The following is a 52,738-nucleotide window of genomic DNA, read 5'->3' on the forward strand; positions in this document are numbered from 1 at the left end:
CAGGGCGCTCGGCTCATGGGTTCCTTGTCTCAGCCACTGCCGGATCGCCTCGATACGGGCGATCGCCTCGTCGGCCACCTTGTCCTGCCCCTTCTGGTATTCGCCGATCTGCAACAGCAGCTCCACTTCTTCGTACTTGGCCAGCCAGCTGCGCAGGCGACCGGCCTGTGCCTGATGGTCTGGCGTTATGATCTGGTTCATCACCCGGCTGGCGGAGCGCAGCACGTCGATGGCCGGGTAGTGGTTGGCCGCCGCCAGCTTGCGCGAGAGGATGATGTGACCATCGAGGATGGAGCGGGTCTCATCGGCCACCGGCTCTGTCATGTCATCCCCCTCCACCAGCACGGTGTAGAGGGCGGTGATGGAGCCCTTGTCCGACTGACCGGCCCGCTCCATCAGGCGGGGCAGGGCGGCAAAGACGGACGGTGGGTAGCCGCGCCGGGTCGGCGGCTCGCCGGCGGCCAGACCAATCTCGCGCTGGGCGCGGGCGAAGCGGGTGACGGAGTCCATCAACAGCAGCACCCGCTTGCCCTGATCCCGAAAGTACTCGGCGATGGAGGTGGCGACAAAGCCGGCCTTGGCCCGCTCCATGGCGGGGCGATCCGAGGTGGCCACTACCAGCACCGCTTTCTTGAGACCCTCTTCCCCCAGATCCGCCTCGATAAATTCCCGCACCTCCCGGCCCCGCTCACCGATCAGCGCCAGCACGGTGACATCCACCTCGGCGCTGCGGATAAGCGATGCCAGCAGGGTGCTCTTGCCACCACCGGCGGCGGCGAAGATCCCCATCCGCTGCCCCTCGCCGCAGGTGAGCAGGCCGTCGATGGCGCGAATGCCCAGCGAAATCGGTTGTTCTATCCGCTTGCGACTCATGGGGGCAGGGGCATCCCGATAGACCGGATACCAGGCGGCGGGCTCCGGTAGCTGGCCGCCCGAGAAGGGGTTGCCAAGGCCATCCAGTACCTGGCCCAGCAGGTGTTCGCCGACCCCGACCTGATGCATGGCACCGGTCGGGCTCACCTCGGTATTGGAAGAGATGCCGAACATCTCGCCCAGCGGGGTGAGCAGCGCCTGATGCTGGGCAAAACCGATCACCTCGGCCTGCAGGGAGAGGGTGTTGTCGGGGTTGCGCAGATGGCAGAGCTCGCCGATGCGCACTCCGGGCACCACGGCTTTAAGCAGGGTCCCGGTCACCTGGGTGACCCGGCCACGGATCTGGATCAGACGGCACTCGTCAATGGCATGACGCAATTGGCCGGAGATGTGGTCGAGGGAAAGGTTCATGGGGAGCCGCACCAGCAAAAACGGCGGCCACTATAGAGGATCACGGCCAGATCTGGATTTCAGCGCGAGCCGGGACTTTTTAGAAAACGGTTGGGGCAGGCCTAAAAATTCGCGGCTGATTTTGGCATAGGCGGTGAGAGGCGATTTTTATAATGCCATCCTCGTCAATCCATTCACCACGGGAGTTTCCATGGCCACTATCCAGAGCAACCCCTACCTCACGGCTACCCAGTCCGAAGGACGCCGGGAGGAAGTCTCCCGGCCACTTCCCCAGTCGGGAGGGCTGTTTCAGGGCGAGCGGGTCGTGCTGGCTTCTGCGTCTCAATCCTTGGCCGATGCCGCGGAAGAGCTGACCTTTGTCTTCTCCGAACGTTCCGAGCACTCGCTCGCCAAGCGCAAGTTGAGTGATAGCCATGCCCGTATCAGCGAGATCGAGGCACTGGTTGGCGACTATCTGGACAAGGTGCCCGAGCTCGAGCGCCAGCAGAAGATCAAGGAGATGGTCAGCCATCTCGGCAGCGGCAGGCTGGCTAATCTCTCTCAGCTGCTGGCCTATCTGGAAAGCTATTCCGGCGAGGTCAGTGAACAGTTTGAGGCGCTCTGTCAGGCCCGCAAGGCGCTGGCCGGGCGGCCCGAGATGCAGGGAACCCTCAATCTTGTCGAGCAGGCGCTGGCCAAGCTGGCCGACGAGCAAGGTGCCGCTATCGTGCTGGGGGCCCGCATCACAGGGCCGGCGGCCGAGGCGGCCCGACAAGGGGTCGGCAGTGAGCAGGACTTGCGGGATCTCTACCGCGATGCGGTACAGGACTATCGCTCCCTCTCTACCGCCTGGCGCGATATTCACGGTCGCTTTGGCAATGGCGCGCTGGAGAAGGTAACCGGCTTCATGATGAAGGCCCTCAGCGCCGATCTGGACTCCCAGCAGCGCTGGCTCGATCCGGTCAAGCTGGAGCGGGTGATGAGCGACATGCACAAGCTGCGGCAGCTCAATACCCTGTCGGCCCAGGTAGATGAGCTGTGGCAACGGGTGAAGGGGGGAGAGGCCCATGGCATACGGGCCTTCTGATCTGATGGGCGACCTGATTGCGCTGGTAGAGAAACGCTGGGCAAGCGTCCGCGATGTGGAGCTGATCGGGGTGGCACTCGAGCTGGATGAGGTCCACAAACAGGTGCAGCTCTATCAGGAGTTAAAGCGACTGATCCGTCTGTTGCCGGTGGCGCTCTTCAGTGAGGAAGAGCAGCGCCAGAACCTGTTGCAGTGCTGTCAGGGGGCGCTCGATAACGCCATCGAGCGGGAAGAGGATGAGCTGTCTGGAGACCCGTCATGAACTGGATTGAACCCCAGCTGGTGCAATTTTGCCAGGATCTGGGCATTACCATAGGGGACAAGCCCCACACCCTGATCCAGCTGGAGCTGGAGCAGAGTGGCACCTTGCAGCTGGAACGTCATCAGGGGCAACTGACCCTCTGGTTGGCCCGCCGGGTGCCATGGCACCAGAGTGGCGACGCCATTCGCCGCGCCATGAGCCTCACCGCCGCGGCTCAGGCTCCCGTCCTGCCGGTCCGTTGCGGCTGGTTGGAAGAGGATCAGCTGATCCTGTTTGTCACACTGGATGAGCGAAACGTCACCCTTCCTCTTCTGCACCAGGCGCTGCGCACCCTGACCCAGCTACAGCGTGAGGCCCTGGCGTCATGAGTCGTATTACTGCGGCCCACATCGGTATCGAGCAACTGAGTGCCATCCGGCTCGATGAGCAGGATCAGAGCCTGCCGGGGCGTTATGCCCTGTTGCCGGATGGCCAATCCATCGAACCCCATATCACCAGGCTTTATCCCGAGCGTCTGGCCGAGCGGGCGCTGCTGGAGTTCGCGGCGCCAGAGCGTGGCTTTCACGATCTGCGGCGGCCGCGGGATTTCAGTATGGCGATGCAGGGGTTGCGAGCCGTGCTAATGGAGGGGCAAACGGCCGAGCTAAAGGCGGCCGGATTACTGCTCGAGCGGATGCACGAGGATGAACAACTGATGCAGATGACCCTCCATCTGCTGCACAAGGTATGACCATGATTCTTTCGTCACAGCAGCAGGATCTGTTGCTGCTTACGGGCTGGCTGCACTTGCAGTACGGCCACGCCGATCGTGCGACCACGCTGCTGGCCGCCCTGTTGCAGCTCTACCCGGCACATCAGGCCGGACGACGCATGCTGCTGGTGTCACTGCTCAAGCTGGGCCGTGGCGAGGAGGCGCTGGCGCACGTGGAACAGCTGGTGGCTGAAGGCGAGGCGGATGGGGCTTTGTGGCTCTGTCGCAGCCGTGCCTGCCAGTTGGCAGGAAGACTGGATGAAGCCCGCTTCGCCTATCAACACTATCTCGAACTGGAAGAGCAGAATGAACCCACGCTCTCTTGAGCTGCTGCGCCGGATAGGCGAGCGCAAGGACATCATGCTGGCGGTACTGCTGCTGGCCATCGTCTTCATGATGGTATTGCCACTGCCGCCGGTGGCGCTGGATATCCTGATCGCCATCAACATGACCATCTCGGTAGTACTGCTGATGATGGCGGTCTACATCAATTCGCCGCTGCAATTCTCCGCCTTTCCCGCCGTGCTGCTGATCACCACCCTGTTCCGGTTGGCCCTGTCGGTGAGCACCACCCGGATGATCCTGCTGCAGGCCGATGCCGGGCAGATCGTCTACACCTTCGGCAACTTCGTGGTGGGGGGCAATCTGGTGGTGGGGATCGTCATCTTCCTCATCATCACCATCGTGCAGTTCCTGGTGATCACCAAGGGGTCTGAGCGGGTGGCGGAAGTCAGCGCCCGCTTCTCTCTCGATGCCATGCCCGGCAAGCAGATGAGTATCGATGGCGACATGCGTGCTGGCGTGATCGATGTTCATGAGGCGCGGGAGCGGCGTAGCACCATCGAGAAAGAAAGCCAGATGTTCGGCTCCATGGATGGCGCCATGAAGTTCGTGAAGGGGGATGCCATCGCGGGCCTCATCATCATCTTCGTCAACATCCTCGGCGGGGTCACCATAGGGGTCACCCAGAAGGGGCTGGCGGCCGCCGAGGCATTGCAGCTCTACTCCATCCTGACGGTGGGGGATGGCATGGTCTCCCAGGTGCCGGCGCTGCTGATCGCCATTACGGCGGGCATTATCGTCACCAGGGTCTCTTCCGAAGAGTCTGCCGATCTCGGTTCCGATATCGGTGCCCAGGTGGTGGCCCAGCCCAAGGCGATGCTGATTGGCGGCGTGCTGCTGGTGCTGTTTGGCCTGATCCCGGGTTTCCCCATGGTCACCTTCTTCACCCTGGCCGCAGTGGTGACGGCCGGGGGCTATTTCATCGGGCTGCGTCAGCGCAACGCGCAAAGCAGCAACCAGGACTTGCCCACGGTATTGGCGCAGGGAGCGGGCGCGCCGGCGGCCCGCAGCAAGCCCAAGGCTGGTAGCAAACCCCGCGGCAAGCTCGGCGAGAAGGAGGAGTTCGCCATGACGGTACCCCTCTTGATCGATGTGGATGCCGCCTTGCAGGCCGAGCTGGAAGCCATCGCGCTCAACGACGAGCTGGTACGGGTTCGGCGGGCGCTATATCTCGATCTCGGGGTGCCCTTCCCGGGTATTCACCTGCGTTTCAATGAAGGCATGGGAGAGGGGGAGTACCTGATCCAGTTGCAGGAGGTGCCGGTGGCTCGCGGTCTGCTGCGGCCCGGCCATCTGCTGGTGCAGGAGAATGCCTCTCAGCTCGACCTGTTGGGGGTTCCCTATGAAGAGGGCGCCCCTCTGCTGCCCGGGCAGCCGACCCTGTGGGTGGCCAAGGAGCATCAGGCGCGGCTTGAGAAGACCAGGCTGGCTTCACTCACCCCCGACCAAGTGGTGACCTGGCACCTCTCTCATGTGCTGCGCGAGTATGCCGAGGACTTCATCGGCATTCAGGAGACCCGCTATCTGCTGGAGCAGATGGAAGGCAGCTACGGCGAGCTGGTGAAGGAGGCGCAGCGCATTATTCCGTTGCAGCGCATGACCGAAATCCTGCAGCGGCTGGTGGGGGAGGATATCTCCATCCGCAACATGCGCGCCATCCTGGAGGCCATGGTGGAGTGGGGCCAGAAAGAGAAGGATGTGGTGCAGCTCACCGAGTACATCCGCAGTAGTCTCAAGCGCTACATCTGCTACAAGTACGCCAACGGCAACAACATACTGCCTGCATATCTGCTCGATCAGCAGGTGGAAGAGCAGATCCGCGGTGGCATTCGCCAGACCAGTGCCGGCAGTTATCTGGCGCTCGATCCCGCCATTACCCAGGGCTTTCTGGAACAGGTGCGCCACACCGTGGGGGATCTGGCCCAGATGCAGAACAAGCCGGTGCTCATCGTCTCCATGGATATCCGCCGCTATGTGCGCAAGCTCATTGAGGGGGATTATCACGCCCTGCCGGTGCTCTCCTATCAGGAGTTGACCCAGCAGATCAATATTCAGCCGCTGGGAAGGGTCTGCCTGTGAGTGTCGAGGATCCCCTGATCCCCTGGCTGCAGGCCAGGGGGCTGGAGGTGACGCCCTACCATCTCGGCAATACCCCAATCCAGCTTGGTCACGGTTTTTGGTACCGCAGTATCTATCTCGCCTGGCGGGTCGATCCCGCAACCCGGCGGGTGTGGATATTGTTGGTACGCCGCCACGGTGAGCGGCCCGGGCTGGCCAACCCCTTCGCCGCCCTCTATCTGCTGGCAGAGGCCACCCTGGCGGTGCTCGGGCCGGGTCATCTGCTCTACGGCAATGTCGATGTCTTTCGCGGCAGCTCACTGAGTGGCGAGCGGCTTGGCCGCTTCTATCTGCGCTGGACCGGCGCCAGCGAACCCGAGCCGGGTTGGTTCATGCTGGCGGCCGAGCGCGTCTGTTCACTGCGAGAGATGCGAAAACGACAAAAGGGCGGCCTTGCGTGACAGGCATGTCCAAAAGGGACCCATAGAATAGGAGCCAAGATGAAACAACCGCGTTATGCCGACCATAGCGAGACCATTGCCCAGGCAGAGCAGGCCATCGCCGACAACGATCACCGCCATGCCCTGTTGCAGGAGATGCTGGCCGGGTTGGATCTGTCGGAGCAGACCTGCCAGCTGCTGTTCGATGCGCCGAACGAACAGGTGGCGCTGGCCGAACAAGAGCTGCTGGCGGAGATCCAGCGCCGGCAGGCGGCCTTGCCAACCCAACCGGGAGAGGTCCGCAAGAGCCGTCGTCCGACCATGATGCGCGGACTGATGATTTAAGGAGTCGTGATGAGCACTATCCCTGACTACAACACCAACCCTGGCGGGTTTGTCGGCTGGCTCGACGGGCAAGCGCTCGACAAGTTGCCGGGCAATAAGAACCCCAAGCTGGAAGCGTTGCTGACCTTGCTCGAGGGCAAGATCACCCTGAGCGCCGACCAGACGAAGCTACTGACCAAGGAGCAGTTGCAGAAGCTGCTGGCCGCCTATCTGACCAACCCTGACGCCATCCATGGGGACTGGGCCACGGGCCAGTTCCTGGCTGGCCAAGAGACGGCGATTGTTGCCATCAAGGGCATGATCGAGCGGGGGAACAATCAGACGCCGCCGAAGACCCAGTGGAGCGTGTCCGAATTCATGCTGCTCGCTCACAGTGCGTTGACCATGGATCGCATCGATGACGACATCATCGCCACCTTTACCGGTGTCATGGCATTTCAGGACAACAAGCGCAAGGGGCTCAGCGACGAGATCAAGGATATGACCGCCGAGCTGAAGATCTACGGGGTGATCCAGTCGGAGATCAACAAGGCGCTCTCTGCAAAATCTGACCAGACCTTCAAGACCGACTTCAACCTGATGGATTACAAGCTCTATGGCTACGGGTCTGAGGCTGATTTCCAGAAGGGGCCCGAGTTCAAGCTGCTGTCAAAAATGCTCACCAATGATCTGGTCAAAAAAGCTCAACAAGATTTAACCAATGCTGAAAACGAATTGGCACGTTTAAAGGCGGTGGCTAATTCGGGATCTACTTTAAAGGCACTTTCAGCTAGAGCACTGTTACCTGCAGCTCAGGCTGACTATGACAATAAAAAAGTAATTTTGGAGCAGGTTGTGGCCGGGCAGCGTGTCACCGCCAAGGATTTTCTTGAGAGTGGTCAGAAACAAAGTGGTGCGATGAGCAACGTTGAGGCCAGCTATAGCTATGACAAAGACAACAACAAGCTGGGCAACTTCTCCACCAGCGTGAGTGACCGCTCGCGACCGCTCAACGATCAGGTCAGTGAAAAAACCACCCGCCTTAACGACGTCAGCTCGCGCTATAACGCCGCCATCGAGGCACTCAACCGCTTTATCCAGAAATACGACAGCATCATGCGCGACATTCTTGGCGCCATTTGAGGAGAGATCATGCAGACCGATACCACCCTGACCCCGGAATATGAAGCCAAGCTGGAAGCCTTTATGGCCGATGGTGGCACCTTGGCCATGTTGCAGGATATCTCAGGTGACACCCTGGAGCAGCTTTATGCGTTGGCCTTTGGTCAGTATCAGGCCGGCAAGTGGGAGGATGCCCACAAGATTTTTCAGGCCCTCTGCATGCTGGATCACTATGAGCCGCGCTATTTCCTCGGGCTCGGTGCCTGCCGGCAGGCGATGGGCGAGTTTGATACGGCGGTCGAGAGCTACAGCTTCGGCGCCATGCTCGATTTGAACGATCCCCGTTTCCCGTTTCATGCCGCCGAGTGCCGGCTGCAACAAGGTGATTTGAACGGGGCCGAGAGTGGCTTCTACTCGGCCCACCTGCTGGCGGACGCGGATCCGTCGCAGGCCGATCTGGCGGCAAGCGCCAAGGTCATGTTGGAAGCCATCGCAATCAGAAGGGATCAGCAAAATGAACCCGATCAGCAATGAAAGAAGCGTTTCCCCGCTGGGAAACACGGGTGAGGTGACGGGTCAGTCCCCCGTCACTCAGCCACGCAGTGAAACGCGGCTCGATGCCGCAACCGCCCCCATCAGTGGGCAGGCTCGCAAGCCGGGCGTCTCCTTGAATGCCCCCCTGGCCGTGAGCAATGGCCAGCCCGGCGCCAAGCAGCTGGCAGAGGTCAATCGATTGTTGGCGCAGGTCAAGCAGAACACCAGCCTGATCTTGCCGCACACCAATGCCCTGGTCGTGGCGGCCTTCACCTCGCCGGAGGCATTCGAGATTGAGCTGGGCAAGTTGACCAGTGATCTGGAGAAGACCCAGAACAGACTCAAACTCGCTGACCTCGATCGGGCTCGTACCCAGAACGAGAAGAAGATCGCCGAGAATCAGGAGAAGATCAAAGAGGCCGAAGAGAGTGCCCAGAAGGCCAAAAAGTCGGGCCTGGCCAGTAAGATCTTCGGTTGGATCAGTGCCATCGCCTCCATGATCATCGGGGCCATCATGGTGGCGACCGGTGTCGGGGCGGCAGCAGGCGCGCTGATGATCGCCGCGGGCGCGGTCGGTGTCGCCAATATGGCGGTGCAGCAGGCCGCCGAAGATGGCCTCATCTCCAAGGAGGTGATGGATAAGCTGGGGCCTGCGCTCATGGCGGTGGAGATTATCCTGGCGGTCGCCTCGGCAGCGGTGACATTTGGCGCCGGAGCGGTCAAGGGACTGGCCAAGCTGGGCGTGAAAATGGGCTTCAAGATGGCGGGTAAAGGGGCGAGTGAGATGGGCCTCAAGCTGATTCAGAACTCCGCCAAGCTCTATATGAAGGCCGCCGATGTCTCGGCCAAACTGGCCGGCAACGCGGCAAGCACGACGGCGAAAATGGCCAGAATCGGCACTCAAACGGCCGATCTCATCGTCGACGTGAGCAGTGGCGTGACCAAGGTCGTGGATAATTCGAACCAGGCCGATTTACAGCTGAAACAGGCCTCGCTGTTGGAAAACCGCCAGGAGATGACGGCGCTGCAAGGGGTGATCGACAAGATCAAAGAGGCGCTTGCCCAGATGATTGAGGCGTTCCAGCAGACCATGGAGATGATTTTCCAGATGCTCAACGCCAAGGGCGACATGATGAACAACCTGGCCCGCAGGCCCGCCGCTATCTAAGGAGTATTGCTCATGATCAACAGTGACTATGCAAACGGTGTTAACCACTCCAGCCCGTTAGCCGACGTAAGAACCGGCGAAACCCAACCGGTCCGTCATCAGGGCACGACCCATGAGGCGGCGGGCTCGGCCGGCCAACGGACGCTCGAGAACAGGAGCGTACCCGTGTTGCCCCGCCCCTCCATCCCCTTCGATACCAAGGGGGTTACCCAGATGGCGGACCAGCTCGAGAGCGTGATGGACATGATGTCGCTGCTGTTCAAGCTGGCGCGTCAGGCGCGTGAAATGGGACTGGTGCAGCGGGATACCGAGAACAAGCTGGTGATTGGCCACCAACAGGCCCAGGTGGATGAGATGCGCCATGGTGCCATGTTGATGATCGCCTCTGCGGTGGTCTCCGGTGTCATGACCATCGCCTCGGCCGTCATGGGGGGCTTCTCCCTGAACAAGTCGTCCAAGGCGATCAAGCAGGACAAGGCGCTTAACGCCAATATTGCCGGGCGACAGCAGGAGCTGAAGCAGATTGGAGATATCAAGAAGTCGGCGGGCCTCGAGATGGGCGACGCGGGCCAGGACCTGACTGCAAGGATCAAGAACGACAAGGCGGCCCTGAAGACCCTGAACAAGAAATTTGATGCCAATAACAGCCGTCAGCAACTGTCCGGGACCGTGACCCAATCCGTTGGGCAGATGAGCAACTCTGCGGTCCAGGTGTCGCAAGGGGTGAGTCAGGCGGATGCCAAGGAAGACGAGGTCAAGGCGACCATCAGTCAGGCCGAGAAGCAGAAGATTGAGGACAACATGTCCTTTAATGTCAACTTCATGAAAGACGTATTGCAGCTGATGCAGCAGTATGCCCAGAGCCAGAACCAGGCCTGGAAAGCGGCCTTTGGTGTTGCATAAACCCCATGACCGTCAGGGCGCCCGTTTGGGCGCCTTTTTGTTTTCCGGCCATTTTTCATAAAAGAGCCGCCCTTGAGTGACAGCCTGAGGTGAAAGGGCAGGCTAACATCCTCTCCTCTCTGCTGGAGGACATCATGGACCTAACCCTCATTATCAATCGATTGCTTGCTGAATTCGCGACCAAGCATGGCCTGCCATCCTTCGCTCTGAACGAGGAAGGCGTTGCGGCATTGTGTTTCGATGAGAGCCTGCAACTTGCCTTGATCCTGGTTCCGGAGAGGGATCATTTGGTGCTCCAGGTCGATGTGGCCGAGCTGCATCAGGTCGGTGAGGGGATTTTTCGTCAGTTAGCCAGTTTCAACCGCCATTGGTATCAGTTCAATCTGCACTTCGGGTTTGATGAAGCCTCGCTGATGGTGCAGCTCTATCGCCAGATGTCGGCACGCCAGCTGACGCTGGCCGTTCTTGAGGAGAGCCTTGCCAGCATGTTGGAACATGCCGAGTTCTGGCAGGATCTACTGCAGTCACCGCCGCACATCGGGCAGCATCATGATGAGATGCAGGGCGTCCGGGTATAGCCATGAAGATACACGAGCAGCAAATGGTGGCACTATCCCAGGCCACAGCACAACCCAAGGATGGCCTCTTTGCCGGGCGAGCCATGCAGGTGGTACCCATGGCCAGTGCGCCTCAGCCCCTCTCTGCGCTGCTGCGAGGCTCGATACGTCTCGATCAGGCTCAGGAAATGGCGTTGCAGCGCCTGCAGCAGGGGGAGCACTTGTCGCTGTCCGAGCGGAGGATCAGGGTCGTATGAAGCGAGGGCTGATGCTGCTGGTGTTGAGCCTGTTGGCGGGCTGTGTCACGACCCCCACGGTCAAGCCAGCGTTGATGCAGCTCAAGGGGGAGGTCCACTTGGCAAAGGCACTCCCGCGACCCGCTCGAGTTGACGTCACCGTCCTGAGTGTCATCGACGGCCGGCCTTTGGCAGTGGCCACAACGGAATATGAAGTCAGCATGTTACCGCTTGCATTTGAGCTGCGCTTGACGCCCATGCAGATGGCGGAAGGTAATATATATCTGAGGGCGCGATTGCGTTTCATTAACAGTTCGGCCGTGCAGGCGACACATCAACAGAAAGTTTTTAAGGCGTTTAATCAGGATATATATGTAATGGAATTGCAGCCGAAGCCTTGTTATCCATCGTGTCAATAGGTGTCTAATTAACAAAAAACGCTTAAATCAATTGTTTATGGGTCATGTAAACCACTGAAAAAGTTGTTTTTTGTAACGAACTATCTTCGCAATATATCGGCAGCCTGGCGTTGGTCTCGAAATGATACGCTCAATAGTGTATTGACTCTAATTTGTGACTGGTTTTCTTGTGTACAGCTGTTGTAGGATGCTTCCCCTCATTTCAATGGCGATTAAATAAGCTCTTGAATTTGAATTAGTTAATTCACGACAAATAAAAAGCCAATAATAAGACGTCCGGCAAAAATCCTGTCTTTGCCGAGGCGTCGCAGGCACCACGCACCGATTCAGGAAAACGAAAATATGAAAGACATTACAACCACAGAGAAGGGCGATATAGCCCGGCTCCAGTGGTGCATGTCTGCTTTTAGCGTCATCGAGCACGCACAGGAGGGTATCTACATCCTCCTGGATGGCACTATGACCTGGCAAGACTGCACCGATACTCATGAGTTGTCCGCCAACGAGTTGATGTTCGTACGCCGCGGAAATTATGCGGTCTGTACCGGTGAATCCTCTTGCCACCTGCTGTGGTTGCCCCTCTCTCATTCTTTTCTGCAAGGTTTTTTGCAACGCTTTGGCGCATTGTTGAGTGATGTGCCCAGAATGGACACGATTGCGCCTAGCTTATTGCCATTCGGTGCCTCACCGCTGCTGGATCAATGTATTCAAGGGTTGCGTGGCCTGACCGAACACCCATATCCGCCTGCACTTGCCCAATTGCGTACCGAGGAGCTGCTGTTTCTGCTGGCGTTCGGTGAGCAGGGGCCTCAATTGATGTCCATCTTGCGTCAACTGAGCAACCGCCAGGTTGAGCGGTTGCAGCACTTCATGGAAAAGCACTATTTGATGGAGTGGAAGCTCAGTGAATTTGCCAGAGAGTTTGGCATGGGTCTGACCACGTTCAAGGAGCTCTTTGGGTCTATTTATGGCGTCTCTCCCCGCGCCTGGATCAGCGAGCGCCGTATTCTCTATGCTCATCAGTTATTACTCAATAGCGAGATGAGCATAGTGGATATTGCGATGGAGGCCGGCTTCTCCAGTCAGTCCTATTTTACCCAGAGTTACCGGCGCCGTTTCGGCTGTACGCCAAGCCGCGCCAGGCAGGGTAAAGATTAACGCCGGACTAAAATAATCTGACGTTTTTTATAAGTCGGTAGGCGGAGTAATGGATAGAATGGTCCGCATATCAACACACTATTCGATTATTGCCCGCAGCAAGATGAGCAAGGCATAGCATGAGTCAGCAAGATCACCACTCCCCCAAACGAGGCCTGTTTGCAGGCCGTCGGGTCACGGTTGTCCGGCCAGAGGGTCTTTCTCGAGACAGGCTGGTTGGCCAGCCGTCCGCGCTCTGCTACCAGGATGCCGGCGTGCTGACCACACAGCAACTGAACCTGCTGCAGCGTGTGTTGCCCAGAACCCGGTTGGAGAGCCTGCTGGCATCTGTCTGGCTCCAGCGTCGCATGGAGGTTGCCCTGGCGGTGTCACGTCAGGACATGCAACGGATCCTGCGCCTGGCGGCGAGCGAAGAGACGGGGTCCTGGGTTGAACAGCTGGGGGATAACATCAACCTGGCCGAGCGACCACAGCTATGGCACTGGGTGCTCTATCCCCTGCATCGTTGGTGGGTGTGCCATCAGGAACCTCTCCACTCGGGCTGGACTACCGAGCTGGCACAGCTGCAGGTGATGCGACGCCAGCTCAATGCGCAGGCTGTCTTCTGGCAGACGGTGGTGGATGTCCAGTCCGGTATCGAGAGCAAGATTGTCACTCAGCTTGCCCAGTTGACCCGACGTGAGCAGGAGCTGCTGCAACTGCAGGCGGAATGCGAAGCGCGACTTCATCTGGCTTGGCCTGCCTGGTATGCACGGCAAGTCGCAGAGGGGGATCCGCAGACCCTCATGCCGGTTCCACCAGAGCTGGAGAGATTCTGGCATCTGCTGGAAGCCTTGCCTGGCCAAGCCGCGCTCGCTCAACCCTTGCATGCGTGGCTGGCAGAAAGAGGCGTGGCCCTGGCGCAGGACAGTTTCTACTGGCAACCACAGGCCCGCTAGATAACCCGAGGACCTATGCAAACTCTACTCAATCGATTGGCCGCAAAGCTTGGCCAAGGGCCTTTTGTTGCCGATGTTCAGGGCCAATACCATCTGCGGCTCGATGGTTATCCTCTCTTTCTGTTGCCAAGACAGGGCGAGCTTCTGGTCAGCACTCCCATGACCAGCGCGACCGGGCGGGAAGGAAAGCCGCTGGAGCCGGCACTGTTGAAGCGTCTGTTGCAACAGGTGGTGGCCTGGGGGCGCCATGCGCCCCATGCATTGGTGCTTGACGAACTGGGCAACCTGCAGCTGGAGGCCCGACTCGCCCTGGAGTGGCTTGATGAGCATCAATTGGAGGCGCATCTGAGCCAGCACATCGCCTTGCTGGAAAGGCTCGAACCCCAACTTAATGAGGCCGCCATGGCCCCCCAATGGAGACAGATGATATGGCATCCGTGAGTAAGCGGCGCTGGGTGCGTCTCCTGCTGTGGCTAGGTATGGGCGCGGGGACCTGGCCCGGCGCCGGGCTGGCGCAAGAACTCGACTGGCTGCCCATGCCCTACAGCTATGTGGCCGAAGGGGAAAGCCTGCGGGACGTGCTGGTCAATTTTGGCACCAACTACGAGGTCTCCGTGGTGGTGAGCGACAAGGTCAACGATCAGGTCAATGGCCAGTTTGAGCACGAGGAGCCGCGGGCATTCCTGCAACAGCTCGCATCCCTCTACAACCTGGTCTGGTATTACGATGGTAATGTGCTGTACGTGTTCAAAAACAGTGAAGTCCAGTCTCGACTCATCAAACTGGCACAAACGGGGGCCCCGGAGCTGAAGCAGGCGCTGCAGCGCGCCGGTATCTGGGAGCCTCGTTTTGGCTGGCGTCCGGATGCCGACAACCGTCTGGTCTATGTCTCCGGCCCTCCGCGTTACCTCGAGCTGATCGAACAGACCGCCATGGCGCTGGAGCAGCAGTCCCAGTTGCGCAGCGAGAAGACAGGGCCGCTGGCCATCGAGATCTTCCCGCTCAAGTACGCCTCCGCCACCGACCGCACCATTCAATATCGTGACAAAGACGTCGATGCGCCCGGTGTCGCCACCATCCTCTCCCGCCTGCTCAGCGATGCCGGTGTGCAGATGGTCAATGGCGAGGGGAAAAAAGGGGCCGGCACCCATTCGGGGCAGGCCATCGTGCAGGCAGACCCTTCCCTCAATGCCGTGCTGGTGCGCGATGCGCCGGAACGGATGGCCATGTACGGCAAGCTGATCGCCGCACTGGACAAGCCAGCGGCCCGTATCGAGGTGGCGCTCTCCATCATCGACATCAATGCCGAGGATCTCTCCCAGCTGGGGGTCGACTGGCGAGTCGGGATCCGCACCGGCTCCAACCAGCAGGTGATCATCAAGACCACAGGGGACCGCAAAGGGATAGAAGGGGGGGCCGCTCTCGGCAGTCTGGTGGACTCCAAAGGGCTCGACTACTTGCTGGCCAGGGTCAATCTGCTGGAAAACGAAGGCAATGCCCAGGTGGTGTCCCGGCCGACCCTGCTGACCCAGGAAAACACTCAGGCCGTGATCGATCACAGTGAAACCTACTACGTCAAGATCAGCGGAGAGCGGGTGGCCGAGCTGAAGGGGATCACTTACGGCACCATGCTGCGCATGACTCCCAGGGTGATCCAACTGGGAGACAGACCGGAAGTGAGCCTCAGCCTGCACATCGAAGATGGCAGCCAAAAACCCAACAGCTCGGGTCTGGATGGCATACCCACCATCAGCCGTACCGTGGTGGATACCATTGCCCGGGTTGGGCATGGGCAGAGCCTGCTGATCGGCGGAATTTACCGTGACGAATTGAGCGAGAACCTGAGTAAGGTGCCATTTCTGGGGGATATCCCCTACCTGGGGGCCCTGTTCCGTAGCAAGGAGAGCCAGACGCGTCGTCAGGTCAGGCTCTTCATCATCGAGCCCCGTCTGATCGACGATGGCATCGCTCACTACCTGTCGCTGGGACACGGTCAGGATCTGCGTGCCGCCGTGCTGGGGGTGGACGAGATCTCCAATCAGAGCCTCTCTCTTGGCCAGGTGCTCGGTGGCGCCCAGTGCCAATCCTTGGCCGCCGCCCGTGAGGTGCAGCAGCTGATGCGTCAGGGCGGTAAGAGCTCCTCTCTGACCCGCTGCCAGATGGGCCATGAGCAGGGATGGCGCCTGGTCGAAATGAGCAAGGAGCAGACCTGCTCGGCGGCCCTGGAGTGGTGCGTGCAAGCCGGGGCAGCCCGATGAGCTGGACATGTCGCATATACCGCGGGTTGAACCAGGGCGTCGAGGTCACGCTGCCGGAGGGGCGTCTGGTCATCGGCGCCGATCCGCTGCAAGCCGATCTGGTCTTGGTGGATACGGGCATGGCTCCCGCCCATCTGGTCTTGATGGTGAGCTCGGAGGGCATAGTACTGCAGGAGTGGGCCGAAGGCGTGACGCCGACCCAGGACGGCGAAGCGCTGGAGGCCGGAGCCCTGCTCAAGGCCACCGCCCGGCTCGAAGCGGGCCCCCTGCTCTGGAGTTTTTGTGACAGCAGCCACTCCTTGCCAGAGCAGCTTGAGCCACTGATGGCCGTTCAGACGACCCAGAGGCCAGTAAAGCGAACCTCCCGTGCCGATCTTTGGATGGGGGGGCTGTGCCTGATGCTGGTCTTGGCCGTCCTGGGCCTGCTCGGACATGGCTGGTGGCAGGGGAGCAGTGAAGACGACATCGCTCGTCAGGAGAAGACCCTGAAGCGTTTTCTCGCCGCGCCGGCCTATCAACAGGTCACGCTCGGCAGCGATACGCATGGTCTGTGGTTGTTGTCCGGTTACGTGGACGAGAACAGCGCACGCCTGGCGTTGCAGCAATATCTGGAAGGCAACGGCTTCACCTATCGGCTGGATGTTCGCACCATGGAGGATCTGCGTCAGGGGGCGGGCTTTATCTTGCAAAAGTTGGGCTATGCGCGACTGCAGATCCGTAATGGCAAAAAGCCTGGCTGGTTGCGGTTGAACGGTGAGATCGATGCCAAGGATCCCAAGTGGAACACCCTCGACACCCTGCTCAGGCAGGAGGTTCCCGGGGTGCTGGGGATTGAGAATCAGGTCCAGGTGGCAGGGACCTATCGCGAGCGGCTGGATGGTCTGTTGCAGGAGCAAGGGCTGGCCGGGATGTTGCGCGTGCGCGAAACGAGCGGCCGGCTTGAGGCCTCCGGCCAGCTGGATGGCGCCCAGCTGGCCAAGTTTCAACTGGTTCAACAGCAATTTCGGCGGGACTTTGGCTCCCATCCCGTGCTGGAGCTGGTCAATCAGGAGCGGATCCCGCGCCAGGACGAGCTGGAGTTTGAGGTGCGCGGCGTCTCGTTTGGGCGAGTGCCCTACGTGATCCTGGCCGATAACCAGCGCTATCCCATTGGCGGCGCGACGGCCGGCGGGGTGCGAGTGTTGGCCATCCGCCCGGATGCCGTGGTGGTCCGCAAGGGCAAACAGCAATACATCGTCAAGTTAAAAGGAGTCGAGCGTCATGATGACCAATTTGGAAACGCGACTGTCAGGCGCTGATCCTGTCTTTGCCCGCGAGCTGCATGAGCAGCTTGTGCAGGCGCTGGCGGAGGTGAAGCGACGGCTGCTGCGCGGGGGCACCCAGCAGCAATATCAGCTGTGGCAACAAGAAGCCGACGCCATCGAGGCGGGGCTCAAGATCATTGGGAAAATCAAAGGAGAATAACCATGGCTATCGAGCAATTTTTCACTAATGGCGGGGCCAATATCAATACCCTGGATAGTGTTGCCAAGGCGCTGAAAGATCAGGCGAACGAGAGCAACCAAGCCGTCAATAAGGCCATTGAGGACATGAAAGCCAACCCTGACAACCCGGCCCTGCTGGCCGAGCTGCAGCACAAGATCAACAAGTGGTCGGTGGTTTTCAACATCAACTCCACGGTGACACGGGCCATGAAAGACCTGATGCAGGGCATTTTGCAGAAGATTTGATGATGAACATCCCACTCAAGAAGCAACTGGCGGAGCTGGCGCTGGCGGGCACAGGTCACCACTGTCATCAGGAGGCGGCCTCCATCGCAGACTGGCTGGCTCATGAGGCGTCCATGGCCGAGTGTGTGACCTTGATTCGCCTCTCCTCCCTGATGAACCAAGGGGACTATCAGGGCGCGCTGTCGCTGAGTCGCACCCAGTCTTCGCCGGATATTGAGCCCTGGCTCGCCCTGTGCGAATGGCGGCTGGACATGCGTGATGAGCTGGCCGCGCGCCTGGCAAGGCTGGAGGCGAGCGGACAACCCTCCTTGCAGCAGTTTGCGGCCGGTTTGCGCGAGCAGATGGCATCATGAAGGTGGAAGGCAGTGCCTATTCCTTTGCGAGTGGGCCGTCTGAGGTGCCCCCCAAGGCGCATGTTCAACATCACTTCGAGCGGCAGCTGGCCCGTGCGGATGAACCCACGCTGTTCGACCGCTGGAAACAGGGCACCGCATTGGAGACCCTGCTGCAAGGGGCCTCGCGTGCTGCGCAGCGCGAGCTGCTATGGAAAATCCACCATCAGGGGGGGGAGCCAGCCAAGGCGATTGGTCATCAGTTGTTCCAGCCCGTGACGGACAAGCTGATCGCCCACTACTCCGGCCGTCAGCTACCAGTCATGGCGGCCATTGACCTGCCGGAGCTGCGCGCCCTGATGAGCGAATTTGACCCATTGCCATCGCGACGGGAGAAGGTGCTGCTGAACGTCATGGCAGACATCAAGAAGGCCGCCAATGGGGAGCATGCCTATCTCGATGAGTTGGCGCGGCGTGAGCTGATGACGCTGATCCCGCTCAACGGCATGGTGAACAACCTGATGCGACACTCGCACCAACTTGATCTGGAGGCATGATGGAAATTTCCCAGTCAGCCCAGGCGGTCGTCACCAGCCTGGATGAGTTGAAAACGACGGATGCGACCTCTTCCCAGGTCGCCAGTTTTGAACAGGCGATGAGCTCTCCGTCCCAGGGGATCGGCGGTTCTTTGCTTGGTGAGTTGGGGGAGATCAGGCAGCAGTTTGTGGAAGCCAAGGAGAGCCTGCGGGCCGAGCTCTCGACGCCGGGCGACGATCCCAACAGCCTGATGCAGATGCAGTGGTCGTTGATGCGCATCACCATGCAGGAAGAGCTGATCGCCAAGACGGTCGGCAAGATGAGCCAGAACGTAGAAACCCTGTTGAAGACCCAGTGAGGTAGTGTGAAGAGATCGATGCTGATGGGGGTGGTGTTCACCTCACTGCTGCTTGGTGGTTGCAAGGTGGAGCTCTATACCGGGGTCAGCCAGAAGGAAGGCAACGAGATGCTGGCGTTGCTGCGTACCGAGGGGATCTCCTCGGACAAACAGCCGGACAAGGATGGCAATGTCAAATTGCTGGTGGAAGAGTCCGACGTGGCGCAGGCCGTCGAGGCGCTCAAGCGCAAGGGGTATCCGCGCGAGAGCTTTTCCACCTTGCAGGATGTCTTTCCCAAAGACGGCCTCATCTCGTCCCCGACCGAAGAGCGGGCACGCCTGAACTACGCAAAGGCCCAGGAGATTTCCCATACCCTTTCCGAAATCGACGGCGTGCTGGTGGCCAGGGTGCATGTGGTGCTGCCCGAGGGGAGTGAGGGGATCAGCAAGAAGCCTTCCCCCGCGTCGGCGTCCGTGTTCATCAAGCATGCAGCCGACATCCAGCTGGACACCTATATCCCGCAGATCAAGCAGTTGGTCAACAACAGCATCGAAGGACTGGCCTACGACAGGATCAGCGTGGTGCTGGTGCCGTCGGCCGATATTCGCCAGATGCCCCTGGTATCGCGCAACACCAGCCTCTTCTCCATCGAGGTGAGTGAGTCATCGAAGTGGCGGCTGGGGGGCTTGATTGCCCTGTTACTGCTGCTGGTGGTGACCACCAACCTGGCCCAGTACCTGTGGCATCGGAGCCGGAGTCGTTGATGGCGGTTGGTCTGACACCCTACCAACTGCGTTTTTGCCCGGCAGCCTATCTCGATGACGGTCACTTTCCCGAATCGTGGCGTTGGGTGCAGGAGGCGATGCCCGAGTGGCGCACCCTGCCGGCGGTCAATGAGGCGCTGCTGGATGAGCTGGCATTGGACATCGCCTATGAGTTGCCTTCGCCACTGGGTGGATTGGCTCTCTTTCCCCAAGAGGCGCTCGCCAGCCTGTTGACCTACCTTGGCGCCGTCTTGCACGGGGAGTCCATTCGTCATTGCCTGTTGGCCGCTGGCTTGCGTCACATCATCAGCCTGTTGGGGGAAGAGGGGTACCGGGCCCTGTTGTCCCAGCTTGATTTGTTAATCGGTCCCTGGCCATCCGGTTGGCAGCAGCCGTTGCCGCAGCAACCGGATGGTGCCTATCTGAAGGCAGCCGGATTGCAATTCTGGCTTGCGGCGGCGGGGGAGGCGGACTCGGGTTGGCGTCGCCGGCTTGCCTTGCGCCTGTCCCCCTCGCTCCCTGCCCCATCATGGCATCTGGCTAGTGAGCAGGTGCCGCTTGCCCGGGCGCTTTGTCTCAAAATAGCCAAACAGGTAACGCCGCAATGCTGCCATTTGTTGAAATAAAGAGTGAACACCTGCAGCTGGCCCCGGGCCAGCGTATCTTGCGCAGTCAGGATTATCAGTCCTATCTGAGTGCACAGGCACTGGTTGATGCGGCCAGGGCACAGGCTGCCGAGATAGTGCAAGAGGCGCACAGCGTATACGAGCAGCAGCGCGAACTTGGCTGGCAAGCCGGCATGGAGCAGGCGCGTCGTGAGCAGGCCGTGTTGATCCACCAGACCCAGTTGCAGTGTCAGGGCTACTATCGCACGGTCGAACAGCAGATGAGCGAGGTCGTATTGCAGGCCGTTCGCAAGATCCTGCACGACTACGACCAGGTGGCATTGACCCTCAAAGTGGTGCGAGAAGCGCTGTCGTTGGTGAGTAACCAGAAACAGGTCACGGTGCGGGTACACCCAGAGCAGGTCGCGGCGGTCCGCGAGCAGATTGCCAGGGTGCACAAGGATTTTCCCGAAATCGGCTATCTGGAGATCTCGGCCGACGCCCGGCTGGACCAGGGCGGCTGCATCCTGGAAACCGAGGTCGGGATTATCGATGCCAGCCTGGATGGTCAGCTGGATGCCCTGTCACGGGCCATCTCCCAGACCCTCGAACGGGGTGACCCTCTTTCATAAGCATTAATTTGTATCATCGACAAAATTGCGGCCAATGCTGTCAAACGGTGGCCGCGACTCTCCCTAGAATGGCTTGAGTTCCATTGCGACAGGAGACACACCATGCAGATCCAACAGGCTTCCCGGCTTGCCACGACGGCTCAGACCGATACCGTATCGACCCCCGTTCATGACCAACAGGAACGTGCCCCCACTCTGGCCAGCAGCCAGGGCAAGGGAGCCGTATTGCCACTCACTCAGGTCAGCCAGCCCCCCGTCGCGCAGTCATCGAAGGGCGATGTTATCTGTGCAACTTGTGGACCGCGTCAGGTAGAGATCACCCGTCATCAGGATGGCTCGGCCTCGGTCACCATGCAGCATCCGCCGCTGACCAGCCTGGTGCTCAGTGGTGGCGGGGCCAAGGGCGCGGCCTATCCGGGGGCTATCAAGGCACTGGAAGAGCAGGGAAAGCTTGCCGAAATCCGTACCATGTCAGGCTCCTCGGCCGGTGCCATCACGGCTTCATTGCTCGCCGCCGGCATGAACGCCGGAGAGTTTAAAACCCTGTCCGATGAGATGAATCTGATTTCCCTGCTGGATTCGCCGGTGAAGAAGATCAGCCTGGCTCAGCATATGAGTGGCGAAAATGGCAAGGTCGTTGCCGGGCTGTTTGAGAAGATAAAGCTCAGCAAAGTGGGCAGCTTTATACAGCTATTGTGCAATATCTTGCCGCGACTGCAGTCGGAGGCGGTGCCGCTGGAGAGAATCCTCAAGAAGGAGTCGAACCACTCCGTATTGGCGCATCTTGATGCCCGTCCCGAATTGAATGCCAGACCCGAAGTCGCGGCCATCAGGCAACGCCTGGGGCAAGGTGGCGGGGTCACCTTCGGGGATCTTGCACTGCTCAGCCGCCATATTCCGGCGATCAAGGAGCTGAATATCACGGGCACGGGCATGTTCGATGGCCGGCCACAGATGATCGTCTTCAATGCCAGCCTGACGCCCGATATGGAGATTGCTCGTGCAGCCCATATCTCCGGCTCTTTCCCCATCGTATTCAGCCGCCCCGAAGAGCAGTCTCAGCCCTTCCTGAAGGAAGGTGAACGGCTGTCGCTGCAAGATGGGGGCGTCATGTTGAACGTGCCTGTCCCGGAACTCATCAACCCGGATCTGGGAAGGGGCGTCATCGCCGAACATGACAACCTGATCCTGAAGTTTGAGGATGACGGCAGCGAAGAGGCCAAGAAAGGCACCGTGAAAGGCGCCCTGGCGGATTGGGTGGTCGGGGCGCCTGTGGGCGCTCGCTCGGCACTGCAAGCCAAGGGGCTGGCAGATTTTGCCGATCAAATGGTCACAGTACCGCTGAAAACCGAGCGAGGCGACTTTACCGACACGCTCGGTGGCACACTCAACTTCACCATGAGCGATGCGGACAAGGGTCATCTGCAGGAGAAGCTGGCCGATGCCGTCAATTCGCATCTGACCGCCCGGGAAAGCGACCGTCAGCACTATCACTTCGAGGATCTTGAGTCGGCGCTGTTGGCCCTGCCGGACCGGGATTTTGCGGCGGTGGCGCAAGAGGGCGGGCAAGAGCTACACGCCACGGCCCAGTTCCGCCAGCAGGCACAAGAGCATCTTTCCACGCTGGTGGCATCGGTACTGACGCAGGAGGCCGCGCCTCGCCTGTCGCTGTCTGCCGAGATGGCTCATGCCTTGACACAACTGGATACACTGGCTGAATCCCCCGCACGGCGGGAGTGGATTGTCGGTCAGCTCAATCAGCCTGATAACACGGCGCTGGCCCGCTTGCTCAACAGTGATGCGCCGTCCGGACAGTTCCCCATTCTGGATCAGGGCAAGAGTGAAGCCAGGTCGCGCGAAGTGAGCACGGTCGCCCGCAATATTATCCATGAGGTGATCTATCCATCCCTGTTTCGCCTCGGACAACCCGGGTCCAATGTGGCATTGCTGCGCCGGACCGAGCATGCACTGAACCAGGCTCAGACAGCCACAGAGGTCAATCGTGCCCTGCAAGAGCTGGCAGACAATTACGGTGCTCGTAACAAGCCCTGGAGCAAGCCGCTCTCCTCAACGACGGTGAACCAGGCTAAAGCCTGGATGATGGTGGAATAATATGCTGACCGAATGGCTGAATGAATTGGGGCAAACACTGCCCGGCATGGGTGAGAGTCGACGGATCCGGTTCGAGTCGGCCCCGGAGTTATGGCTGGAAAACATGAGCGGTCAATATGTGCTGGCTCTTCCGTTAGCGCCCATGCCGTCAAAGGCGCTCTCCGGGGTCGTGCTGATGTTGCTGCAGGCCAACAGTCCGCAGTCGACCTTGCAGCCGGCACGACTGTCGGCTGACGGACGTGGCCACTTGCTGCTGTGGCTCTCTTTGGAAGAGGAGGCGTCCCTCGGTGCATGCCAATCGGCCTGTGATCTACTCCACAGTGCCCATGCTACGCTGCTGCCGTTGTTGCAAGAGTCTGACTATGTTCCCCCCAGCCGGGAAGGCAGCCTCTTTGTTTGAGCCTGCTTCCTGATAAGCGCTGATGGAGGCCCCACCATCATGAGAAAGCCCTCGGCAATATCATTGCCGAGGGCTTCTTGTTATTAGATTCGGGCACCGCTCTTTCATCCGGCATAGCGATCGCGCAGAGCCCGGATCGCCTCATCGAGCTGATGGCGCTGCTCTGTGTCTCCGAAACACTCGTCGGGGAGCAGCTGGATCAGCTTGCCCAGGGCATGCAACAGCCGATAGTGCTCCAGCGGCGACTGGGGGGGCAGCATCTCCTCGAGGGAATCGGCGTTGACCCAGATCTGTTCGACAATCTGGACCACCATGGCCATCAGCCCCTCTCCGCTGATGGCTGGCATGCCGAGCGCGGTGGCGGCCTGATCGCAGTAGGCTTCCAGCCCGAGCAGGCGAAGCAGCTGTCTGAGATCGCCGATCACGGCGGCCAGATGGTTACCGACTATGGGTTGACCGCTGGCCGAGAGCTCATAGGAGATCAGACGCAGCAGGGTGCGGATCTTGCGTTGCCGCTGCCGCCGCTCCCCCGGTTGCCCCAGCCATTGGGAGAGTTTCTGGCGCGGGGCGCTGGCTCTTTGATAGAGGCGCACCAGCTCCTGGCGCAGGCCGGGCGTCACGACCCCAAACTCGAGGGCACCAAATAGCGAGAGAGTCGTCTCCTCTTCTCCCATCAGGGAGGTCAGCGCCTGCTCCATGCGAGTGCGAAGCCGACCATCTGGCTTGCCGTGGGCGAGCCAGAGAGCCAGTTGCAGCGCCGCAGCGCCGGGCTCGGGATGTTCGGCCTGAAGGGCCGCGAGGAGCTGGGGTGACTGCTGCCAGGCGCCGTCATCGAGCTGATGTTCCAGCTCGCTTGGCTCGACCAGGGCCACCTCGGCTACCAGCTTGTGCATCAGCACACGGCTGCGCCCGCTCACCTCTTCCTCCTTGCTGCGGCGCATATCCTTGAGGCGTCCGCCCAGGGCAAAGCCGAGATCTTCCTGGGTCTCCTCCAGGGCGTCGCTTTGAAATTCTGATAGCTCGGCCTGGGCCAGGGCCAGCACCGAGGGGGCATTGCTCTCGTGGGGGGTCAGGGGCTGGGCCTGACTCTGGCTCTCGGTGGGGACCCGACCAATCAGATTGATGTTGAGCATATGGGCTCCTTGCGATGGGGCCGTCAGGCCTGTTGTCGGGTGGCGGGGGCGTCGGTGAAGCGCTCGAGCAGGCTCGCCTGTTGCACCAGATTGTCCAGATGGATGCGAACCAGTCCGTTATCCAGGATGGCTTGTCCCTCGCTTAAGTCGGGATCGGCCTGGAGCGTGACCTCGTTAACCTCGCCCCAGCTCGCGTTGGCGGCTGCCATGGCGGCAGGGGGCAGCAGCAGGGTGATTCTGCCACCAGGCAGCAGCTCGGCGACACGGCGCTCGATGCGGCGCAGCAGCAGCGCGTTCTGATCCTGCTGCCCGAGCAGCTCCTCCAGGGCCTGAGCGGTGAGGTGTCGCCAGCGTTGACTCACCTCACGGGCGATGAGCCGCTCCATCTCCTGCTCACCACAGAGCCATTGTACCGCCTCCTCGGCGGCGCTGGCCCGGGCCGCCAGGGCCAACGCTTTGGCTTCACTCCTGGCGGCTTCGAGCAGGCGAGCCGCCTCTTCCCTGGCCTGGGCCAGGCAGGCTTCCCCCTCGGCGCGCAGGGCCGCCGCCGCTTCATGGCCCTGAGCCAGGATCTCGTCCAGACGCTGGCGGGTCTGTTCCCGCTCGGCCAGCAGATCGCGCGTCAGTCGCTCCCGGGGGCAGGGCCCTGGCAGGGTCCCGATGACGAGATTCAGCGGATTGTTCATAGCCACCTCACGAGTTTTTGCAGCACAGGGCTCGGGCACTCCCGGGGGGGCGGCTGCTCGCCGGGAGCAAGGAACAGCCGGCAGGCACGCAGGGCCGGATCCTGGGTGTGGGCGAGCCAGGCCGCCCCCAGGCCCATGGCCGTCTCTGGCAGCGACTCGGGGTCGAGTTCGGGTAGAGGGCCACTGGGGAGCAGCGCCTGCAACTGACCCAGACTCAGGCTGTCTAGCCGCTTGGCCAGGCTCTCCCGATAGGGACGCAGCAAGAGCAGGGCCCCTCCCTGCATGGCCCAGAGACCGAGGGCCAGCAACAGGGTCTCACGGCGCCCTTCCTGCAGCAGTTCGTCGGCGAGGGGGGTCAGCGCAGGGGGCTTGCCCTCCAGTGCCAGCTGCTGGCGCAGCAGGCGGTCGAGATCCGGTCGGGTCAAGGGATAGCGCTCATAGGTGAAGCTCCACCTGTTGAGCCCCGTATGGGCCCACCAGGCGGGATCCATCACCTGACCCGGGCAGTGCCACAGGCGGTAGAAGGCTTGCAGGGAGGGGCTCATGCCGCCCTCCCGGTCCGGCGACGCCACCAGATGGCCAGGGTTGCCATCATCCCCAGCAGGGCGGTGGCTGCGGCGGCCCCCAGAGCCTGCCAGGGGAGCGCCTGCCCATAGAGGGTGAGGCCATGGGGTACCTGCTCGGGTGTGGCCGTGGGCTGATAGCGGTACTCGGCCCGCTGCAGGGTGAGGCTGATGCGATCCGGGGTGAGGCCGGGTATGCCATTGCGGATCAGGGCGCGGATCTCGGCCTCCCGCGCCGGCAGGTTGACCTCGGGGCTGTATTTGATGAAGACGGCGGCCGAGGAGGGGGCGGGGGGCTCACCCTCCTGGGATCTGGGCTCGGCCACCGACACCTCGGCGGTGATGACCCCGTCCATGCTACCCAGCATCTTCTCGAGTTGCTGGCTCTTGAGGTAGTTGAGTTTGGCCTCTTCCTGCTCGGGAGAGGAGACCAGCTGGCCGCTTGGGAAGAGGTCCTGCATGGTCACGGTGCGTCGGCGTGGCAGGCCATTTTGTCGAAGCACCTCGACGGCATCCACGAAGCGATCCTGATCCACCCTCAGGGTGACCCCCTCCTTCTCGACGCTCTTGTCGGCCTGGATTCGGTTGTAGATGAGCAGGGCCAGCATCTGGTTGGCCTCGGCCTCATCGAGTCGGGTATAGAGTTCGCTCTTGCAGCCTCCCAGCAGCGGCAGCACGCAGAGCATCAGCAGCACGGCTCTCATGACAGGTTCACCAGTTTGTTGATGGTTTGGCCGAGGGAGCCGGCTACCTTGGCGGTGAGGTCGACGCCGACCGCCAGCTCGGTGAGGGTGCTCTGGGCCCCCATCAGCCCGTTCGGCGAGTCGCTGGTCTGGGGGCTGTTGAGCAGGGCGGCGAAGCGCTGTTGGGTGGGCAGATCAACCTCGGCAGGGTTGGCTTGAGCAAGCGGGTTCAGCGGTGCCAGAGCTTGGCCGATGGCGTGAATGGCATCGATGGTCATGATCTTTTCTCCTCTGACGGGGGGGCGAGCAGGGCTCGCAGGGGCAGGCACTCCTCGGCCGGCAGGCACGCGAGACGAGCGCTGGCAGCCCGGCGACGGCCCAAACCAAAGAGCAGGATGGCCTCGCACTGGGCCAGTTGGCCGGGGTCATCCAGCCAGTCGGGCAGGGCGGCCAGGATGTCGTGCAACTCGGCGCGCAGGCCATGGTTGACGGCGGCAAAGCCGGCTTCGACGATGAGACGGGGAAGGGGATAGTTCATAGGGTCACCCTATCTTGCTGATGATGCCCATCATCATGTCTTTGACGGCCTTCATGACCGAGCTCTCGTAGCCGATCATGACCGAGTACTGCTGCATGGCGTACTGGGACCGCAACATGGCCTGGGGATCGTTATTGATGTCGCTGGACGCCATGGCGGTCTGGGCATCGTTGGCGGTACGCGAGACCTGGCTGCCCAGCTGGGCGACGATGGCATCGATGTTCATGGGCTCTCCTTAGGATTGTCTGGCCAGCGACTCGCTGGCATCACCGCGCCGTACTTCGCTCGGGGTCTGGCTGAAGTGGCGCCGAAAGCTGTCTGAGAAGTGGGCGGCATTACAAAAGCCCGACTCCAGCGCCACGTCGATCACCTTCTTGGGGGTGGTCTCGAGCAGCGCCCTTGCGTGTTCCAGTCGTTGTTGCTGCAACCACTGTTTGGCGGACATGCCGAACTTCTCCCGAAACAGCTGGTTGAATTTGCGCTGGGAGAGGCCGAAGAGATCCGCATAGCGGGCCACCGGCCAGGGCTCCAGACGATAGCGGTGCAGCATCTCGAAGAGATCTGCATCGGCGGCGACCAGAGGGCGCAGCAGCGCCGAGCAGCGGCGGCGCTCCACCGTCAGGGCATAAGCCAGCACCAGTCGTAGCATCGCTTCGTCATCGGCTTGACCCAGCCGGATCAGGGTTTGCAGCAGGGCAGGCTCCATCGGGACTGGCAGGGCGGGTTGAGTGGAGGGGTGATCGCAGCCGCCCTCCATCAGATGCTGCAGCTCCCGGCAGATGGGTTGCAGCCGCTGACCGCGGTAGCTAAAGAGGTGTCCCTCCTCGGGCACGGGGCCCGTGGTGAGCAACACGCCGGGCTCGTTGAGAGCGCTGCGGCTCTGCAAAGAGGGTACGAGCAGTAGGTGCAGTGTTGGCATGGTGTGCTCCTGTTTGGGATCCTGGATTCATCATGGGGCCGCCAGGGCATTCCCCCCATCAGGTCATCACCTGAATTGGCGTGGCAGACCCCGCGTCATCGACCCCGGGAAGCGCTGTGTTGGGCGCGCAACCAGAGGGTTTCGATCACGGCGCGCGCCGCCAGGCAAGATTGCCGCTGGCGTTCGAGACGAGCGTACTCCTCCGGGGGCTGGGGTTGGCGCAGGGCCTGGGCCAGCTGATGGGCACCGGCGTCAAGCTGGTCGATCAACTGGTGTCTGAGCAGCCCTTGGGGGTCGTGGGTGAGGCGCTCTTCGAGGTGGGTCAGGGTATCCATGGAATCCTCTCAACTGTGCAAGGGAAGAAAAACGAGGCGCTGGCGGCCGGCCAGAGAGACGCCGTCTGGCGCCACGGCGACCACCCGCATTCCCTGCTTGACCGGAGTGCCGGGCAGCAGGCGCATGCCGTTGGTCAACTGCAGATAGGGAGCGCTGGCGTTGCCACCGATCCCCGCCATGGGGGAGGGCAGGTAGTCGAGCTCGGTCACGCTGCCGGCGGCACCGATAAAGCGCAGAGGGCGTTCGGTTCGGCCCTGGTTAAGCCGCTCGAGCAGAGCCTCGAGCCGAACCTGCTGCTCGGGGTCAAGCTGTCCCGAGAGCAGCCAGGCGTGCTCGGTGCGTCGGGCGCTGAGGCCATCGAGCAGGTTGCCCTGTGCCAGCGCCGTGATGAGGCTCTCCAGCTGCTGGGCTCCGTGATCCGATAGCTGCCAGCCGCGCAGCCCGGGTAGTTGATCCAGAGCCCGGGCCAGATCGCTGGTATCCCCCTGAAAGGCCCCGTCGATCTGAGCCTCTCCATGGGGGTCAAGCGTGACCGTCATGTCCGGATAGCCGTAGCTGGCCAGCAGGGCCTTGACCGAGCGCTGCAGATCGTCATCGCAGATGGCTTCCTGCTGAAGGCGAACGCCGGCCGCCTGCAGCCGTGCGGTGAGCGCCATCAGGGGGCGGCTGGCGCGGCAGCGGCCACTCAATACCAGGGAGCCATCGCCCTGCCAGCTCCCCTGCAGGCCAGGCTCGGTGGCCAGCGCTGCGGGCAGCCAGTCGTGGGGGGAGGGGGTCGGTATCGGCTGGGCAGGCCACAGCAGGGTGGCCGCCCCGGCCGAGAGCGCCAGGGTGGCCAGCAGAGCCCACAGGGGGAAGGTCTGCTTGCTGCGACGGCGTGCGATAAGGAGTAGAGGGGGCTCCTCATCGGAGTGGGCCAGCACGAAGTGGACGCCGGCCAGGTCGATCCCCGCGTGGATCGGGAGCACCCCCTCACCCTGGCGGCGACCCGCGACCCAGCAGGGGGTATCGGAGCAGAGGGCGACGCCGCTCGGGGTCACCTCCAGCCTGGCCTGTTCGCCCCGCTCGAGGGGCAGCAGCAGGTCGCTCTCTGCGGCCCCCAGGGTAAAGGGGCCGGGGGGAAGGCGAAGCTCCTGACCCAGCAAGGGGCCGTTGAGTAACTTGAGTTTGAAGCTGGTTTCCATGGCGACCTCACATCTGACGGGGTTCAGCCTTGATCAGGAAGAGACGGACCACGCTGTGCTCTTTCTGGGTGGTGCTGCGAAACAGACCGCCGATGAGCGGCAGATCACCGAGCAGGGGGATCTTGCGTACCCCCTGGGTGTGCTCATCCTGTACGAAGCCACCCAGCAGCAGGGCCTGACCGAGATTGAGGGTGGCCTGGGTGGCGATCTCCGCATTCTGGATCTGGGGCAGCGACTCGGTGCGGCTGATGGGCTCCCCCTGACGACCATCTTCGATGTTGAGGGTGAGCAGCACCTTGTTACCGCTCGCCTCATGAATGAGGCGGGGGGTGACCCGCATCAGAGCGCCGGCGGTGACCGACTCGAGCTTGGGGTTCTTCTCGCTCTCGAGCTTGGTATAGAAGGTGATGCTGCGATCGAGCACCGCCTGCACATTGTCCAGGGTCACCACAGAGGGGCGCGAGACGATGCGCGCCTTGGATTGCTGCTCCAGGGCGGAGAGGCGGACCATGAAATTGCCCGAGTTGGAGATGAGGGAGGAGAAGCTGTCGGAGTTCAGGCCGCCGCTGTTGAAGCTGACGCTACCGCCACCGATGCGGGCCGAGGCGGACCAGTCTATCCCCAGCTCGTTGATGTCCCCGGCATCCACATCGATGATGGCCACCGAGATCTCCACCAGGGTCGGACGCTGGTCGAGCTGGGGGAGCAGGCTCTTGTAGAGCCCCATGTTCTGCTGGCGATCCCGCACCAGCACGGCGTTTTGGCGCAGGTCGGCCGAGAAGGTGGGCAGGCCTCCGCCATCGATGGGGACCGGGCTCTTGTTGTCGGGCAGGGGGAGAGCGCGCCCCTGGGCCATCTCCCGCAAGACCGACACCACCCCGGGCACCACTACACTCTGATTGCGATAGCTGTAGCTGGTGTCGCTGGCACTGGCGTATTTGAGGGGGAAGACGGCCACCGTCTCCTTGTTTTGCTCTTGATTAAGGTCTTGATCGTCGAGCTGCTTGGCGAGGGTATTGACCTGGTTCAGGCAGGCCGGCACCCCGTTGACCTGCAGACTGTTGGAGCTGCCCACCTGGCGCACCTGGCAGGCGGCCCCGTCGAGCAGGCCACTGTGGCGCAGCAGGCGCGCCATGGCACCACCGCTCAGGTAGGCCGGCGAGAGCACCGCCTGCTCCATCTCCTGAGCCTTGTAGACGTAGAGGGTGTTGCCATCGTAGTAGGGGAGCAGTTGGTAGAGACGGGCCAGCTCGCTCAATACCCGGCCCCTGGGTTGGTCTTGCAGCTCACCGGCATAGGCCTCGGTGATGCGCGGGCTGACCACCACAGGCAGCCCGGAGTTGGCCCCCAGATCCCGCAGCACAGAGGCGAGCGGGGTATTCTGGCTGGAGACGAAGTAGGGGGCCCCCCGCCAGGGGATCGGCTGGGCCAGGGTCTGGGCGCAGAAGAGCCCGGTCCAGAGCAGGTGTAGCGCCTTGTGTTTCATGCAAACCTCCCGATGAAGGGGCGTGGTGGGGGCGAAGTGCGGGCCGCGGGGACCAGCAGTGCCGCCATGGCCAGTTGTTGCTTCAGAAGCAGCTCCAGCTCCACCTCGGTCAAGATCGCCGGATAGCGCCGCAGCAGCCACAGCTCCCCCTGCTCCAGATAAAGGGCGTCGTCACACGCCTCTGGCGTCGCCGCCAGCAGCAGGCAGGCCTGACGGGCTTGCTCGGGTGGCCAGGTCAGCGTCATGGCGATGCAGGGGCCGGTGGCAAAGTCGCGCCCCTTGAGGCGCCGTCCTTGCAGGGTGCCGGTGAGAGTCCGGTTACCCTGACTCCAGACGGGATGCGCTATCATCCTGGCCAGCCGCTGCAGGGCTTGTGGGGGAGTGAGGTCTCTGTTCATGGGATCATGATGGGAGGCAGGGGCTCCTTTTCGTATCGGGTGCACACCTGAATTGAGGCGAGAAAAAGGCCGCGCATGGCGCGGCCTCGGGATCAGGCAAAGCTATGGCGGCGTAGGGGTGGGCTTGTCGGATTTTGCAGTACATGGGCAAGCGCATCGATGAAGAGTGTTTTTTTCTTTTCGACTTCAGCCAGCAGTGCTCGTAGCTGTTGCTGATCTTGCTCCATTTGCTCGAGGGCGTGAGCGTGTGCCTGCAGATCCTGATTGACCTGGCCGAGGCGGCTCTGTAGGTCTGCATTCTCGATCTGCGCCTGGTCAAGGTGTGGCTGCAGCCGATCGACGGCCGCCTGGTGTCCCTGAAGCTGCCCGTGCAGACCCTGGGCCTCGAGCTTCTGTGCCTGTTGCTGCCCCCCTTTTCGAGTCGCATTGGCATTAACGCCCCCTGCCACTATCTCGATGGCCACCTTGCCCACCGTGATGGCCGGCATGGCATGAGCGAGAGCGGCAGGGGCGGCGACGGGAAGGAAACCACCGATGGCGACGGTGCTGACGGCCAGGGCACCACGGGTCAACAAAGAGGTATAGGTGGCGATCAGCTTGGCTTTTTCGTCCGAGGCGCCACAGCGTTTGCCCAGCCAGTGGATGGCGTTGCCCAGGGCGTCTGCTCCCATGGCGAGCCCTTCCCCCCCTTGTTTCTTGCTCTGCCAATCCTTGTAGGCACAGGCCACATCGCCTACCGCCATGGCAAAACCGACGCCGGCCAACGCCAGTAGTGGGATGCCGGCGCCGCCGGTGAGACCGGTCACCAGGGCGGCAGCTACCAATACGGCACTGGCGGCGACCAGGGTCAGCACCTTGGCGACAAAGCTGCGCTTGGCCATATCGACCCCGCACTGCCTGGCTTTCTGGGTTGCCTCGTCCGCAGTCTGTTGCAATTCATTGAGATTCGGGGCCTCCAGGTGGGCCTGCGAACGGGGTGGCTCCAGCCCCAAGCCATCGCACTGAATGCCGATATCTTGCTTCCCCTGGATCGGGGAGGGCTCGAGGTTGACTGCGTCTTGAGATAAGCGCAGTGAGGAAATGTGCTCCATCTATTGCTCCTAGTGATTGAGTGCGGCCAGCAGGGCTTCTGCCCGCTGGCGCAGCGCGTCGTAGCGCGGGTCCTGCTCTGCCTGCCCGAAGCAGAGGGCGATGACCGCATCGAGGGCATCGCGGGCCGCATCGGTTTCACCGAGTGCCAGTAGGCACTCGGCGATATGGAAAGGGGCGAAGGGATCATTGGCCTGCATCGCCAGGGTCTGGGAGAAGAGAGTCAGGGCATGGCGATACTCCCCCTGCTCCTTGAGGGCGCAGGCGAAGGCAAAGGGAAAGCGGCGATCCAGAGGTTGTTGCAGGGCGAGAAAGGCGAAGAGCCCGGTCGCCTCGTCACGCTCACCCCGGTTCCAGGCGTGATAGGCGCGCTCGTAGAGGCGCTCAAGCTCATCAGGAGGCGTCTGGTTGAGGGTCGCCAAGGTGGTGTTACCCTCCAGCAGTGCGAGGCAGTGCTGGAGTATGGTGTCGGTCTGTTCCTGCCGATCTGACGAATTCATGGTAAGTCTCTCCTCAAAATGATGGTGCCCAGCCTAATCACTTTGGCCGGGCACCCTTTTGGCAAAATGGCGTTTTCTTTCTGGTTTACGCCTTTGGCCGTGTTATTTCAGGAGCGTCTGATAGACGCTGTTAATGGAGTCATAACCGGCACTGTGGTAGGCCGCGTGTACACCAAACACGGCGTCTTGCAGAGCGTGGTTGCTGATGTCGTATCCCTGTCGGGAGAGGTTGCCCAAGAGGATGCCCAGTTGTTTGGTCCCCTCCCTGTGGTAATCACTCTTGACGAAGCCTGATGTGAGGCGGTTGACGGCATCGGATATGGCGTTGTCGTCAGGGTTGGCGTTTGGGGGGCCGGGTTGTATCGCCAGAAAGGCAGCCTGATGCTTGTCTCTTTGGTAGCGGGCATCTCTCAGGGCGCGATCCTCGTCGTCACTTCGGGGTGGCAGGGGGGGAAAGAGCTGGTCAAAGGTCTGTTGCCGCTGCGACTGCGACTGCGGGTTGGGTTGGGGGGGCTGAACCTGCTGCAGACTAGGTGGCGCAAGGGGTTGCTGGCGCTGTGGTTGGGGCAGTCGGCTTTGGATGTAGGTGGCTAGCGCCCGGGAGGTCTTGCCGTCACTTGATCCTTTACCGAACAGATAGTTGCGGCTGACGTCGGCATGATATTGCGCATCCCCCCCCCGACTGATGGTCACGGTATAGGTGTGTGAAAAACTGTTGTTACCCTTGGCGCTAAGGGTAAAGGTGGCAGGCATCTGCTGGTGTTGCAGCGTTGAGAGTTGTTGGTTCAGTTGGACACGTGCTGATTGGGAAAGAGACTCCATGATGCACCTCTCGGTTGTCAGTGGAAGGGTTAAGCCATCAGGCCATGGAAAAAGGGGCTTTGGTTGGGCTCGAGAGGGTTGCTTGTCGCCTCGAGCAACCGCGAGTCCCACTGCTCGGCGAGATCAAGCATTGAGGCAATCTCGTCGGCTAACAGGATGGACGCGCGAAGATCTCGCGTCCGGTAGAGGGTCAGGCGATCGCTGTCGGGATAGATGCCGATGCCATCACCGCCACGCATCGGCTCGAGGGCCTGATGAGCCAGATGCAGAAAGAGGGGGCGCGTCAACACATCGGGCAGCGGCTGACTACAACGCACCGTCAGGTGAAGCCTCATCCCGTCGGGATCCCTCAGCACAGTGACGAGATAGGCAGTGCCATCGTCCCGCTCCAGGGTCAGGGTCTCGACCCCACTCTGCTCTAAGCGGGCGTGGCTCCCCATGTGTGCGAGCTGCTGATCAATATCGGTATTCATCTATGGCTCCTTGGGTCAGTAACCAGTGATCGCCTGGCGCTCTCTGAGTTGGGTCATCGCACAAGAGGCCATAGACACAGATGTCATGGTGACCTTGCTCATTACGAAACAGCCCGCGCAAAGTACCCTCATGGCGAAAACCGAGCCGCTCGAGCAGGCGCCGAGAGCGGTGGTTGTCGGCTTGAACCCAGCTCTGGACCCGGTGCAGGGGATGGCCCAACACACCGGCAAACAGAGATGGCAACAGGCCAGAGAGGCAGCTCAGCATCAGCCCCTCTCCCCACAGGCGTGGAGATAGGGCATAGCTCAGCGTGATGATGCCAGCCTCTTGCTCCCAGTCGGTCAGGCGCACGACGCCGCACAGGGCCCTCTCCCCCTCCTGGCGCAGGGCACTGATCCGGCCCTGCTCGGAGGGAAAGGCCAACGCGTTGTCGAACCAGCGTCTGGCCGCGCGCTCCTCCATCCTGGCGGGGAGCCCGGTGAGGAGGGCAACCCTGGGGTCGGCATAGAGCGCCCGATAGGCCGGGTAGTCCGCTTCCACCAGGGTGTCCGGGTAGAGGGAGCGGCGGCTCAGTGACAGCGGTAGCGCAGCCATAGCTCGTCATCCAGCCGTACCGGTTGCGCCCCCTCGGCCAGCATCAGTTCACTCAGACGTCGCCGGGCCAGGTCGAGCTGCCGATCGTGGGAGGCCGGCAGGATCATGGCGTCGATATAGCGCAGGAGTGGCACCGAGCGAGTTAGTCTGCGCAGTAGAGTTATCAGGGCCAGTACGGCCTGGCCATCGCTCTCGCGGGCGGAAAAGTCGCACAGGATGAGACGCTCACCTTCCTGGCGGTAGACCAGCTGGAAGCGGGGCGTCTCGATCCGTTGCCCGGCCAGAAAGTCGCTGCCGAGGAAGCGCTCCGGGGCCGGGTGCAGCCCCTGGGTCTGCATAAAGCGGGTGACATCATCCATCTTCTTCTCCCCCTTAGGACATGCGCACGCTGCTGGAGAGGCGCTCATGGGCCTGGGTCAGGGTCGTCAGGATCTCGCGCAGGTCGCTGGAGACCTTGAGGGCCTTGTCCAGTGTCTCGTCGGCGCGCTTGAGTTGCTGCTCGGCCAGGCCATGCTGGTAGTCGGCCAGGGCCTGTCCCTCCTGGGCCTCACGGCTGGCCTGATTACCAAAGCTGACACCGGCAATCCCCTGGGCGATGCTGTCGATCCCGTGACCGACCCCACCGATGCCACTCAATCCCTCGGACTTGGCACTCAGAGCCCCAAACACCCCCTGGGCAACGCCGCCGACAATCTGGGCGATGGCCTGGGATTGCTTGGCATCAAAGTCTTTCTCGATGGCATCGAGACGGGTATTGAACGAGGTCTTCTGCATCTGGAAGGCGTTGTTTTGTTGGGTCTGCTGGTACTGGCGCAAGACGTCGCGCAGCTTGCCAAAGAGTTGCCCCAACTGAACCATCAGCTCGTTGAGCTGGCCGATGGCATCCCCCCCCTGATCCCCGGGGGTGGAGGTCAGGGTGCTCAGAGAGCCGACGGCGCTGGTGCTGTTATCGATGGTGTTCATGTTACGCTCCTTTTTCTCAGGCGATGTTGGCGGCAATGCTGCTGAGCATGGCGCCGGTCTTGAGCTGGGCATCGGATCCGGCAGAGAGGGCCTTGCCTGCCCCGTCCATCAGGTTGCCAATATCTTCTTTGGCCCGTTTCTTGATTTTTTCGAACTCGTCGAGCATGAACTGCATGAAGCTGCTCTCGTTGATCAGCGTCTGCACTATCTTCTGCAGCTCGGCCCGCTCCTTGGCGATCTCGCCCTGGAATACCCCATTGGCACCTTGCACGCTGGCGCGGGTGACTGCCTTGGCGATATTGGGGGCACTCTTGAGGCTGGCGGAGACGGCGGCGTGGATCACGGCCCGCTGCACCTCCTTGACCACCTGCTTGGTGAGTTCTTCGGCCGTGGCCTTGGCGCCGGACTCCATCGCCTTCTTGGCGGCAGTCTCGACGGCCTTGGTGACCATCTGTTCGATGGCCTGTTTGCTAAAGGCCTCCAGCAGGTGTCCCTGTCCCAGGAAGCGGGTGGTCTGCTCGGCGATGTTCTTGGCCACCTGCTCGGAGACCTGCTCTGCCACCTGCTTGCCCACTTCGGCGGCAGCGGTCTTGACGGCGGCCTCGCTGCCCTGGGCGACGGCCGTGTGGACGGCTTGTCCCGCGGCGCCCTCCATCACAGTCTCCGAGGTCTTGGCTACCGACTTGGCGGCCATGACGCCACGACCGACGCTCACCAGATCCACCATCATGCCGGCGATCTCGAAGGCGAGCTGAACCTTGCCGGCCACATCGGCGATCGCCTTGTACTTGTCGGCGTTGGCGGTATCGATGAGGGCCAGGGTCTCGCACGCCGCCTTGACCAGACCGGCGCAGCCGGCCGCCAGATCCATGGCCCCCCCGGCGTAGTCGCCGACGACCAGCTTGGCGACACCGCTGATCACCTCGGCAACCGAGACAATCCAGTCGACAATGGCGGAGAAGATGCCGGCCTTGTGCGCCTTCTGTTGATCCTCGATGGCCTTGTCGACCTGCTTGCGCAGGTCCTCGTTTTGGCGCAGGCGCAGGTTCTCGGCCCCCTGGGTGCGGATCTCCAGCGCGAGGGACTTGAGGTTGGCGTTGTCACCGAGGGATTTCACCCCCAGCAGTGCCGCCGCCAGGCTCATCGCCTCCATCGGCGTGCGCTCGATATCGGCCAGGGTGATGGGCTTGCCATCGACCCGGGGACCAAAGGCCTCCAGGATGCGGTTCAGTGCCCCTTCGGCCAGGCGCAGGGTCACCGGTTGGCGGGGAGGTGGTGGCGCATTGAGGGGATCACCACGGCCATGCTCCCGCTTGGGAAGCGGCGGCGCCAGAGGATCGAGGGCGCCGGCGCCGACCGGGGGCTGGCTGGCTGTCGGTGGCTCCAGCCCCTGCGGGTTGACCCCGAGCTGGGTGTTGCCATAGCGGGTCTCGGTGATGCTGTTCATGGCTGAACCTCCTGTACCAGTGCCGAGAGTTGGCGCTGGATCTCGCCCTTGATAACGAGGTGTTGCGGCTTGTCGGCGCACCACTTGAGCGCCGCCTGGAAGGCCTTGGCCGCCTGCTCCGGTTGGGCACGCTGGCGATAACTGAGGCCTGCCAGATAAGGAGGCTTGGGATCGTCGAGCCTGAGCAGTCCCGCCTGACCGAGGCAGAAGAGGGCCTGATCGTGCTCCTCGAGACGCTGACAACAGAGTCCCAGTGCCAACCAGTAGTCGTATTGCCAGTGGGAGAGGCGCGAGAGCAGCATGTAAAAGCGCTTGGCTCCGGCGTAATCCCCCGCCTCAAACAGCTGGCAGGCATAGGCATAGACATGGTCCAGGTCGACCGGGTCCAGATTGATCAGGGCCTGCAGCGTTCCCCCCTGATTGAGGAAGTCGCGCACCGTGGCCAGATCGTCTTGTTCTGTCATCTCATCCTCCTTAGCGGATGTTCTGGGCGATGGACTTGTTCATCTCGGCCAGCAGGGTCTGCATGCTGTTCACCAGGCTGACGCAGACGTTGTAAGACTGCATGGTCTTCTGGATCTGGAGCTGAGCCTGGGTGACAAAGTCGGAGCAGCGGCCGGAGTCGGTCTCGAGCGCCCCCTTGATCACATCCAGCTGACCCTTGTCCAGGCCTGCCGATGCATTTTTCAGGGTGTCGGCGATATGCTGCATATGCTCCTTGCTGACGTTCTGATAGCTCCGCATCCCGACCTCTGGAAGCCCCCAGATGTAGTCACAGCAACGCTGACCATCGACACGAACGTTGTGGTCATCCATGTAACGCACCACGTCTTGCCATTGGTCTGAACGCATTCCCAGCGGCCCTGACTGAGCGATATAGCCGAGCAGCTTGTCGAGGTAGGGGGATGCCGGATTATTGGCCCTGAGCCAGCTATCGATATCGCTGGTGGAGTTCTTGCCATCGTTCTGCACCGTGATGGCGATATGGTGGTCGCGCAGGTACTGGACGACGTCGGGCGGCAGTGCGGCCTTGTCGTCGGCCTTGGCCAGTTTGGAGAGGATGGCGTCGACCTGGTTGGCGGCCTGCTGGGAGTCCCGGGCGCGGTCGGCCTTGGCACTCATCTGGTCGTAGCGGACCTGGGCGAGATCCGAGAAGAGGGTCATGAACTTGTAGAGGACGCTTATCCCCTCGGACATCAGGTTGTCTCCCTCCCTGGCCTTGCGATCCACGTAGGCGTCGTAGCCACTGCCGGCGGCAATCGGAGGGCTGCCTGCGAAGTGGGTGGCAAAAGTCATGATGCGCTCCTTAACGGATGTTCTGGGCGATGGACTTGTTCATCTCGGCCAGCAGGGTCTGCATGCTGTTGATGAGGCTGACGCAGACGTTGTAGGACTGCATGGTCTTCTGGATCTGGAGCTGAGCCTGGGTCACAAAATCGGAGCAGCGGCCGGAGTCGGTTTCGAGCGCGCCCTTGATCACGTCCAGTTGGCCCTTGTCGAGCCCCTTGCCATCCGCGTGGCCGATGCTCTTGAGATAGCTGTCGATATCGCTGGTGGAGTTCTTGCCATCGTTTTGCACCGTGATGGCGATATGGTGATCGCGCAGGTACTGGATCACCTCGGGGGAAAGGTCTCCCTTGTCATCGGCCTTGGCCAGTCTGGAGATGATGGCGTCGACCTGATTGGCGGCCTGCTGGGAGTCTCGGGCGCGGTCGGCCTTGGCGCTCATCTGGTCATATTTACCCTGGGCCAGGTCCGAGAACAGGGTCATGAATTTATAGAGGACGCTGATCCCCTCGGACATCAGGTTGTCACCCTGGCCGGACTTGCGGTCCAGGTAGGCGTCATAGTCTGGAGAGGAAGTAACAGCAGAGGCGGTAGAGAAGTGAGTGGCGAAGCTCATGATGATCTCCTCGATCAGGGGTTAGATAAAACGGCGCCCAAGGGAAGGGGCCGCTTTGGCTGTGGTGCCAGCAGGCGATCCACTGCCGGGTTGCTTGAGGGAAGCCTCAAGGGAAGTGAAATGGGTCTGCAGTCGTCCCATGCACTCTCCCAGCTGTTCGCGCAGGGGACGCAGCTCCTGCTGCATGGCGCGGGAGAGACGCTCGAGACGCTGCTGCGCCTCGGGGTCATGGGGAGCCTTGGTCTTGAGGTCGGTGATCTCTTGTTGCAGGGCCTGGAAGGCGGCCATCTGCTCACCGAGCTTGTGCTGGCGAAGCTGCAGATCCTGCATCAGGTGTTGCAGGGGATGGGTGGATTGCTGGCTCATGGATATGACTCCTTTTGGTTGCCGATGGAGGGGATGCTAGGCCCCTCCCGGGGGGGGCGACTTTCGAGAAACTGCGCCCTCTTTGCTGTTTGGACGCGTGCGTTCCTGGTCTGTCTGATGGCCTCATTCTTGGCGCTTTGCTGTCGGGGCGGCATAGGGTGAAGACCTGAAACGGTCTTCAGGGGAGAGAAACGAGACGAGCCGCCCAAAGGGCGGCTCGTCGGTGAGAGACAGGCAAGGTTATGGCTGAGTGGTCAGACGCACGGCCCAACCGTCGTCCATACGTAGTAGCTCCCCTTCGGCCCACAGTTCGGCGCCTCGCAACAGACGCAGTGTCGGATAGGCCTGAGAAGTGACGGCGCACTCGAGATCCGGTACCCAGCTCGCCAGGGTGGCGGCATCCAGGCAGATCTTGCCCACCTCGACCATCAGTCGGGCCGTACCGGGCGGCGGGGCGCAGAACGGTTGACCGGGCAGCGCCCGCCCCAACTGCCCATCGATCAGTTGCAGCTGGGCACCCCCCAGGGGATGGAGCCAGAAGCGATCCGGCGTCTCACCCATGCCGTACAGGGGCAGGACCTCTCCGGCTCTGGTGGCGGTGAGCTCCTCCTCGGGCAGCTGACACCAACCCAGTTGCAGGCCAAGCTCGTGGACGCGATCCGGGCTGGGGGTGAGGGCGCTGAGCCAGCGATGGAGCAGCGCCGGCGGGACCGACTCCAGGCACAGGGGGAGTCGCCTGCCCTCGCTGCCGAGGGTGAGGCGCCAGCACAGGGCCGGCGCCTCGGCACGGCAGAGGGTGGCCGGTGCCAGGGACGGTAGTCCCTGGGCCTGCAGCCATTCATCAAGGGGCGCCAGTGTCCAGCTGGCCAGCAGGGGGTAGAGGCTCTCCTCTATCTGCGCCAGTGAGGGGGTCACCAACTGGGGATCCAGCCAGGCGCACCAGGCAGCCTCGCCGATCCAGAGGTGCAGCTCGCTCCCGTCACAATGGGTGGTCAGGCGCAGGCCTTGGCCGGTGGGGCGTGACAGATCCGCCTCCAGCTCGAGCGCACCCAGGCGCGAAGTGGCGCCAATCCGGCTGAGGCGAAACAGGGGAGCCTCGCTGCCCCAGCGGCTAGTTGTCATGCTCTACCTCCACGGTGACCGGTATCTCCAGCAGGGTCGAGAGTGCCTCTTCCAGCCCCTTGCCTCGCCCGCAGAGGCGCTGCGCCACACTGGCTGACGGTGCCGTCAGGCGCATGACCAGCCGTCCCCCTTGCCAGCCGGCATTGATCATCAGGCCTGCGAGGGGACCGCTGACTGCCCTCAGTTGCAGTGTCTCGGGCAGGGAGGGGGGGCATAGTGCTGTCTCATGCTCCCGAGGTGGTGGTACCGGGATGGGGCCGGTAGCCGGGGGCGATTCATGACAGGAAGGGGCGCTGGCGTGCAGGGTCGGTAGCGGCGCGTCGCCCAGCAGGGACTGAAAGCGCTCGACGCACTCTTCCCGAGGGCGTTGCTCCTCGTCTCTTTGCTGCTGACGACGGGTGGACAGGCAATGGGTGGGTGTGATCATGGAGCCTCCTCCAGCAGTTGTAATTTTTCCTGTTCGCGCAGGTTGAGCCTGAGTCGGGTCTCCTGCTCTGCGCGCAGTTGGTTCAGGCGTCCCTGCTCGGCGATCAGCGCATCCTGCTCGTGGGCCAGCCGCTCGACCTCGCTCTCCAGAGTACAGAGGGTGGCGCGCAGGCGGCTCAGGGTCGCCTGGTTCATACACCCGGCCTGCTGGGTCAGTTGGCGCCACTGCTGGTGCAGCTCGGCCTGGCGACTGTTCAGGTGTTGCTGACGCAGCCGCAGGCTCTGCAGCTCTTCGCCCAGACGGGCCAGTGTGGTGCGCAGTCCTCGCTCCCGTCGCCGTTTGATATCGAGTAACTGTCTCAGCATGGGAGCCCCACGGCGTCAGAGAGGGTCACCAGGGTCTGGGTCAGGGCCGTCGGTTCGTCGACCCGCTGACAGAGCAGTGCCGTGATGGCCGGTCGCCGGGCGATGGCATCGTCCGCCTCCGGGTCCTGTCCTTCCTTGTATTCTCCCACCCTGACCAACAGCTCCACCTCTTGCCAGGCGGCGAGCAGGTGGCGCAGACGGCCGGCCGCCTCCCGATGGGGACGCGTCGTGACCTGATTCATCACCCGGCTGATGCTGGCCAGCACGTCGATGGCCGGATAGTGGTTCGCCTCGGCCAGGCGACGGGAGAGCACTATGTGCCCGTCGAGCAGGGAGCGAACCTCTTCGGCCAGGGGATCGCCCTTCTCCTCCATCAGTACGGTATAGAAGGCGGTGATACTGCCGCGCGCAGCCGGACCGGCTCGCTCCAGCAGGCGCGGAAGGCGGGCGTAGAGACTGGGGGGGTAGCCCGAGCCCACCATGGGTTCGCCGGCGGCCAGCGCAATTTCGCGAATGGCCCGGGTGTAGCGGGTCAGAGAGTCCACCAGTAGCAGCACCCGGCGACCCTGGTCGCGAAAGTACTCGGCGATGGTGGTGGCGGTTGCCGCCGCCTTGAGGCGCTCCAGCGCGGGGCGATCCGAGGTGGCCAGTACCACCACGCTGCGCTCGCGCAGGGCCGGGGTCATCACCTGCTCGAGAAACTCCCGCACCTCACGCCCCCGCTCGCCGATGAGGGCCAGCACCACCACCTCGACATCGCTGTTGGCGGCCAGCATGCCAAGCAGGGTGCTCTTGCCGCAGCCGGCCGGGGCGAAGATGCCGAGGCGTTGACCCACCCCGACGGTCAGGGTGGCATCGATGGCGCGCACGCCCATGGGCAGGGGGGTATCGATAAGGGTGCGGGCCAGCGGCTCGGGCGGCTCGGCCTCGAGAGGTTTCCACCCCTCGATGTCGGGGGCGGGGAGCCGGTCGGCGGGGCGTCCCAGGGCATCGACGACCCGTCCTAGCAGGGCTGGACCGACGCCGATCCGAGCCCGCTCTCCGGTGGGGGAGACCAGCATACCGCAGGCCAACCCCAGGGGCTCCCGATAGGGGGAGAGCAGGGCCTGCTCCCCCTCCAGGGCCACCACCTCGGCCGGGCTGCCGCCTGGCAGGGTGCAGAGTTCCCCCAGGCCGACGCCGGGCAGATGGGCCCGCAGCAGTGTGGTGCCCACCGTGAGGATGCGTCCCTCCAGGCGTTCATGGGACGCAGAGGCGAGGATGGGGTGGGGCAGAGCCCCCAGGATCTGGTGATAATCAGGCAGCCGCATGGGTCTCTCCTATCAGCTCTATGTGTCCCAGTACCTTGAGTTCGGCTTCGTCATCGATCTCCTGAAACGAGAGGACCGGGGTGGTGAAGAGATCCTTTTCGATGAGCTTGCGGATGAATCGGCGCACGTCGATGGCGGTCACCAGGGCGGTGCCCGGACCGCCAGTACGAGCGAGTGCGGAGCGGATCTCGCCGAGGATGGCCTGATTCTCCTCCGGGCTCAGGGCCGAGTAGGAGCCGGCCGACGTTTGGCGAATCGACTCGCGCATCAGTTGCTCGATATGGCCGCCGACCAGCCAGGCTCGCACCCAGGGCTGGCCCCGGCGCTGGCGACCGACAATATGGCGACGCAGGGCCAGGCGGGCATATTCCGTCAACATGACCGGGTCTTTCTCCCGGGGGGCCCACTCCACCAGCGCCTCGAAGATGGCCCGCAGATCGCGCACCGAGACCCCCTCCGCCACCAGGCGTTGCAGCACGTCGGCAACCCGGGCCACCGGCAGCTGGCGCTGCAGCTCCTTGACCAGTTCCCCGTAGCGTTGCTCCATCTGATCCATCAGGTAGCGCGCCTCCTGCACCCCGATAAGCTCGGCCCCGTAGCGGTCGAGGGCGACAGACACCAGGTGGACGATCCGCGCCTGCCCCTGATGGCACTGCAGCCCCATGCCGGAGATAGCGGCGGCCTGCTCCGGGCTGACCCACTGCAGGGTGAGTCCACCGAAGGGGAGGGGATCGCGCTGGCTCACCTGTTTTATCTCCGGGCTGGCGAGATCGAGCAGTGGCAAGGGTGGCAGGGCCAGGGAGAGGATGGGCTCCTGATAGAGCAGCAGCGAGAAGTGACCGGGTGCCAGAGCGGGATCCCCTTGCAGCTGGATATCGGGCAGCGGCAGCCCCAGTTGCTCGAGCTTGTCCAGGCGCAGGGCGGAGAGTGCCTGGCGCAGCTGACCATCGCGCGCCTCATCGGGGGAAAGGCGCAGCAGCAAGGGGGTGGCGCCTATGGTCAGGGGGGCACTGTCGGCACTCGCCTCATCCCCGTGCAACTGGGCTGCTGCGGCGCTATTGCCCCCTTCGCGGCTGAGCCGGTAGGTGATGCCGGCGACCAGGGCGGCCAGGGAGAGGAAGACCAGGGTGGGGAAACCGGGTAGGCAGGCAAAAAGCACCAGCACGGCCGAGACGATCCAGAGTGCCTGGCGCTGGCGCAGGATCTGCTCCGAGAGCTCGCTGGCCAGGTTGCGTCTCTGCTCCCCGGGCACCCGGGTGACTATGATACCGGCTGCGATGGAGATGAGCAGGGCCGGGATCTGGGCTATCAGCCCATCCCCCACCGAGAGGATGGCGTAGGTCGAGGCGGCCTCGCCGGCACTCATGTCGTGCATGAAGACGCCGACCCCGATCCCGCCGAAGATATTGACCAGGATGACGATGATAGAGGCGATGGCATCCCCCTTGACGAACTTCATCGCCCCGTCCATGGCCCCGTAGAGTTGGCTCTCCTTCTGGACCATGGCCCGCTGGCGGCGAGCCTCGTTGGCATCGATGATGCCGGCCCGCATGTCGCCGTCGATACTCATCTGCTTGCCGGGCATGCCATCGAGGGAGAAGCGGGCACTGACTTCGGCCACTCGCTCCGACCCCTTGGTGATGACGATAAACTGCACCACCGTGATGATGGCAAAGACGATGAGGCCCACCGCCAGGTTTCCCCCCACGGCGAAGTTGCCGAAGGTGTAGACGATCTCCCCGGCATCGTGTTGCAGCAAGATGAGACGACTGGTGCTGATGGTGAGGGCCAGCCGGTAGAGGGTGGTGATGAGCAGCACGGCAGGAAAGGCAGAGAACTCCATCGGCTCGCGGATATAGACCGCCATCATCAGCAGGGTGATCGAGAGAGTGAGGTTGATGGCGATCAGCACATCCACCAGCAGGGTGGGCAGGGGCACTATCATCATGAAGATGGCCAGCAGCAGCATGGCGGCCAGGATCACATCCTGCCGTGCGGCGATCCCCTGTAACCAGCGATTGAGCGTTTTCATCGGTGTGCTCCACAACGTGATCTTGTCAGGGTTTAGCTTGAGGGCAGAGGTGGGGGGGGCGGTATAGGGTCAAGACCTGAACCCTATGCCGTTGACGTCACCCTCTCGGTGCCTTCACTGGCGCTATTCCTCTTGCGATACTCGAGATAACGCCCGGTCGAGCAGTAGCCGTTGGCGCCGCACCAGTTCGGCCCACTGCTCGGCGCCGCTGTCGGGGGGGGCCAGGGCCGAGAGCCAGAGGGAGGCGCCGCTAAGCCAGGCCCGCAGCGGGATGCCGGCCCCCGCATCCGGTTGCAGCAGAGAGAGCAGGCGCAGCAGCGTCTCTTGCCGATCCTGTCGGGAGAGGGGACGGCACAGGCTGACCCTGGCACGGCCCTGGCTTTGCTCCAGATAGAGGGTCTCGCCGGCTCGTGGCAGGGTGAGGCGCAGAGCAGCCGCTTGACCCTTGGCTCCCATCAACCTCAACCAGAGCTCGGTCTGGCGTTGCCATTGCAGATCCATGATGTATCTCCTGTTGGGTGAAGCCATCATGGGGCCCGGCTGCTCGCTGTGGGATAGGGTGAATACCTGATGTTGGCCGCACGTCGCGACGATGAGAAACGCCCGGCACGGGTCGGCCGGGCGTTGAGGGACCGCCTTATCGGCAATGGGACTGGAAGAGCTCGGACATCAGATCGGTTGCGGCACCGGCGCCAAACAGATGGCCGGCATCTCGCTGCCCTATACCCAAGACGTTGTGGTCACGCAGAGATTGCCCCATGTAGGTCAGGGTGCCTTCGATCACTTCGACCGAACTGTGATAACCCAAACCGACCAGGAAGGCCCCGGCGCCAGCCGCTCGGGCTCTTAGTTGCTCTTGCTCGGCGGGGGTTCGGTTCTGCATGGGGTCGTATTGATGCTCGCTGTGGAGCCTGCCAACGAACTGCTGTTCCGGGGCCTCGCCCCGCAGCATGTCCCAAGTCTGCAGAATCTCGGCGGGGGAGCCGGACATGTGCCCCGCAAAGGGCTCTATGGTTTCATCTACGCGTTGTGCAGATATGTGTGCCACGTCCCACTTGGTGGGCGGGATACGGCTGTCACGGGGCACATCGAGTAGGTCATCGGCCTCCTCTCCCAGGTTGTGTATACCGGTACGGAAGACATGCTCGGCCTGAGGCCGGCTTCTTTCCGCCTTCTTGTCCGGCCCCACGGCGGAGGAGCCTCCCCGCTCTTGCACCTCTTGGATCGACCCTCCGGAGGGAGGTGTGAGGCCGGCATTTACCAAGGCCTGGGCAAGACCGTCACGCAAGCGTACCGAGGCCTCTTGCGAGCGTTCTGTCCCCGTGGTGGCACCGGTGGCCGCGTACAGGGCGCCGATGTCGCCCATCAGGGCGATGACGATGGACCTGTCGTGCCCGGAGGCATGGCTGGGCATCTGGTCGACCCGGTTGAGCACCTGCAGTAGATCGGAGGGGGTGGCGTGGGGCATCAGGCCTTCCGCTCCGAACAAACGGGCGCCAAGCGCCGCCTGATCGCCCTGATCGAGTGACTCGTAGACCTGATACAGCTTGTTGGCGGCCTGGCTGAGCTCATGGCTCAAGGTGGTCCCCGGTTCGTATAGCACTTGCCTGGCTGAGGCCGTTTGCACCAAGGCGAGCTGACGGGTGTCGCCGCTATCTTGCGAACGGATGGACGGATCGATATGAACGGTCGGGATGTTGAGACGAATTTCCATAGTAATCTCCAAAAGAGAGTGGAATTGGGTACCCGTTGGTTGGGTAAGGAGGCTCACTTGCTTCCTTGGTCTCATTCTTCTCTGCCGTCGTGGAACCTGCCCTAGGGTTAATACCTGAACTGATGACTCGTCGGGGAAATGCGGCGCCACGCTTTCCAATTTCAAGCGGTGTGATGTTGATGGCGTCTGTCGGCCCGCCCATCGGGGGATGCCCACTCGCCTCTTTCAAGACCTGGTCCGACAGTGTGATGGTGTGGTCGTTACCGCCGCCGTGATGGGGGGCGGTGCGCGTTGTGCCAGCTCAGGTCTTCACCCTATGGGGTAGAGGGCCCCTGGTGAGCACAATGGGGGCATACCCTGGCGGAGAACCCATCATGTCCCTGACAGAACAACCTGCCGAGCTGATTGCCCTGCTGGCCACTCTCTCCCTGCTGCCCCTGCTGGTGGTGATGGGAACCTCGTTTCTCAAACTCTCGGTGGTGTTTGCCCTGCTGCGCAATGCCCTCGGGATCCAGCAGATCCCCCCCAACATCGCCCTCTACGGTCTGGCGCTGATCCTGACGCTCTTTGTCATGACGCCGGTGGGAACGGCGGTGCAGGAGCGGGTGGCGGCCTCGCCGGCCGAGCCCGGGGCCGGGTTGCTGACCCGCCTCTCCGACAACACCCTGGATCCCTATCGCCACTTTCTGCGCCAGCATACGGCCCCGGCCCAGTTGCGTTTCTTTCGCGATGCGGCTCGCAAGAGCTGGCCTGACAGCATACGGGAGAAGGTCAGTGATGACTCACTGCTGCTTCTGATGCCGGCCTTCGCCGTGAGCCAGCTTATCGAGGCATTCAAGATTGGCCTGCTGCTCTTTCTCCCCTTCATCGCAATCGATCTCATCGTCTCCAACGTGCTGCTCGCCATGGGGATGATGATGGTCTCACCCATGACCATCTCCATGCCCTTCAAGCTGCTGGTGTTCGTGCTGGTGGGTGGGTGGGACCGACTGCTCGGCCAACTGCTGCTCTCATACCACTGAGGAGGTCATCATGGGTGAGGCGCAAATCGTTCAACTGGCTGGCGAGCTGCTCTGGCTGGTGCTGGTGTTGTCACTGCCTGTGGTGCTGGTGGCCTCCCTGGTCGGCATCCTGGTTGGCCTGGTGCAGGCGCTGACCCAGATCCAGGATCAGACCGTCGCCTTCGTCATCAAGCTGGTGTGTGCCTGCATAACCCTGGCCCTGACCCACCACTGGATGGGAGAGGCCCTGCTCGGGTACGCGGCAAGAACCCTGGATCTGATTGGCCAGATGGGGAGCTAGCATGGAAGAGCTGAATCACTGGTGGCCGCTGCTCGGGGTGGCCATGATGCGCCCGCTCGGGGCCATGCTGATTCTCCCCCTGTTTGGCCCTGCCATGCTGGGGGGAACCCTGATCCGCAACGCTCTGGCCCTGATGGCGACCCTGCCGGTGCTGCCCCTGCTCTCGACCCTGGTGCTGCCCAATCCGCTGCAGGCCCCTGTGCACTATGCCCTGGTGTTGGCGGCAGAGCTCGGCATCGGCGTGATGCTGGGGTTCTCCGCGGCCATCCCGCTCTGGGCACTGGATATGGCCGGTTTTGTCATCGACACCATGCGCGGGGCCTCCATGGCCGGTGTCTTCAACCCTCTGCTGGGAGGGCAGTCGTCCCCCATGGGCTCTCTTTTCTCCCAGTTGGCGGGGGTGCTCTTCATGGTACTGGGGGGCTTTCATGCCCTGCTCAGCGCCCTGTTTACTTCTTATACGCATCTGCAACCGGGTCAGGGATGGCACTGGAGCAGCGGTTTCTTGCCCCTGCTCGAGCAGTTGTGGCACCAGCTCTACACCCTGGCTCTGAGCTTTGCCATGCCGGCCATGGTGATGATGGTGCTCATCGATCTGGCCCTGGGTCTTATCAACCGCTCGGTTCAGCAGCTCAACGTCTTCACCCTTTCCATGCCTATCAAGAGTGCCATGGTATTGCTGATGCTGATCATGGCGCTCCCTTTCGCCCTCTCGGGGGTGCTGGATCACTTCGTACAGTTTGACGGTGGCCTGATCTTGCAACTGGGAGCACGGCCATGAGTGAAAAGACCGAGCAGCCCACAGCCAAGCGGATCCGCGATGCCCGTGAGGAGGGGCAGGTCGCCAAGAGCCAGGAGATCAACGCCCTGGTCCAGCTCGCGGTCATCCTGCTCTGGATGGTGGCCGAGGGGCCCATGCTCTACCTGGCGCTCGGGGATCTCATCGTCTCGACGGTGGGGGTGGTCAATCTTTCTCTCTCCTCGGCCATGAGTGTGCTGGTGGGCAAGCTGGCCACGCTGGTGGTGCGCTTCGTCTTTGGATTGGCCGACTTGCTGGCGGTGTTGTTGATCCTGACCGGCCTTGTTCAGAGTGGTTTTCTGTTTGCTCCCAAGGCGATTCAGCCCTCCGGGCAGCGTATCAATCCCCTGTCCAATGCCAAGCAGATGGTGTCTGTGGTCAAGCTCTTCGAACTTGGCAAGATGCTGCTCAAGATGGGGATCCTGGCGCTGACCTTCAGCTACCTCATCGAGCGTTATGCTGCCTCCTTTACCCATCTCTCCCAGGCTGGCGTGGTGGCCGGCATCCTGGTCTGCAGCAAGATGGCGCAGTGGATGTGGGCCATCTTGTTGATCCTGACCGCCCTCTTTGCCGTTGCCGATTACGCCATGCAGCATCATCAACTGCGCAAGCAGCTGATGATGTCGAAAGAGGATATCAAGCAAGAGTTCAAAAATGCCGAAGGGAGCCCCGAGATCAAGCAGCGGCGTCGTGAGCTCCATCGCGAGGTGCAAAGCGGCAGTCTGGCCGAGAAGGTGGCCGACGCCTCAGTGGTGGTGCGCAACCCGACCCATATCGCCGTCTGCCTGCGTTATTGCGAAGGGGAGACGCCGCTCCCCAGAGTCCTCGAATATGGGCGTGACGAGCGAGCCTTGCACATAGTGGCGCTGGCCGAGGCACGTGGCATTCCCGTGGTGGAAAACATTCCGCTCGCCAGGGCGCTGGTAGCCTCCACCCAACCGGGCGACTTCATTCCCGAGGAGCTCTTCGTGGCGGTGGCCCAGGTGCTGCGGCTGTTGCGGGAAGAGAGTGAGGAGGTAGACGATGAGGAGTAAGGTATGCTGGCTGCTGCTCTGCCTGCTGGCTGGCTCTCTCTGTGCCGAGCCCCTGCGCTGGGTCAGGGTTCCTGCCGATGGCGGCATTCCTGCGGTGACGAAGGAAACGCCAGTGGTCTCGGTACCGGCCGGGGATCCTGCCCTTTACAAGGCGCTGATCGCCGAAGTGGCCGGTCAGCACCGGCTCGATCCGCTGCTGGTGCAGGCGGTGGTCGCCGTGGAGTCGGCCTACCGCCACGATGCGGTGTCGGAGAAGGGGGCCATCGGATTGATGCAGCTGATGCCGGCCACGGCCGCTCGTTATGGCAAGCATGCCCTGACGGTGCCGCGAGAGAATCTGGAGGCCGGCGTTACCTATCTGGGGGAGCTGCTGCAGCGATTCGGTCGACTCGATCTTGCCCTGGCCGGTTACAATGCCGGTGAAGGGGCCGTCGCTCGCTACGGGGGGCGCATTCCTCCCTATCCGGAGACCCAGCGATATGTCGAGAAGGTGCTCGATTACTATCAGAGCCTGCAACAGAATGCACCAAATGAGATGCCAGCGGCCGCTCGCCCTGCCCCTGACCTCGGCGATATGGGACAATTATGGCGCCTCCTGACCGGAGGTTCGTCGAATACGACCAACAGTTGAAGGAGCCACCATGATCCGCCTGCCCTGGCGCACCTCACTCTCATTGCGTCTCGCGCTGACTCTCAGTGGTGTCATCACCCTGTTTTGGCTACTCAGTACCAGCGTGGCCCTGCTGCTCGACTTCGAACAGACCAAGGGGGCGTTGCAGCGGCAGCTCATCTCTCGGGTCGAGGAGAGTGTCTATGAGCTGAGCGTGGAGCTGCTCGATGTGGAGCGTGATGTGGCGACCCTGCTACGCAGTTGGCAGGGACTGAGCGACAAGGAGCTGCGGCCCGAACACTATCTGGCAGCGCACTATATAGCCGACGGGGAAGGGGTTGCCGATGCCTCGCCCCGTATCCAGCGAGCTCTGGCCTTCGTAGAGGCTTATGGCAGCGGGGGGCTGGGTGACTTTGTCGATACGTTTGTGCTGCTCGATGGTGGCGTGGTGCTTTCCAGTGCCAGTGGCCGTCCGACCGATACCCCCCGCCATCTGGCCCAACTCAGAGCGCTGCGCAACCAGGTGAGCGGGGGGATTATTTGGAGCTCTCCCTATCACAGCCAGGATGGGGATTGGCATGTGATCGCCGCCAGGCGTGACCCTGCGAGCGACGCTCTTATCGGGGTCACTGTCCATCTTCCCCCCTCCTTTGGCACCGAGGAGCGGCGCGCGGACGAAGAGATCGTCTGGCTGGGGAGCCAGGGCTCCCCCATTACCGCTAATACAACTCGCCACCGGGTCTCGCCCGAGGGGTGTCTCGGCCAGGATGGGGTCGACCGGGAGGGGCGTTTTGCTATCTGTCGGGAGGTGATCCCGGTGGGGTGGCAGATGCAACTCTTCACTCCCAGCAGTCAGATCAGGGAGGCCGCCTTCGCCGCCCTGCATCGGCATCTGCCGGTGGCCCTGCTGTTGCTAGTCACCCTGGTGGGGCTGCTCTATCTGGTACTGCAACGTACCCTGGGACGCCGTCTGGACGGGGTGATGAGAAAACTTACCCCCCATGTGCCGGTCGCCTTGCTTCCTGCGCTGTCGGTAGAGGGAGAAGATGAGCTGGGGCGCATCGCCCAGACCTACAACCGCTTGCTCGAGGCGGTTAAGGCGCAATACGCGGTGCTGGAAGCGAGGGTGGCGGAGCGTACGGCCGAGCTGGAGCTGGCTCGGCGCCAGGCCGAGCAGGCCAGCGCCAACAAGAGTGAGCATCTCAATAGCATCAGCCACGAGATCCGCACCCCCCTCAACGGCATCATTGGAGCCTTGACCCTGCTCGGTCAGGGAGAAACGAGTGGCGAGCAGCGGGATCTTTTGGACACAGGTCTCAAGTGCTCCAGACACTTACTGGAGATCATCAATAACCTGCTCGACTTCTCCCGGATCGAATCCGGCCAGATGGTCGTGATGGCTGAGCGTCTCGACCCGCTGCCCCTCATCGATCAGGCCATGCTCACCGTCCAGTTACCGGCAATAGAGAAGGGGCTGAGCCTACACTGCCTGCTGGATGCGAGCTTCCCCCGCATGCTCAATACCGATGGACTGCGTCTGCGCCAGATCCTGATCAACTTATTGGGTAATGCTGTCAAATTTACTGCGGGCGGGGAGGTGACTCTGCGAGGCTGGAGCGAGGGGGAGAGGGTCTTCGTTCGCGTCACCGACAGCGGCCCCGGGATCCCGGTCGCTCGTCATGACGATGTCTTTACCCCCTTCCACCAAGTCGACAGCCATAAGGCGGGGAGTGGGCTTGGGCTACCCATTGCCCGTAGCCTGGCTCGGTTACTCGGAGGAGATCTCGTTCTCGAGATGGTGCCGCGTGGTGCCAGTTTTCGGTTGGAGTTGCCACTGGGAGAGGGGCAAGTGGCCGAGCGGGTGGCCCGGGGCGATATTCTTGCCCCTGTCAGCCTGCACGAGCAATTAGCCGCTTGGGGTTATAAACCCGAACTGGGGAAAAACCCTGAACTGGAGGGGAGGGAGCTTTGCTATCTACCGGATCGGCTGCGCCGTTGTCTGGAGGGGCGCCCGGTTGAAAACCTGCTTGAAGAGCAGATGCCGACCTCTCCTTGGTCGCTGCAGATCTTGCTGGTCGATGATGTGGAGACCAACCGGGACATAGTGGGGCGCATGTTGCGCCAACAGGGGCATAGGGTCTATCTGGCGGCCAGCGGTGCCGATGCCCTGCTGCTCGGGCGTGAACACGTGTTCGATCTGGTGTTGATGGATATGCGTATGCCCGGCCTCTCCGGTGAGGAGACGCTACATCTGTGGCGAGACGAGGAAAATGGCATTTTGGATCCCGATTGTCCCGTCATCGCGCTGACGGCCAATGCCCAACCGGGGGAGCGACAGCGGTTGCAAAGAGCGGGCTTCAACGAATATCTGACCAAACCCGTTACCCCCCTGGTGTTATCGCAGGCGTTGGAGTTTGCCGCCGATCTGCAGCTGGAGCGGGACATTGAACTCGCCTTAAACCAGGGCGGGGCCGTGCTGGGGGAGGATCCGCAACTGCGTGAGCGCCTGGCAGAGCATCTCGAGGAGTATCTGATGCAGCTGGAAGAGGCCCTGGAGAAGGGAGAAGAGCAGGGGGTGCGGCACCTTCTTCACACCATCAAGGGGCTGGCCGGGCAGGGGGGGCTGAGTCTGGTTCATGAGGCTTGCCGTCACTGGGAGGAGTGCCTCG

General features: G+C 62.1%; 68 protein-coding genes (2 of these 68 cut by a window edge). 36 read left to right on the forward strand and 32 right to left on the reverse strand.

Going from position 1 to position 52,738, the window contains the following annotated elements; translation table 11 throughout:
• Window positions 1–1,284: the 5' portion of a SctN family type III secretion system ATPase AscN gene (gene ascN, locus BN1121_RS11270; RefSeq protein WP_005347922.1), read on the reverse strand. It extends 39 nt beyond the left edge of the window; the window shows 1,284 of its 1,323 coding nt (coding positions 1–1,284); it begins with the start codon at window positions 1,282–1,284; its stop codon lies beyond the left edge, outside the window.
• A gap of 190 nt (window positions 1,285–1,474) precedes the next feature.
• Here ascN and sctW point away from each other — a divergent pair, with 190 nt between their 5' ends.
• The 30 genes from sctW to BN1121_RS11420 all read left to right on the forward strand — a co-directional run bounded on the left by sctW (window position 1,475) and on the right by BN1121_RS11420 (window position 23,270).
• Window positions 1,475–2,350: a type III secretion system gatekeeper subunit SctW gene (gene sctW / locus BN1121_RS11275; RefSeq protein ID WP_005347923.1), complete on the forward strand. Its 876-nt coding sequence runs from the start codon at window positions 1,475–1,477 to the stop codon at window positions 2,348–2,350.
• The gene (locus BN1121_RS11280; protein WP_005347924.1) at window positions 2,331–2,612 is read left to right on the forward strand and encodes a TyeA family type III secretion system gatekeeper subunit; all 282 of its coding nucleotides are present in this window, start codon (window positions 2,331–2,333) and stop codon (window positions 2,610–2,612) included. The genes sctW and BN1121_RS11280 overlap by 20 nt, the downstream gene beginning before the upstream one ends.
• The gene (acr2, locus tag BN1121_RS11285) at window positions 2,609–2,980 is read left to right on the forward strand and encodes a SycN family type III secretion system chaperone Acr2 (protein WP_005347925.1); all 372 of its coding nucleotides are present in this window, start codon (window positions 2,609–2,611) and stop codon (window positions 2,978–2,980) included. Before BN1121_RS11280 ends, acr2 begins: the two co-directional genes overlap by 4 nt.
• Window positions 2,977–3,342 carry a type III secretion system protein AscX gene (gene ascX, locus BN1121_RS11290; RefSeq protein WP_005347926.1) on the forward strand — a complete coding sequence of 122 codons (366 nt, stop codon included), beginning with the start codon at window positions 2,977–2,979 and terminating at the stop codon, window positions 3,340–3,342. Before acr2 ends, ascX begins: the two co-directional genes overlap by 4 nt.
• Before the next feature lie 2 nt (window positions 3,343–3,344).
• Window positions 3,345–3,689 carry a type III secretion system chaperone AscY gene (gene ascY / locus BN1121_RS11295; RefSeq protein ID WP_005347936.1) on the forward strand — a complete coding sequence of 115 codons (345 nt, stop codon included), beginning with the start codon at window positions 3,345–3,347 and terminating at the stop codon, window positions 3,687–3,689.
• Window positions 3,622–5,784 carry a SctV family type III secretion system export apparatus subunit AscV gene (gene ascV, locus BN1121_RS11300; RefSeq protein WP_269420423.1) on the forward strand — a complete coding sequence of 721 codons (2,163 nt, stop codon included), beginning with the start codon at window positions 3,622–3,624 and terminating at the stop codon, window positions 5,782–5,784. The genes ascY and ascV overlap by 68 nt, the downstream gene beginning before the upstream one ends.
• The gene (locus BN1121_RS11305) at window positions 5,781–6,224 is read left to right on the forward strand and encodes an LcrR family type III secretion system chaperone (protein WP_005347950.1); all 444 of its coding nucleotides are present in this window, start codon (window positions 5,781–5,783) and stop codon (window positions 6,222–6,224) included. The genes ascV and BN1121_RS11305 overlap by 4 nt, the downstream gene beginning before the upstream one ends.
• A gap of 39 nt (window positions 6,225–6,263) precedes the next feature.
• Entirely contained in the window at window positions 6,264–6,548 is a 285-nt protein-coding gene (locus BN1121_RS11310) for a hypothetical protein (RefSeq protein WP_005347953.1), read from the forward strand.
• Window positions 6,549–6,557: 9 nt separating this feature from the next.
• The gene (locus BN1121_RS11315; protein WP_005347955.1) at window positions 6,558–7,670 is read left to right on the forward strand and encodes a virulence-associated V antigen; all 1,113 of its coding nucleotides are present in this window, start codon (window positions 6,558–6,560) and stop codon (window positions 7,668–7,670) included.
• Window positions 7,671–7,679: 9 nt separating this feature from the next.
• Window positions 7,680–8,183, forward strand: coding sequence for a SycD/LcrH family type III secretion system chaperone (locus BN1121_RS11320; protein ID WP_005347957.1), 504 nt, complete (start codon window positions 7,680–7,682; stop codon window positions 8,181–8,183).
• The gene (aopB, locus tag BN1121_RS11325; protein WP_005347959.1) at window positions 8,164–9,351 is read left to right on the forward strand and encodes a type III secretion system translocon subunit AopB; all 1,188 of its coding nucleotides are present in this window, start codon (window positions 8,164–8,166) and stop codon (window positions 9,349–9,351) included. Before BN1121_RS11320 ends, aopB begins: the two co-directional genes overlap by 20 nt.
• Before the next feature lie 12 nt (window positions 9,352–9,363).
• Window positions 9,364–10,254, forward strand: coding sequence for a type III secretion system translocon subunit AopD (gene aopD, locus BN1121_RS11330; RefSeq protein ID WP_043157138.1), 891 nt, complete (start codon window positions 9,364–9,366; stop codon window positions 10,252–10,254).
• Between the two features lie 134 nt (window positions 10,255–10,388).
• Complete coding sequence (locus BN1121_RS11335; RefSeq protein WP_043157150.1) at window positions 10,389–10,832, forward strand: type III secretion system chaperone; 444 nt, start codon at window positions 10,389–10,391, stop codon at window positions 10,830–10,832.
• Window positions 10,833–10,834: 2 nt separating this feature from the next.
• Complete coding sequence (locus tag BN1121_RS11340; RefSeq protein ID WP_005347972.1) at window positions 10,835–11,068, forward strand: T3SS regulon translocated regulator ExsE family protein; 234 nt, start codon at window positions 10,835–10,837, stop codon at window positions 11,066–11,068.
• Window positions 11,065–11,466: a YscW family type III secretion system pilotin gene (locus BN1121_RS11345; RefSeq protein ID WP_005347975.1), complete on the forward strand. Its 402-nt coding sequence runs from the start codon at window positions 11,065–11,067 to the stop codon at window positions 11,464–11,466. The genes BN1121_RS11340 and BN1121_RS11345 overlap by 4 nt, the downstream gene beginning before the upstream one ends.
• A 342-nt stretch (window positions 11,467–11,808) precedes the next feature.
• Complete coding sequence (locus tag BN1121_RS11350) at window positions 11,809–12,624, forward strand: helix-turn-helix transcriptional regulator (protein WP_005347977.1); 816 nt, start codon at window positions 11,809–11,811, stop codon at window positions 12,622–12,624.
• A gap of 119 nt (window positions 12,625–12,743) precedes the next feature.
• Window positions 12,744–13,562: a T3SS regulon anti-activator ExsD domain-containing protein gene (locus tag BN1121_RS11355; RefSeq protein ID WP_043157140.1), complete on the forward strand. Its 819-nt coding sequence runs from the start codon at window positions 12,744–12,746 to the stop codon at window positions 13,560–13,562.
• 15 nt (window positions 13,563–13,577) lie between these two features.
• A complete protein-coding gene (locus BN1121_RS19455; protein ID WP_081606393.1) occupies window positions 13,578–14,003 on the forward strand; it encodes a YscB family type III secretion system chaperone in 426 nt (141 codons plus the stop codon).
• Window positions 14,004–14,041: 38 nt separating this feature from the next.
• Complete coding sequence (sctC, locus tag BN1121_RS11365) at window positions 14,042–15,820, forward strand: type III secretion system outer membrane ring subunit SctC (protein ID WP_407921516.1); 1,779 nt, start codon at window positions 14,042–14,044, stop codon at window positions 15,818–15,820.
• Window positions 15,817–17,118 carry a type III secretion system inner membrane ring subunit SctD gene (sctD, locus tag BN1121_RS11370; protein ID WP_043157142.1) on the forward strand — a complete coding sequence of 434 codons (1,302 nt, stop codon included), beginning with the start codon at window positions 15,817–15,819 and terminating at the stop codon, window positions 17,116–17,118. The genes sctC and sctD (BN1121_RS11370) overlap by 4 nt, the downstream gene beginning before the upstream one ends.
• The gene (locus tag BN1121_RS11375; RefSeq protein ID WP_005347987.1) at window positions 17,081–17,284 is read left to right on the forward strand and encodes an EscE/YscE/SsaE family type III secretion system needle protein co-chaperone; all 204 of its coding nucleotides are present in this window, start codon (window positions 17,081–17,083) and stop codon (window positions 17,282–17,284) included. The genes sctD (BN1121_RS11370) and BN1121_RS11375 overlap by 38 nt, the downstream gene beginning before the upstream one ends.
• A 2-nt stretch (window positions 17,285–17,286) precedes the next feature.
• Window positions 17,287–17,550 carry a type III secretion system needle filament subunit SctF gene (sctF, locus tag BN1121_RS11380; protein ID WP_005347988.1) on the forward strand — a complete coding sequence of 88 codons (264 nt, stop codon included), beginning with the start codon at window positions 17,287–17,289 and terminating at the stop codon, window positions 17,548–17,550.
• The gene (locus BN1121_RS11385) at window positions 17,550–17,903 is read left to right on the forward strand and encodes a YscG family type III secretion system chaperone (protein ID WP_005347990.1); all 354 of its coding nucleotides are present in this window, start codon (window positions 17,550–17,552) and stop codon (window positions 17,901–17,903) included. The genes sctF (BN1121_RS11380) and BN1121_RS11385 overlap by 1 nt, the downstream gene beginning before the upstream one ends.
• Window positions 17,900–18,439 (forward strand): YopR family T3SS polymerization control protein, encoded by a 540-nt coding sequence (locus BN1121_RS11390; protein ID WP_005347992.1) that lies wholly within the window; start codon window positions 17,900–17,902, stop codon window positions 18,437–18,439. The genes BN1121_RS11385 and BN1121_RS11390 overlap by 4 nt, the downstream gene beginning before the upstream one ends.
• A complete protein-coding gene (gene sctI, locus BN1121_RS11395) occupies window positions 18,439–18,777 on the forward strand; it encodes a type III secretion system inner rod subunit SctI (protein ID WP_005347994.1) in 339 nt (112 codons plus the stop codon). Before BN1121_RS11390 ends, sctI (BN1121_RS11395) begins: the two co-directional genes overlap by 1 nt.
• A gap of 6 nt (window positions 18,778–18,783) precedes the next feature.
• Window positions 18,784–19,521 carry a type III secretion system inner membrane ring lipoprotein SctJ gene (gene sctJ, locus BN1121_RS11400; RefSeq protein WP_269420424.1) on the forward strand — a complete coding sequence of 246 codons (738 nt, stop codon included), beginning with the start codon at window positions 18,784–18,786 and terminating at the stop codon, window positions 19,519–19,521.
• The gene (locus BN1121_RS11405; RefSeq protein WP_005347998.1) at window positions 19,521–20,147 is read left to right on the forward strand and encodes a Yop proteins translocation protein K; all 627 of its coding nucleotides are present in this window, start codon (window positions 19,521–19,523) and stop codon (window positions 20,145–20,147) included. Before sctJ (BN1121_RS11400) ends, BN1121_RS11405 begins: the two co-directional genes overlap by 1 nt.
• Entirely contained in the window at window positions 20,126–20,758 is a 633-nt protein-coding gene (locus tag BN1121_RS11410; RefSeq protein ID WP_005348000.1) for an HrpE/YscL family type III secretion apparatus protein, read from the forward strand. The genes BN1121_RS11405 and BN1121_RS11410 overlap by 22 nt, the downstream gene beginning before the upstream one ends.
• A gap of 102 nt (window positions 20,759–20,860) precedes the next feature.
• Window positions 20,861–22,870 carry a patatin-like phospholipase family protein gene (locus BN1121_RS11415; protein ID WP_197065754.1) on the forward strand — a complete coding sequence of 670 codons (2,010 nt, stop codon included), beginning with the start codon at window positions 20,861–20,863 and terminating at the stop codon, window positions 22,868–22,870.
• 1 nt (window position 22,871) lies between these two features.
• Entirely contained in the window at window positions 22,872–23,270 is a 399-nt protein-coding gene (locus tag BN1121_RS11420) for a type III secretion system chaperone family protein (RefSeq protein ID WP_005356721.1), read from the forward strand.
• Between the two features lie 104 nt (window positions 23,271–23,374).
• Here BN1121_RS11420 and BN1121_RS11425 read toward each other — a convergent pair whose 3' ends face one another.
• From BN1121_RS11425 to BN1121_RS11575, 31 genes are all read right to left on the reverse strand, one after another.
• Window positions 23,375–24,403, reverse strand: coding sequence for a TyeA family type III secretion system gatekeeper subunit (locus BN1121_RS11425; RefSeq protein WP_005356722.1), 1,029 nt, complete (start codon window positions 24,401–24,403; stop codon window positions 23,375–23,377).
• A gap of 23 nt (window positions 24,404–24,426) precedes the next feature.
• Window positions 24,427–25,089, reverse strand: a complete 663-nt coding sequence (locus BN1121_RS11430) for a hypothetical protein (protein ID WP_005356724.1) — start codon at window positions 25,087–25,089, stop codon at window positions 24,427–24,429.
• A complete protein-coding gene (locus tag BN1121_RS11435; protein WP_005356726.1) occupies window positions 25,086–25,634 on the reverse strand; it encodes a type III secretion system domain-containing protein in 549 nt (182 codons plus the stop codon). Before BN1121_RS11435 ends, BN1121_RS11430 begins: the two co-directional genes overlap by 4 nt.
• Complete coding sequence (gene sctJ, locus BN1121_RS11440; RefSeq protein WP_005356728.1) at window positions 25,631–26,356, reverse strand: type III secretion system inner membrane ring lipoprotein SctJ; 726 nt, start codon at window positions 26,354–26,356, stop codon at window positions 25,631–25,633. The genes BN1121_RS11435 and sctJ (BN1121_RS11440) overlap by 4 nt, the downstream gene beginning before the upstream one ends.
• Window positions 26,353–26,613 carry a type III secretion system inner rod subunit SctI gene (sctI, locus tag BN1121_RS11445; protein ID WP_005356730.1) on the reverse strand — a complete coding sequence of 87 codons (261 nt, stop codon included), beginning with the start codon at window positions 26,611–26,613 and terminating at the stop codon, window positions 26,353–26,355. Before sctI (BN1121_RS11445) ends, sctJ (BN1121_RS11440) begins: the two co-directional genes overlap by 4 nt.
• Entirely contained in the window at window positions 26,610–26,873 is a 264-nt protein-coding gene (locus tag BN1121_RS11450) for an EscG/YscG/SsaH family type III secretion system needle protein co-chaperone (protein WP_005356732.1), read from the reverse strand. The genes sctI (BN1121_RS11445) and BN1121_RS11450 overlap by 4 nt, the downstream gene beginning before the upstream one ends.
• 4 nt (window positions 26,874–26,877) lie before the next feature.
• Window positions 26,878–27,099: a type III secretion system needle filament subunit SctF gene (gene sctF / locus BN1121_RS11455; RefSeq protein ID WP_005356746.1), complete on the reverse strand. Its 222-nt coding sequence runs from the start codon at window positions 27,097–27,099 to the stop codon at window positions 26,878–26,880.
• A 9-nt stretch (window positions 27,100–27,108) separates the two neighbouring features.
• A complete protein-coding gene (locus tag BN1121_RS11460; protein WP_005356750.1) occupies window positions 27,109–27,792 on the reverse strand; it encodes a helix-turn-helix domain-containing protein in 684 nt (227 codons plus the stop codon).
• Window positions 27,793–27,887: 95 nt separating this feature from the next.
• Window positions 27,888–28,127: an EscE/YscE/SsaE family type III secretion system needle protein co-chaperone gene (locus tag BN1121_RS11465; protein WP_005356752.1), complete on the reverse strand. Its 240-nt coding sequence runs from the start codon at window positions 28,125–28,127 to the stop codon at window positions 27,888–27,890.
• A gap of 9 nt (window positions 28,128–28,136) precedes the next feature.
• Window positions 28,137–29,312 (reverse strand): type III secretion system inner membrane ring subunit SctD, encoded by a 1,176-nt coding sequence (gene sctD, locus BN1121_RS11470; RefSeq protein ID WP_005356755.1) that lies wholly within the window; start codon window positions 29,310–29,312, stop codon window positions 28,137–28,139.
• A 7-nt stretch (window positions 29,313–29,319) separates the two neighbouring features.
• A complete protein-coding gene (locus BN1121_RS11475; RefSeq protein ID WP_043597806.1) occupies window positions 29,320–30,798 on the reverse strand; it encodes an EscC/YscC/HrcC family type III secretion system outer membrane ring protein in 1,479 nt (492 codons plus the stop codon).
• The gene (locus tag BN1121_RS11480) at window positions 30,795–31,196 is read right to left on the reverse strand and encodes a hypothetical protein (protein WP_005356758.1); all 402 of its coding nucleotides are present in this window, start codon (window positions 31,194–31,196) and stop codon (window positions 30,795–30,797) included. Before BN1121_RS11480 ends, BN1121_RS11475 begins: the two co-directional genes overlap by 4 nt.
• A gap of 92 nt (window positions 31,197–31,288) precedes the next feature.
• Window positions 31,289–32,287, reverse strand: a complete 999-nt coding sequence (locus BN1121_RS11485; RefSeq protein WP_005356761.1) for a hypothetical protein — start codon at window positions 32,285–32,287, stop codon at window positions 31,289–31,291.
• Between the two features lie 9 nt (window positions 32,288–32,296).
• Window positions 32,297–32,785: a SycD/LcrH family type III secretion system chaperone gene (locus BN1121_RS11490; RefSeq protein WP_005356763.1), complete on the reverse strand. Its 489-nt coding sequence runs from the start codon at window positions 32,783–32,785 to the stop codon at window positions 32,297–32,299.
• Between the two features lie 102 nt (window positions 32,786–32,887).
• Window positions 32,888–33,607: a hypothetical protein gene (locus BN1121_RS11495; RefSeq protein ID WP_231553029.1), complete on the reverse strand. Its 720-nt coding sequence runs from the start codon at window positions 33,605–33,607 to the stop codon at window positions 32,888–32,890.
• Window positions 33,608–33,636: 29 nt separating this feature from the next.
• The gene (locus tag BN1121_RS11500; protein WP_005356770.1) at window positions 33,637–34,080 is read right to left on the reverse strand and encodes a CesT family type III secretion system chaperone; all 444 of its coding nucleotides are present in this window, start codon (window positions 34,078–34,080) and stop codon (window positions 33,637–33,639) included.
• A complete protein-coding gene (locus BN1121_RS19040; RefSeq protein WP_005356774.1) occupies window positions 34,064–34,675 on the reverse strand; it encodes a GNAT family N-acetyltransferase in 612 nt (203 codons plus the stop codon). The genes BN1121_RS11500 and BN1121_RS19040 overlap by 17 nt, the downstream gene beginning before the upstream one ends.
• Window positions 34,651–35,034: a type III secretion system effector protein SseE gene (sseE, locus tag BN1121_RS11510; protein WP_005356777.1), complete on the reverse strand. Its 384-nt coding sequence runs from the start codon at window positions 35,032–35,034 to the stop codon at window positions 34,651–34,653. The genes BN1121_RS19040 and sseE overlap by 25 nt, the downstream gene beginning before the upstream one ends.
• A gap of 13 nt (window positions 35,035–35,047) precedes the next feature.
• Window positions 35,048–35,638, reverse strand: a complete 591-nt coding sequence (gene sseD / locus BN1121_RS11515) for a type III secretion system translocon protein SseD (protein ID WP_005356779.1) — start codon at window positions 35,636–35,638, stop codon at window positions 35,048–35,050.
• Between the two features lie 16 nt (window positions 35,639–35,654).
• Complete coding sequence (locus tag BN1121_RS11520) at window positions 35,655–37,085, reverse strand: type III secretion system translocon protein (protein WP_005356783.1); 1,431 nt, start codon at window positions 37,083–37,085, stop codon at window positions 35,655–35,657.
• Window positions 37,082–37,549: a SycD/LcrH family type III secretion system chaperone gene (locus BN1121_RS11525; protein ID WP_005356785.1), complete on the reverse strand. Its 468-nt coding sequence runs from the start codon at window positions 37,547–37,549 to the stop codon at window positions 37,082–37,084. The genes BN1121_RS11520 and BN1121_RS11525 overlap by 4 nt, the downstream gene beginning before the upstream one ends.
• A 10-nt stretch (window positions 37,550–37,559) precedes the next feature.
• Window positions 37,560–38,381, reverse strand: coding sequence for an EspA family secreted protein (locus tag BN1121_RS11530; RefSeq protein WP_005356788.1), 822 nt, complete (start codon window positions 38,379–38,381; stop codon window positions 37,560–37,562).
• A 10-nt stretch (window positions 38,382–38,391) separates the two neighbouring features.
• Window positions 38,392–38,988, reverse strand: a complete 597-nt coding sequence (gene sseB / locus BN1121_RS11535) for a type III secretion system translocon protein SseB (RefSeq protein ID WP_005356791.1) — start codon at window positions 38,986–38,988, stop codon at window positions 38,392–38,394.
• 21 nt (window positions 38,989–39,009) lie between these two features.
• Window positions 39,010–39,354: a hypothetical protein gene (locus BN1121_RS11540; protein ID WP_005356794.1), complete on the reverse strand. Its 345-nt coding sequence runs from the start codon at window positions 39,352–39,354 to the stop codon at window positions 39,010–39,012.
• 240 nt (window positions 39,355–39,594) lie between these two features.
• On the reverse strand, window positions 39,595–40,476 hold the full coding sequence (locus BN1121_RS11545; protein WP_005356796.1) for a type III secretion system protein SepQ: 882 nt from the start codon (window positions 40,474–40,476) through the stop codon (window positions 39,595–39,597).
• Window positions 40,466–40,903, reverse strand: coding sequence for a hypothetical protein (locus BN1121_RS11550; protein WP_005356797.1), 438 nt, complete (start codon window positions 40,901–40,903; stop codon window positions 40,466–40,468). The genes BN1121_RS11545 and BN1121_RS11550 overlap by 11 nt, the downstream gene beginning before the upstream one ends.
• Complete coding sequence (locus tag BN1121_RS11555; protein ID WP_005356799.1) at window positions 40,900–41,268, reverse strand: hypothetical protein; 369 nt, start codon at window positions 41,266–41,268, stop codon at window positions 40,900–40,902. The genes BN1121_RS11550 and BN1121_RS11555 overlap by 4 nt, the downstream gene beginning before the upstream one ends.
• On the reverse strand, window positions 41,262–42,578 hold the full coding sequence (locus BN1121_RS11560) for a FliI/YscN family ATPase (RefSeq protein WP_005356801.1): 1,317 nt from the start codon (window positions 42,576–42,578) through the stop codon (window positions 41,262–41,264). The genes BN1121_RS11555 and BN1121_RS11560 overlap by 7 nt, the downstream gene beginning before the upstream one ends.
• On the reverse strand, window positions 42,565–44,610 hold the full coding sequence (locus BN1121_RS11565; RefSeq protein WP_005356803.1) for an EscV/YscV/HrcV family type III secretion system export apparatus protein: 2,046 nt from the start codon (window positions 44,608–44,610) through the stop codon (window positions 42,565–42,567). Before BN1121_RS11565 ends, BN1121_RS11560 begins: the two co-directional genes overlap by 14 nt.
• A gap of 123 nt (window positions 44,611–44,733) precedes the next feature.
• The gene (locus BN1121_RS11570; protein ID WP_043597811.1) at window positions 44,734–45,111 is read right to left on the reverse strand and encodes a hypothetical protein; all 378 of its coding nucleotides are present in this window, start codon (window positions 45,109–45,111) and stop codon (window positions 44,734–44,736) included.
• 136 nt (window positions 45,112–45,247) lie between these two features.
• Window positions 45,248–46,324, reverse strand: a complete 1,077-nt coding sequence (locus BN1121_RS11575) for a hypothetical protein (RefSeq protein ID WP_005356810.1) — start codon at window positions 46,322–46,324, stop codon at window positions 45,248–45,250.
• Window positions 46,325–46,698: 374 nt separating this feature from the next.
• Here BN1121_RS11575 and sctR point away from each other — a divergent pair, with 374 nt between their 5' ends.
• The 6 genes in view from sctR to BN1121_RS11605 are tightly spaced (at most 10 nt apart) and all read left to right on the forward strand, a layout consistent with a single transcriptional unit that may run on beyond the window.
• On the forward strand, window positions 46,699–47,346 hold the full coding sequence (gene sctR / locus BN1121_RS11580; protein ID WP_005356827.1) for a type III secretion system export apparatus subunit SctR: 648 nt from the start codon (window positions 46,699–46,701) through the stop codon (window positions 47,344–47,346).
• Window positions 47,347–47,356: 10 nt separating this feature from the next.
• A complete protein-coding gene (sctS, locus tag BN1121_RS11585; RefSeq protein ID WP_005356828.1) occupies window positions 47,357–47,626 on the forward strand; it encodes a type III secretion system export apparatus subunit SctS in 270 nt (89 codons plus the stop codon).
• 1 nt (window position 47,627) lies between these two features.
• Entirely contained in the window at window positions 47,628–48,407 is a 780-nt protein-coding gene (gene sctT / locus BN1121_RS11590) for a type III secretion system export apparatus subunit SctT (RefSeq protein WP_005356831.1), read from the forward strand.
• Window positions 48,404–49,459: an EscU/YscU/HrcU family type III secretion system export apparatus switch protein gene (locus BN1121_RS11595; protein ID WP_005356832.1), complete on the forward strand. Its 1,056-nt coding sequence runs from the start codon at window positions 48,404–48,406 to the stop codon at window positions 49,457–49,459. The genes sctT and BN1121_RS11595 overlap by 4 nt, the downstream gene beginning before the upstream one ends.
• Entirely contained in the window at window positions 49,449–50,090 is a 642-nt protein-coding gene (locus tag BN1121_RS11600) for a lytic transglycosylase domain-containing protein (protein WP_005356834.1), read from the forward strand. The genes BN1121_RS11595 and BN1121_RS11600 overlap by 11 nt, the downstream gene beginning before the upstream one ends.
• A 10-nt stretch (window positions 50,091–50,100) precedes the next feature.
• A protein-coding gene (locus BN1121_RS11605; RefSeq protein ID WP_005356837.1) for a two component system sensor kinase crosses the window boundary here: on the forward strand, window positions 50,101–52,738 show its 5' portion. Its footprint extends 77 nt past the window's final position; only the first 2,638 of its 2,715 coding nucleotides appear in the window; the start codon lies at window positions 50,101–50,103; its stop codon lies off the right edge, out of view.

It is taken from the genome of Aeromonas diversa CDC 2478-85 (genome assembly GCF_000819805.1).
GTDB classification, from domain to species: domain Bacteria; phylum Pseudomonadota; class Gammaproteobacteria; order Enterobacterales; family Aeromonadaceae; genus Aeromonas; species Aeromonas diversa.

Coding starts and splice junctions, on each gene's coding strand:
- sctW (WP_005347923.1), top strand. CDS start 1,475: ATGGCCACTATCCAGAGCAACCCCTACCTCACGGCTACCCAGTCCGAA.
- BN1121_RS11280 (WP_005347924.1), top strand. CDS start 2,331: ATGGCATACGGGCCTTCTGATCTGATGGGCGACCTGATTGCGCTGGTA.
- acr2 (WP_005347925.1), top strand. CDS start 2,609: ATGAACTGGATTGAACCCCAGCTGGTGCAATTTTGCCAGGATCTGGGC.
- ascX (WP_005347926.1), top strand. CDS start 2,977: ATGAGTCGTATTACTGCGGCCCACATCGGTATCGAGCAACTGAGTGCC.
- ascY (WP_005347936.1), top strand. CDS start 3,345: ATGATTCTTTCGTCACAGCAGCAGGATCTGTTGCTGCTTACGGGCTGG.
- ascV (WP_269420423.1), top strand. CDS start 3,622: ATGAAGCCCGCTTCGCCTATCAACACTATCTCGAACTGGAAGAGCAGA.
- BN1121_RS11310 (WP_005347953.1), top strand. CDS start 6,264: ATGAAACAACCGCGTTATGCCGACCATAGCGAGACCATTGCCCAGGCA.
- BN1121_RS11315 (WP_005347955.1), top strand. CDS start 6,558: ATGAGCACTATCCCTGACTACAACACCAACCCTGGCGGGTTTGTCGGC.
- BN1121_RS11320 (WP_005347957.1), top strand. CDS start 7,680: ATGCAGACCGATACCACCCTGACCCCGGAATATGAAGCCAAGCTGGAA.
- aopB (WP_005347959.1), top strand. CDS start 8,164: ATGAACCCGATCAGCAATGAAAGAAGCGTTTCCCCGCTGGGAAACACG.
- aopD (WP_043157138.1), top strand. CDS start 9,364: ATGATCAACAGTGACTATGCAAACGGTGTTAACCACTCCAGCCCGTTA.
- BN1121_RS11335 (WP_043157150.1), top strand. CDS start 10,389: ATGGACCTAACCCTCATTATCAATCGATTGCTTGCTGAATTCGCGACC.
- BN1121_RS11340 (WP_005347972.1), top strand. CDS start 10,835: ATGAAGATACACGAGCAGCAAATGGTGGCACTATCCCAGGCCACAGCA.
- BN1121_RS11345 (WP_005347975.1), top strand. CDS start 11,065: ATGAAGCGAGGGCTGATGCTGCTGGTGTTGAGCCTGTTGGCGGGCTGT.
- BN1121_RS11350 (WP_005347977.1), top strand. CDS start 11,809: ATGAAAGACATTACAACCACAGAGAAGGGCGATATAGCCCGGCTCCAG.
- BN1121_RS11355 (WP_043157140.1), top strand. CDS start 12,744: ATGAGTCAGCAAGATCACCACTCCCCCAAACGAGGCCTGTTTGCAGGC.
- BN1121_RS19455 (WP_081606393.1), top strand. CDS start 13,578: ATGCAAACTCTACTCAATCGATTGGCCGCAAAGCTTGGCCAAGGGCCT.
- sctC (WP_407921516.1), top strand. CDS start 14,042: ATGGGCGCGGGGACCTGGCCCGGCGCCGGGCTGGCGCAAGAACTCGAC.
- sctD (WP_043157142.1), top strand. CDS start 15,817: ATGAGCTGGACATGTCGCATATACCGCGGGTTGAACCAGGGCGTCGAG.
- BN1121_RS11375 (WP_005347987.1), top strand. CDS start 17,081: ATGATGACCAATTTGGAAACGCGACTGTCAGGCGCTGATCCTGTCTTT.
- sctF (WP_005347988.1), top strand. CDS start 17,287: ATGGCTATCGAGCAATTTTTCACTAATGGCGGGGCCAATATCAATACC.
- BN1121_RS11385 (WP_005347990.1), top strand. CDS start 17,550: ATGATGAACATCCCACTCAAGAAGCAACTGGCGGAGCTGGCGCTGGCG.
- BN1121_RS11390 (WP_005347992.1), top strand. CDS start 17,900: ATGAAGGTGGAAGGCAGTGCCTATTCCTTTGCGAGTGGGCCGTCTGAG.
- sctI (WP_005347994.1), top strand. CDS start 18,439: ATGGAAATTTCCCAGTCAGCCCAGGCGGTCGTCACCAGCCTGGATGAG.
- BN1121_RS11405 (WP_005347998.1), top strand. CDS start 19,521: ATGGCGGTTGGTCTGACACCCTACCAACTGCGTTTTTGCCCGGCAGCC.
- BN1121_RS11410 (WP_005348000.1), top strand. CDS start 20,126: ATGCTGCCATTTGTTGAAATAAAGAGTGAACACCTGCAGCTGGCCCCG.
- BN1121_RS11415 (WP_197065754.1), top strand. CDS start 20,861: ATGCAGATCCAACAGGCTTCCCGGCTTGCCACGACGGCTCAGACCGAT.
- BN1121_RS11420 (WP_005356721.1), top strand. CDS start 22,872: ATGCTGACCGAATGGCTGAATGAATTGGGGCAAACACTGCCCGGCATG.
- BN1121_RS11425 (WP_005356722.1), bottom strand. CDS start 24,403: ATGCTCAACATCAATCTGATTGGTCGGGTCCCCACCGAGAGCCAGAGT.
- BN1121_RS11430 (WP_005356724.1), bottom strand. CDS start 25,089: ATGAACAATCCGCTGAATCTCGTCATCGGGACCCTGCCAGGGCCCTGC.
- BN1121_RS11435 (WP_005356726.1), bottom strand. CDS start 25,634: ATGAGCCCCTCCCTGCAAGCCTTCTACCGCCTGTGGCACTGCCCGGGT.
- sctJ (WP_005356728.1), bottom strand. CDS start 26,356: ATGAGAGCCGTGCTGCTGATGCTCTGCGTGCTGCCGCTGCTGGGAGGC.
- sctI (WP_005356730.1), bottom strand. CDS start 26,613: ATGACCATCGATGCCATTCACGCCATCGGCCAAGCTCTGGCACCGCTG.
- BN1121_RS11450 (WP_005356732.1), bottom strand. CDS start 26,873: ATGAACTATCCCCTTCCCCGTCTCATCGTCGAAGCCGGCTTTGCCGCC.
- sctF (WP_005356746.1), bottom strand. CDS start 27,099: ATGAACATCGATGCCATCGTCGCCCAGCTGGGCAGCCAGGTCTCGCGT.
- BN1121_RS11460 (WP_005356750.1), bottom strand. CDS start 27,792: ATGCCAACACTGCACCTACTGCTCGTACCCTCTTTGCAGAGCCGCAGC.
- BN1121_RS11465 (WP_005356752.1), bottom strand. CDS start 28,127: ATGGATACCCTGACCCACCTCGAAGAGCGCCTCACCCACGACCCCCAA.
- sctD (WP_005356755.1), bottom strand. CDS start 29,312: ATGGAAACCAGCTTCAAACTCAAGTTACTCAACGGCCCCTTGCTGGGT.
- BN1121_RS11475 (WP_043597806.1), bottom strand. CDS start 30,798: ATGAAACACAAGGCGCTACACCTGCTCTGGACCGGGCTCTTCTGCGCC.
- BN1121_RS11480 (WP_005356758.1), bottom strand. CDS start 31,196: ATGAACAGAGACCTCACTCCCCCACAAGCCCTGCAGCGGCTGGCCAGG.
- BN1121_RS11485 (WP_005356761.1), bottom strand. CDS start 32,287: ATGGAGCACATTTCCTCACTGCGCTTATCTCAAGACGCAGTCAACCTC.
- BN1121_RS11490 (WP_005356763.1), bottom strand. CDS start 32,785: ATGAATTCGTCAGATCGGCAGGAACAGACCGACACCATACTCCAGCAC.
- BN1121_RS11495 (WP_231553029.1), bottom strand. CDS start 33,607: ATGGAGTCTCTTTCCCAATCAGCACGTGTCCAACTGAACCAACAACTC.
- BN1121_RS11500 (WP_005356770.1), bottom strand. CDS start 34,080: ATGAATACCGATATTGATCAGCAGCTCGCACACATGGGGAGCCACGCC.
- BN1121_RS19040 (WP_005356774.1), bottom strand. CDS start 34,675: ATGGCTGCGCTACCGCTGTCACTGAGCCGCCGCTCCCTCTACCCGGAC.
- sseE (WP_005356777.1), bottom strand. CDS start 35,034: ATGGATGATGTCACCCGCTTTATGCAGACCCAGGGGCTGCACCCGGCC.
- sseD (WP_005356779.1), bottom strand. CDS start 35,638: ATGAACACCATCGATAACAGCACCAGCGCCGTCGGCTCTCTGAGCACC.
- BN1121_RS11520 (WP_005356783.1), bottom strand. CDS start 37,085: ATGAACAGCATCACCGAGACCCGCTATGGCAACACCCAGCTCGGGGTC.
- BN1121_RS11525 (WP_005356785.1), bottom strand. CDS start 37,549: ATGACAGAACAAGACGATCTGGCCACGGTGCGCGACTTCCTCAATCAG.
- BN1121_RS11530 (WP_005356788.1), bottom strand. CDS start 38,381: ATGACTTTTGCCACCCACTTCGCAGGCAGCCCTCCGATTGCCGCCGGC.
- sseB (WP_005356791.1), bottom strand. CDS start 38,988: ATGAGCTTCGCCACTCACTTCTCTACCGCCTCTGCTGTTACTTCCTCT.
- BN1121_RS11540 (WP_005356794.1), bottom strand. CDS start 39,354: ATGAGCCAGCAATCCACCCATCCCCTGCAACACCTGATGCAGGATCTG.
- BN1121_RS11545 (WP_005356796.1), bottom strand. CDS start 40,476: ATGACAACTAGCCGCTGGGGCAGCGAGGCTCCCCTGTTTCGCCTCAGC.
- BN1121_RS11550 (WP_005356797.1), bottom strand. CDS start 40,903: ATGATCACACCCACCCATTGCCTGTCCACCCGTCGTCAGCAGCAAAGA.
- BN1121_RS11555 (WP_005356799.1), bottom strand. CDS start 41,268: ATGCTGAGACAGTTACTCGATATCAAACGGCGACGGGAGCGAGGACTG.
- BN1121_RS11560 (WP_005356801.1), bottom strand. CDS start 42,578: ATGCGGCTGCCTGATTATCACCAGATCCTGGGGGCTCTGCCCCACCCC.
- BN1121_RS11565 (WP_005356803.1), bottom strand. CDS start 44,610: ATGAAAACGCTCAATCGCTGGTTACAGGGGATCGCCGCACGGCAGGAT.
- BN1121_RS11570 (WP_043597811.1), bottom strand. CDS start 45,111: ATGGATCTGCAATGGCAACGCCAGACCGAGCTCTGGTTGAGGTTGATG.
- BN1121_RS11575 (WP_005356810.1), bottom strand. CDS start 46,324: ATGGAAATTCGTCTCAACATCCCGACCGTTCATATCGATCCGTCCATC.
- sctR (WP_005356827.1), top strand. CDS start 46,699: ATGTCCCTGACAGAACAACCTGCCGAGCTGATTGCCCTGCTGGCCACT.
- sctS (WP_005356828.1), top strand. CDS start 47,357: ATGGGTGAGGCGCAAATCGTTCAACTGGCTGGCGAGCTGCTCTGGCTG.
- sctT (WP_005356831.1), top strand. CDS start 47,628: ATGGAAGAGCTGAATCACTGGTGGCCGCTGCTCGGGGTGGCCATGATG.
- BN1121_RS11595 (WP_005356832.1), top strand. CDS start 48,404: ATGAGTGAAAAGACCGAGCAGCCCACAGCCAAGCGGATCCGCGATGCC.
- BN1121_RS11600 (WP_005356834.1), top strand. CDS start 49,449: ATGAGGAGTAAGGTATGCTGGCTGCTGCTCTGCCTGCTGGCTGGCTCT.